The sequence below is a fragment of the Paraliobacillus ryukyuensis genome (assembly GCF_003315295.1).
Lineage (GTDB): Bacteria > Bacillota > Bacilli > Bacillales > Amphibacillaceae > Paraliobacillus > Paraliobacillus ryukyuensis.
The window spans coordinates 57672-115342 of sequence record NZ_QNRI01000006.1 but is presented as its reverse complement, the minus strand read 5'-3'; the positions used below and the strand labels follow the sequence as shown (position 1 = coordinate 115342).

General features: G+C 35.8%; 64 protein-coding genes, 1 other RNA gene and 2 riboswitches (2 of these 67 cut by a window edge). Of the genes, 18 read left to right on the top strand and 47 right to left on the bottom strand.

The window, feature by feature from the left end; genetic code table 11:
* From thrB to DES48_RS10235, 4 genes are all read right to left on the bottom strand, one after another.
* On the bottom strand, positions 1 to 611 hold the 5' portion of the coding sequence (gene thrB, locus DES48_RS10250) for a homoserine kinase (protein WP_113868951.1). The gene continues 277 nt to the left of window position 1, outside the view; the window shows 611 of its 888 coding nt (coding positions 1-611); it begins with the start codon at positions 609 to 611; its stop codon lies off the left edge, out of view.
* The gene (gene thrC / locus DES48_RS10245) at positions 608 to 1669 is read right to left on the bottom strand and encodes a threonine synthase (protein ID WP_079710930.1); all 1062 of its coding nucleotides are present in this window, start codon (positions 1667 to 1669) and stop codon (positions 608 to 610) included. The genes thrB and thrC overlap by 4 nt, the downstream gene beginning before the upstream one ends.
* A 3-nt stretch (positions 1670 to 1672) precedes the next feature.
* Positions 1673 to 2965, bottom strand: a complete 1293-nt coding sequence (locus DES48_RS10240) for a homoserine dehydrogenase (RefSeq protein WP_143804857.1) — start codon at positions 2963 to 2965, stop codon at positions 1673 to 1675.
* 116 nt (positions 2966 to 3081) lie between these two features.
* Complete coding sequence (locus DES48_RS10235) at positions 3082 to 4044, bottom strand: protein kinase family protein (protein WP_113868949.1); 963 nt, start codon at positions 4042 to 4044, stop codon at positions 3082 to 3084.
* Between the two features lie 134 nt (positions 4045 to 4178).
* Here DES48_RS10235 and DES48_RS10230 point away from each other — a divergent pair, with 134 nt between their 5' ends.
* On the top strand, positions 4179 to 4691 hold the full coding sequence (locus DES48_RS10230) for a phosphatidylglycerophosphatase A family protein (protein ID WP_079710927.1): 513 nt from the start codon (positions 4179 to 4181) through the stop codon (positions 4689 to 4691).
* Positions 4692 to 4717: 26 nt separating this feature from the next.
* Here the strand turns inward: DES48_RS10230 and DES48_RS10225 are convergent, their stop codons facing one another.
* Both DES48_RS10225 and DES48_RS10220 read right to left on the bottom strand, forming a co-directional pair.
* Positions 4718 to 5185, bottom strand: a complete 468-nt coding sequence (locus DES48_RS10225) for a flavodoxin domain-containing protein (protein ID WP_079710926.1) — start codon at positions 5183 to 5185, stop codon at positions 4718 to 4720.
* A 26-nt stretch (positions 5186 to 5211) separates the two neighbouring features.
* Positions 5212 to 5964: a class I SAM-dependent methyltransferase gene (locus DES48_RS10220; RefSeq protein ID WP_113868947.1), complete on the bottom strand. Its 753-nt coding sequence runs from the start codon at positions 5962 to 5964 to the stop codon at positions 5212 to 5214.
* Positions 5965 to 6135: 171 nt separating this feature from the next.
* On the opposite strand from DES48_RS10220, the gene DES48_RS10215 reads away from it, so the two are divergent.
* The 3 genes from DES48_RS10215 (at position 6136) to DES48_RS10205 (ending at position 8267) form a co-directional block, all read left to right on the top strand.
* Positions 6136 to 6477, top strand: a complete 342-nt coding sequence (locus DES48_RS10215; RefSeq protein WP_079710924.1) for a cupin domain-containing protein — start codon at positions 6136 to 6138, stop codon at positions 6475 to 6477.
* Between the two features lie 236 nt (positions 6478 to 6713).
* A complete protein-coding gene (locus tag DES48_RS10210) occupies positions 6714 to 7370 on the top strand; it encodes a hypothetical protein (RefSeq protein WP_113868945.1) in 657 nt (218 codons plus the stop codon).
* A 114-nt stretch (positions 7371 to 7484) separates the two neighbouring features.
* Positions 7485 to 8267: a hypothetical protein gene (locus DES48_RS10205; protein ID WP_147232401.1), complete on the top strand. Its 783-nt coding sequence runs from the start codon at positions 7485 to 7487 to the stop codon at positions 8265 to 8267.
* 23 nt (positions 8268 to 8290) lie between these two features.
* Here the strand turns inward: DES48_RS10205 and DES48_RS10200 are convergent, their stop codons facing one another.
* Positions 8291 to 8566 carry a YutD family protein gene (locus DES48_RS10200; protein WP_079711021.1) on the bottom strand — a complete coding sequence of 92 codons (276 nt, stop codon included), beginning with the start codon at positions 8564 to 8566 and terminating at the stop codon, positions 8291 to 8293.
* A 182-nt stretch (positions 8567 to 8748) separates the two neighbouring features.
* On the opposite strand from DES48_RS10200, the gene DES48_RS10195 reads away from it, so the two are divergent.
* Positions 8749 to 9708: a M23 family metallopeptidase gene (locus tag DES48_RS10195; RefSeq protein WP_425451883.1), complete on the top strand. Its 960-nt coding sequence runs from the start codon at positions 8749 to 8751 to the stop codon at positions 9706 to 9708.
* 82 nt (positions 9709 to 9790) lie between these two features.
* Here DES48_RS10195 and DES48_RS10190 read toward each other — a convergent pair whose 3' ends face one another.
* From DES48_RS10190 to DES48_RS10120, 15 genes are all read right to left on the bottom strand, one after another.
* Positions 9791 to 9895, bottom strand: a complete 105-nt coding sequence (locus DES48_RS10190) for a MetS family NSS transporter small subunit (RefSeq protein ID WP_113868941.1) — start codon at positions 9893 to 9895, stop codon at positions 9791 to 9793.
* 17 nt (positions 9896 to 9912) lie between these two features.
* Positions 9913 to 11394: a sodium-dependent transporter gene (locus DES48_RS10185; protein ID WP_079710922.1), complete on the bottom strand. Its 1482-nt coding sequence runs from the start codon at positions 11392 to 11394 to the stop codon at positions 9913 to 9915.
* 229 nt (positions 11395 to 11623) lie between these two features.
* Positions 11624 to 13168: a Na+/H+ antiporter NhaC family protein gene (locus tag DES48_RS10180; RefSeq protein ID WP_079710921.1), complete on the bottom strand. Its 1545-nt coding sequence runs from the start codon at positions 13166 to 13168 to the stop codon at positions 11624 to 11626.
* 189 nt (positions 13169 to 13357) lie between these two features.
* Positions 13358 to 13535: riboswitch (Lysine riboswitch) on the bottom strand.
* A 53-nt stretch (positions 13536 to 13588) separates the two neighbouring features.
* On the bottom strand, positions 13589 to 14380 hold the full coding sequence (gene yunB / locus DES48_RS10175) for a sporulation protein YunB (protein ID WP_079710920.1): 792 nt from the start codon (positions 14378 to 14380) through the stop codon (positions 13589 to 13591).
* Between the two features lie 113 nt (positions 14381 to 14493).
* Positions 14494 to 15573, bottom strand: coding sequence for an HD-GYP domain-containing protein (locus DES48_RS10170; RefSeq protein WP_113868939.1), 1080 nt, complete (start codon positions 15571 to 15573; stop codon positions 14494 to 14496).
* Between the two features lie 94 nt (positions 15574 to 15667).
* Positions 15668 to 17065, bottom strand: coding sequence for a bifunctional metallophosphatase/5'-nucleotidase (locus tag DES48_RS10165; RefSeq protein WP_113868937.1), 1398 nt, complete (start codon positions 17063 to 17065; stop codon positions 15668 to 15670).
* A 259-nt stretch (positions 17066 to 17324) separates the two neighbouring features.
* On the bottom strand, positions 17325 to 18722 hold the full coding sequence (gene sufB, locus DES48_RS10160) for a Fe-S cluster assembly protein SufB (RefSeq protein ID WP_079710917.1): 1398 nt from the start codon (positions 18720 to 18722) through the stop codon (positions 17325 to 17327).
* Between the two features lie 50 nt (positions 18723 to 18772).
* A complete protein-coding gene (gene sufU / locus DES48_RS10155; protein WP_079710916.1) occupies positions 18773 to 19204 on the bottom strand; it encodes a Fe-S cluster assembly sulfur transfer protein SufU in 432 nt (143 codons plus the stop codon).
* Positions 19191 to 20414 carry a cysteine desulfurase gene (locus tag DES48_RS10150; protein WP_113868934.1) on the bottom strand — a complete coding sequence of 408 codons (1224 nt, stop codon included), beginning with the start codon at positions 20412 to 20414 and terminating at the stop codon, positions 19191 to 19193. Before DES48_RS10150 ends, sufU begins: the two co-directional genes overlap by 14 nt.
* Positions 20414 to 21718, bottom strand: coding sequence for a Fe-S cluster assembly protein SufD (gene sufD, locus DES48_RS10145; RefSeq protein WP_113868932.1), 1305 nt, complete (start codon positions 21716 to 21718; stop codon positions 20414 to 20416). Before sufD ends, DES48_RS10150 begins: the two co-directional genes overlap by 1 nt.
* 17 nt (positions 21719 to 21735) lie before the next feature.
* Positions 21736 to 22521: a Fe-S cluster assembly ATPase SufC gene (sufC, locus tag DES48_RS10140; RefSeq protein WP_079710913.1), complete on the bottom strand. Its 786-nt coding sequence runs from the start codon at positions 22519 to 22521 to the stop codon at positions 21736 to 21738.
* A gap of 447 nt (positions 22522 to 22968) precedes the next feature.
* Positions 22969 to 23154, bottom strand: coding sequence for a YuzK family famiily protein (locus DES48_RS10135; protein ID WP_113868930.1), 186 nt, complete (start codon positions 23152 to 23154; stop codon positions 22969 to 22971).
* 186 nt (positions 23155 to 23340) lie between these two features.
* A complete protein-coding gene (locus DES48_RS10130) occupies positions 23341 to 24195 on the bottom strand; it encodes a MetQ/NlpA family ABC transporter substrate-binding protein (RefSeq protein WP_113868928.1) in 855 nt (284 codons plus the stop codon).
* Positions 24196 to 24253: 58 nt separating this feature from the next.
* The gene (locus DES48_RS10125; protein ID WP_079710910.1) at positions 24254 to 24922 is read right to left on the bottom strand and encodes a methionine ABC transporter permease; all 669 of its coding nucleotides are present in this window, start codon (positions 24920 to 24922) and stop codon (positions 24254 to 24256) included.
* Complete coding sequence (locus DES48_RS10120; RefSeq protein WP_079710909.1) at positions 24915 to 25940, bottom strand: methionine ABC transporter ATP-binding protein; 1026 nt, start codon at positions 25938 to 25940, stop codon at positions 24915 to 24917. The genes DES48_RS10125 and DES48_RS10120 overlap by 8 nt, the downstream gene beginning before the upstream one ends.
* A gap of 136 nt (positions 25941 to 26076) precedes the next feature.
* A riboswitch (SAM riboswitch) is annotated at positions 26077 to 26193 on the bottom strand.
* Positions 26194 to 26371: 178 nt separating this feature from the next.
* Here DES48_RS10120 and DES48_RS10115 point away from each other — a divergent pair.
* A complete protein-coding gene (locus DES48_RS10115; RefSeq protein WP_113868926.1) occupies positions 26372 to 26791 on the top strand; it encodes a TlpA family protein disulfide reductase in 420 nt (139 codons plus the stop codon).
* Between the two features lie 554 nt (positions 26792 to 27345).
* Here the strand turns inward: DES48_RS10115 and DES48_RS10110 are convergent.
* From DES48_RS10110 to DES48_RS10095, 4 genes are all read right to left on the bottom strand, one after another.
* On the bottom strand, positions 27346 to 27648 hold the full coding sequence (locus tag DES48_RS10110; RefSeq protein WP_113868924.1) for a thioredoxin family protein: 303 nt from the start codon (positions 27646 to 27648) through the stop codon (positions 27346 to 27348).
* A gap of 10 nt (positions 27649 to 27658) precedes the next feature.
* Complete coding sequence (locus DES48_RS10105; protein ID WP_079710906.1) at positions 27659 to 28021, bottom strand: toprim domain-containing protein; 363 nt, start codon at positions 28019 to 28021, stop codon at positions 27659 to 27661.
* 108 nt (positions 28022 to 28129) lie between these two features.
* A complete protein-coding gene (gene gcvH, locus DES48_RS10100) occupies positions 28130 to 28516 on the bottom strand; it encodes a glycine cleavage system protein GcvH (RefSeq protein WP_079710905.1) in 387 nt (128 codons plus the stop codon).
* A gap of 125 nt (positions 28517 to 28641) precedes the next feature.
* Positions 28642 to 28998, bottom strand: coding sequence for an arsenate reductase family protein (locus DES48_RS10095; protein WP_079710904.1), 357 nt, complete (start codon positions 28996 to 28998; stop codon positions 28642 to 28644).
* Between the two features lie 173 nt (positions 28999 to 29171).
* Here DES48_RS10095 and DES48_RS10090 point away from each other — a divergent pair, with 173 nt between their 5' ends.
* From DES48_RS10090 to crcB, 7 genes are all read left to right on the top strand, one after another.
* The gene (locus DES48_RS10090) at positions 29172 to 29444 is read left to right on the top strand and encodes a hypothetical protein (RefSeq protein WP_113868922.1); all 273 of its coding nucleotides are present in this window, start codon (positions 29172 to 29174) and stop codon (positions 29442 to 29444) included.
* Positions 29445 to 29462: 18 nt separating this feature from the next.
* Positions 29463 to 29783 (top strand): spore coat protein, encoded by a 321-nt coding sequence (locus DES48_RS10085; protein ID WP_113868920.1) that lies wholly within the window; start codon positions 29463 to 29465, stop codon positions 29781 to 29783.
* Between the two features lie 235 nt (positions 29784 to 30018).
* A complete protein-coding gene (locus DES48_RS10080; RefSeq protein WP_079710901.1) occupies positions 30019 to 30774 on the top strand; it encodes a metal ABC transporter ATP-binding protein in 756 nt (251 codons plus the stop codon).
* Between the two features lie 17 nt (positions 30775 to 30791).
* A complete protein-coding gene (locus DES48_RS10075; protein WP_113868918.1) occupies positions 30792 to 31643 on the top strand; it encodes a metal ABC transporter permease in 852 nt (283 codons plus the stop codon).
* Entirely contained in the window at positions 31643 to 32068 is a 426-nt protein-coding gene (locus tag DES48_RS10070; protein ID WP_079710899.1) for a Fur family transcriptional regulator, read from the top strand. The genes DES48_RS10075 and DES48_RS10070 overlap by 1 nt, the downstream gene beginning before the upstream one ends.
* Complete coding sequence (locus DES48_RS10065; protein WP_079710898.1) at positions 32041 to 32445, top strand: fluoride efflux transporter FluC; 405 nt, start codon at positions 32041 to 32043, stop codon at positions 32443 to 32445. The genes DES48_RS10070 and DES48_RS10065 overlap by 28 nt, the downstream gene beginning before the upstream one ends.
* Positions 32442 to 32798: a fluoride efflux transporter CrcB gene (gene crcB / locus DES48_RS10060; protein ID WP_113868916.1), complete on the top strand. Its 357-nt coding sequence runs from the start codon at positions 32442 to 32444 to the stop codon at positions 32796 to 32798. Before DES48_RS10065 ends, crcB begins: the two co-directional genes overlap by 4 nt.
* A 37-nt stretch (positions 32799 to 32835) precedes the next feature.
* Here crcB and DES48_RS10055 read toward each other — a convergent pair whose 3' ends face one another.
* On the bottom strand, positions 32836 to 33639 hold the full coding sequence (locus tag DES48_RS10055; RefSeq protein ID WP_113868914.1) for a VLRF1 family aeRF1-type release factor: 804 nt from the start codon (positions 33637 to 33639) through the stop codon (positions 32836 to 32838).
* 116 nt (positions 33640 to 33755) lie between these two features.
* Here DES48_RS10055 and DES48_RS10050 point away from each other — a divergent pair, with 116 nt between their 5' ends.
* Positions 33756 to 34184, top strand: coding sequence for a GtrA family protein (locus DES48_RS10050; protein ID WP_079710895.1), 429 nt, complete (start codon positions 33756 to 33758; stop codon positions 34182 to 34184).
* A gap of 76 nt (positions 34185 to 34260) precedes the next feature.
* Here DES48_RS10050 and DES48_RS10045 read toward each other — a convergent pair whose 3' ends face one another.
* Both DES48_RS10045 and DES48_RS10040 read right to left on the bottom strand, forming a co-directional pair.
* Positions 34261 to 34680, bottom strand: coding sequence for a universal stress protein (locus tag DES48_RS10045; protein ID WP_113868912.1), 420 nt, complete (start codon positions 34678 to 34680; stop codon positions 34261 to 34263).
* Positions 34681 to 34823: 143 nt separating this feature from the next.
* Positions 34824 to 36296: a SulP family inorganic anion transporter gene (locus DES48_RS10040; protein ID WP_079710893.1), complete on the bottom strand. Its 1473-nt coding sequence runs from the start codon at positions 36294 to 36296 to the stop codon at positions 34824 to 34826.
* Positions 36297 to 36762: 466 nt separating this feature from the next.
* Between DES48_RS10040 and DES48_RS10035 the strand changes: the two genes are divergently transcribed.
* Positions 36763 to 37911, top strand: coding sequence for a glycosyltransferase family 4 protein (locus tag DES48_RS10035; RefSeq protein WP_113868910.1), 1149 nt, complete (start codon positions 36763 to 36765; stop codon positions 37909 to 37911).
* On the opposite strand, the gene DES48_RS10030 is transcribed toward DES48_RS10035, so the two are convergent.
* The 10 genes from DES48_RS10030 to DES48_RS09985 all read right to left on the bottom strand — a co-directional run bounded on the left by DES48_RS10030 (position 37908) and on the right by DES48_RS09985 (position 47261).
* Entirely contained in the window at positions 37908 to 38831 is a 924-nt protein-coding gene (locus DES48_RS10030) for a M14 family metallopeptidase (RefSeq protein ID WP_113868908.1), read from the bottom strand. The two genes, DES48_RS10035 and DES48_RS10030, sit on opposite strands and share 4 nt — an antisense overlap.
* A 67-nt stretch (positions 38832 to 38898) precedes the next feature.
* Positions 38899 to 40056: an acyl-CoA dehydrogenase family protein gene (locus DES48_RS10025; RefSeq protein ID WP_113868906.1), complete on the bottom strand. Its 1158-nt coding sequence runs from the start codon at positions 40054 to 40056 to the stop codon at positions 38899 to 38901.
* A 111-nt stretch (positions 40057 to 40167) separates the two neighbouring features.
* Positions 40168 to 41397 (bottom strand): methyl-accepting chemotaxis protein, encoded by a 1230-nt coding sequence (locus tag DES48_RS10020; protein ID WP_113868904.1) that lies wholly within the window; start codon positions 41395 to 41397, stop codon positions 40168 to 40170.
* A 118-nt stretch (positions 41398 to 41515) separates the two neighbouring features.
* Positions 41516 to 41875 carry a response regulator gene (locus DES48_RS10015; protein WP_113868902.1) on the bottom strand — a complete coding sequence of 120 codons (360 nt, stop codon included), beginning with the start codon at positions 41873 to 41875 and terminating at the stop codon, positions 41516 to 41518.
* A 19-nt stretch (positions 41876 to 41894) separates the two neighbouring features.
* On the bottom strand, positions 41895 to 42356 hold the full coding sequence (locus DES48_RS10010) for a chemotaxis protein CheW (RefSeq protein ID WP_113868900.1): 462 nt from the start codon (positions 42354 to 42356) through the stop codon (positions 41895 to 41897).
* A gap of 123 nt (positions 42357 to 42479) precedes the next feature.
* Complete coding sequence (locus DES48_RS10005; RefSeq protein WP_342769943.1) at positions 42480 to 42929, bottom strand: chemotaxis protein CheX; 450 nt, start codon at positions 42927 to 42929, stop codon at positions 42480 to 42482.
* 564 nt (positions 42930 to 43493) lie between these two features.
* Positions 43494 to 44480 carry a siderophore ABC transporter substrate-binding protein gene (locus DES48_RS10000; protein ID WP_113868896.1) on the bottom strand — a complete coding sequence of 329 codons (987 nt, stop codon included), beginning with the start codon at positions 44478 to 44480 and terminating at the stop codon, positions 43494 to 43496.
* A 138-nt stretch (positions 44481 to 44618) separates the two neighbouring features.
* Positions 44619 to 45377, bottom strand: coding sequence for an iron ABC transporter ATP-binding protein (locus DES48_RS09995; protein WP_113868894.1), 759 nt, complete (start codon positions 45375 to 45377; stop codon positions 44619 to 44621).
* Positions 45371 to 46318, bottom strand: coding sequence for an iron chelate uptake ABC transporter family permease subunit (locus tag DES48_RS09990; protein WP_113868892.1), 948 nt, complete (start codon positions 46316 to 46318; stop codon positions 45371 to 45373). Before DES48_RS09990 ends, DES48_RS09995 begins: the two co-directional genes overlap by 7 nt.
* Entirely contained in the window at positions 46308 to 47261 is a 954-nt protein-coding gene (locus tag DES48_RS09985; protein WP_113868890.1) for an ABC transporter permease, read from the bottom strand. Before DES48_RS09985 ends, DES48_RS09990 begins: the two co-directional genes overlap by 11 nt.
* A gap of 225 nt (positions 47262 to 47486) precedes the next feature.
* Between DES48_RS09985 and DES48_RS09980 the strand changes: the two genes are divergently transcribed.
* The gene (locus DES48_RS09980) at positions 47487 to 47912 is read left to right on the top strand and encodes a BrxA/BrxB family bacilliredoxin (RefSeq protein ID WP_079710881.1); all 426 of its coding nucleotides are present in this window, start codon (positions 47487 to 47489) and stop codon (positions 47910 to 47912) included.
* 366 nt (positions 47913 to 48278) lie between these two features.
* Here DES48_RS09980 and DES48_RS09975 read toward each other — a convergent pair whose 3' ends face one another.
* The 6 genes from DES48_RS09975 to ssrA form a co-directional block, all read right to left on the bottom strand.
* On the bottom strand, positions 48279 to 49496 hold the full coding sequence (locus tag DES48_RS09975; protein ID WP_113869019.1) for a coiled-coil domain-containing protein: 1218 nt from the start codon (positions 49494 to 49496) through the stop codon (positions 48279 to 48281).
* 391 nt (positions 49497 to 49887) lie between these two features.
* Entirely contained in the window at positions 49888 to 50649 is a 762-nt protein-coding gene (gene aroD, locus DES48_RS09970; RefSeq protein WP_113868888.1) for a type I 3-dehydroquinate dehydratase, read from the bottom strand.
* Between the two features lie 97 nt (positions 50650 to 50746).
* Positions 50747 to 52615 carry a ribosomal protection-like ABC-F family protein gene (gene abc-f, locus DES48_RS09965; RefSeq protein WP_211318486.1) on the bottom strand — a complete coding sequence of 623 codons (1869 nt, stop codon included), beginning with the start codon at positions 52613 to 52615 and terminating at the stop codon, positions 50747 to 50749.
* A 107-nt stretch (positions 52616 to 52722) separates the two neighbouring features.
* Positions 52723 to 52896: an RAxF-45 family protein gene (locus DES48_RS16405; protein ID WP_281269237.1), complete on the bottom strand. Its 174-nt coding sequence runs from the start codon at positions 52894 to 52896 to the stop codon at positions 52723 to 52725.
* Positions 52897 to 53014: 118 nt separating this feature from the next.
* Positions 53015 to 53635, bottom strand: a complete 621-nt coding sequence (locus tag DES48_RS09960; protein WP_113868884.1) for a spore coat protein — start codon at positions 53633 to 53635, stop codon at positions 53015 to 53017.
* A gap of 229 nt (positions 53636 to 53864) precedes the next feature.
* Positions 53865 to 54226: a transfer-messenger RNA gene (gene ssrA / locus DES48_RS09955) on the bottom strand.
* Between the two features lie 201 nt (positions 54227 to 54427).
* Here ssrA and DES48_RS09950 point away from each other — a divergent pair.
* Positions 54428 to 54949 (top strand): DUF6944 family repetitive protein, encoded by a 522-nt coding sequence (locus DES48_RS09950; RefSeq protein ID WP_113868882.1) that lies wholly within the window; start codon positions 54428 to 54430, stop codon positions 54947 to 54949.
* A 16-nt stretch (positions 54950 to 54965) separates the two neighbouring features.
* Here the strand turns inward: DES48_RS09950 and smpB are convergent, their stop codons facing one another.
* Positions 54966 to 55430, bottom strand: coding sequence for an SsrA-binding protein SmpB (smpB, locus tag DES48_RS09945; RefSeq protein ID WP_113868880.1), 465 nt, complete (start codon positions 55428 to 55430; stop codon positions 54966 to 54968).
* Between the two features lie 144 nt (positions 55431 to 55574).
* On the opposite strand from smpB, the gene DES48_RS09940 reads away from it, so the two are divergent.
* Entirely contained in the window at positions 55575 to 56429 is an 855-nt protein-coding gene (locus DES48_RS09940) for a GNAT family N-acetyltransferase (RefSeq protein WP_113868877.1), read from the top strand.
* Positions 56430 to 56517: 88 nt separating this feature from the next.
* Here the strand turns inward: DES48_RS09940 and rnr are convergent, their stop codons facing one another.
* A protein-coding gene (gene rnr / locus DES48_RS09935) for a ribonuclease R (protein ID WP_113868875.1) crosses the window boundary here: on the bottom strand, positions 56518 to 57671 show its 3' portion. Its footprint extends 1150 nt past the window's final position; the window shows 1154 of its 2304 coding nt (coding positions 1151-2304); the start codon falls outside the window, past its right edge; the stop codon is at positions 56518 to 56520.

Below are 57671 nucleotides of genomic sequence, written 5' to 3'. Positions count from 1 at the left end.
CAAATAGCTGCTGTCGAGACATTTGCAACCGCACTAGCTTGGACACTTTCTTGATAAGAAAATGATTTTGGCAAAACAGCTCGTGCTTGTGTTGTCTTTAATTCGTAAGGAGGGATAATTGCTAAGAATATCAAATCATTAATGGGAATCTGTATCCAATCTAGCTGTTGATCGTAATGGCCAATCACACAGCCACCTAGTAAAGATGGAGCGACATTATCTGGATGTCCTTCAATTGCTGTAGCAATTTCCAATTTTTCTGACTTAGAGAGGTTTAATTCCAACAATACATCTGCTAATTCAATACCAGCTATGATGGCAGTAGCACTGCTACCCAAACCTCTCGCTAATGGAATATGACTCGTCAGCCGAACGGTTGAAGGAGGTAGGCTTTGATAACCAAATTTTTTTGCTACTTTGCGTCCGATTTTATATATAAGATTTTGCTTGTCAGTTGGTAGTGCTTTTACTTCTTCAGTTAAAGCAATGAATTCCCATTCGTCAGAAGGTGCTACTTCTAATGTTAAGTATAGATTTAATGCGACTCCAATAGAATCAAAGCCAGCACCCAAATTTGCAGTGGTTGCTGGCACATGAATCACCCAACTCATACCGATACACTACCTAAAATTTCTTTCATAACTATATCTTCTTCGTTAGGTAGGACGCGTGGTTTAATCTCACTGTACTCAATTGCTGTATTTGGATCTTTTAATCCATTGCCTGTTAACACGCAGACGACTTTTGTGCCTTTCGCTACTTCCCCTTGTTCTAAGGCTTTGAAAAGTCCCGCAACTGATGCATTGGAGGCTGGTTCAGCAAAGATACCTTCATTCGCTGCCATCCATTGATAGGCTGCAATCATTTGCTCATCTGTTATTTCATCAATGGTACCACCAGACTCATCACGTGCCTCAATCGCTTTTTGCCAGCTAGCCGGGTTGCCAATTCGAATAGCTGTCCCTACTGTTTCAGGATGGTCAAATACTTTATTATGCACAATAGCTGCTGCTCCACTTGCTTCATACCCCATCATTTTAGGGAGTCCTGTCTGCTTTTGTGCATGGTACTCTTTAAATCCTTTCCAATAAGCCGTGATATTACCAGCGTTACCTACAGGAATAAATAGATAATCTGGAGCTTCTCCTAACACATCACATACTTCAAACGCAGCTGTTTTTTGTCCTTCAATTCGATACGGATTAACTGAGTTAACTAGAGTAATTCCATCTTGCTCGCCAAGTTTGCGAACAATGCGCAAAGCATCATCAAAATTTCCTTCGATGGAATATATCTCAGCACCGTACATAACCGCTTGTGCTAACTTTCCTTGAGCAATCTTTCCTTCTGGAATGACAATAATGCACCTAAGTCCAGCTCGCGCAGCGAATGCTGCTGCAGAAGCAGAAGTATTTCCGGTCGAAGCACAAATTACTGCTTCTGTTCCTTCTTCAATTGCTTTCGCCATGGCCATCACCATGCCACGATCTTTAAACGAACCGGTTGGATTAATTCCTTCCACCTTAGCATAAGCCTCTACCCCATACTGCTTCGATAGATTATCCAATTTAATTAACGGCGTGTTTCCTTCATGCAATGTGATCCGTGGTGTTTGTTCTGTTACTGGTAAATAAGATTGATAATGTTTTAATAAACCTTCCCAAGTCATCTATTATTCCTCCCCATCTACACGATAATGACTGATTAATCGTTTTACGATAGCTAATCCTTCTAATTTAGCCATGCTTTTCAATAACTGTTCTCTGCTTATTTTATGGGTCACCATCACAATTTCAGCTGTTTTTTCTTGATCGCTAGGTAATTGAAGAATTTTCGCAAAACTAACTTCATGTTCGGAAAAGATATTGGTAATCTCTTGAAAAGCACCCGCTTGATCATCTACTTCAAAACGAATAAAGTGACGCGAGTATTTTTCGTGATCTTCTTTTAATTGACGGTCAAATTGTGGATCAATATAGGTGTTACCACTAATTCCTAAGCGGATATTCTTCACCACTTCCATTAAATCAGATACCACTGCTGTTGCTGTAGGTAAGCTACCTGCACCAGGTCCATAAAACATCGTTTCTCCTACTGCTTCTCCGTAAACATAGACCGCATTATATTCATTTTTTACTAAGGCTAGTGGATGATCTTTTGGTAGTAAAGTAGGCTCAACAGATACTTCCGCTTTACCGTTATGCATCGAAGCAATACCAATTAATTTAATGGTGTAATCAAGGTTCTCAGCGAATTGAATATCTTCTTGGGTCAAATTTCGAATGCCAGTTACATTTACATCCTCTAAGTGTAATTCCATTTTAAACGCTAAATTCGCAAGTAAAGTCATTTTTCTCGCTGCATCTAAACCGTCAACATCTGATGAAGGATCTGCTTCAGCAAAACCTAAATTTTGCGCCTCTTTTAACACAGAGTCATAGGCTAAACCTTCATCTGTCATTTTCGTCATCATATAATTGGTTGTTCCATTAACAATACCCATGATTTTTTGAATATGATCAGAAGCTAAACCATCTGATAAGGAGCGAAGAATTGGAATACCTCCAGCCACACTCGCATCATATAGAATGTCACAATGGTTTTGCTTTGCTAAACGCAGTAATTTTTGTCCATGAACAGCCATTAAATCCTTGTTAGCCGTTACAATATGCTTCTTATTCTTTAAGGCTGTTTCTAATAGCTTATTGGTATCTTCAATACCACCCATGACTTCGATAATCACATCGATGTTTGCTGCTTCAACAAGTTCACTAGGATCATTGGTTAACCAGTCACGATCAATAATATCGTCTCTCTGTTTATCCATATTATTAACTAACACTTTTCTAATCTCAATTTCACATCCAAGTTTATGTTTAATATGCTCTTGATGATCTTGTAATACTTTCACAACGCCAGTGCCTACCGTGCCTAAACCACATAAACCAACATTTATTTTATCCAAAAGTAGCGCCTCCCCCTGTGTTCTAAAAAAGTACATGTGTTTATCTATAGTGGACATTATACCGCTCTATTTCATGTTATTCAAGAAGCAATTACCTAAAATTTCTGAAAAAACTGTCACCAATCTAATTGATGTATTCGGTTTTTAAACACATCAATTTTATTGTCTTTAAAAAATGTTCTTAATTGTTCTTCATAATATAGTTGATTATCTAACATTTGTCGATAATTAAGATATGTTTCTTCCTTATCAAAATGATTGGAAGAACGGTCAATAAAATCAAATAAATGTATTGGTAAAATTAAACGAGCATATAGTAATTCCCAACCAAAGACTGATAATGGAGAGGTCTTTTCATAAGTTTGCAAGATCTCAACAATTTGCTGTTTCCCATCCTTACGGAAAAGAAGTGGTCGAATATATTCGGCAATATCCCTGGCTGGATGGTCAAAAATAAATTCATTCGAAAAAATAAAAGGTTTATCTAATTGATTTGTGTAGCGTTGAAACGTAATACAGCCTTGATCCATCTCGGTAAATCTAGTCTCATGGTTAATTTCTTGTACGTATTGAATCGCATTTTCAGTAAGACCAATCAAATATGGAAAAGTGTCGACTAATAAACGCTGATATCTAGAGACTGGACGCATATCTAATTGGTTCTGGTAATACGCTTCAAACAATGTCAATTTATCTTCCCATAAAGATTGCCAAGATCCATAAACCGATATAAATCGTGGCATATAAGGATAGCCAATAGCAACTTGATGGAACTCAGCTAGACGCGTTTCACTATTCTTTATTTCATATGGATGTTTCATTGCTTGAAGACATACATATGATTTATCTTGATCTTGCGTAACGAAAGATCCATTTATACTTTTTATTGGCTTTGCAACACGTAAGTAATTTTGTTGTTCCAGGTAAGAAGCTAACCATTCACGCTCTAAATGAGCTTGTTCTGATTCGCCTGTTGGCAGAATAAAATAATAAAAGTTATCTAACACATAAGCTTCCCGCTTATCTATCTTTACTACTTTCCCGTTAACATGTTCGATGTATTGATATATAACGGACATAAAATTCACTCCTTTTGTTGGTATACTGTACGTAACTATCAAACAGAGTAGAACATATATTATCTCGTTTGATTTTCACAAGACTGGGTATAGTAGTAAAGAATATAGATAGGAAAATAGTTAGGGGGATTACCATGAAGGCTAATTCAGAATTAGAAAAACAAGCAAGACAGTGGTTACACGAACGAGGTGTGACAGTAGAAGATATCGCTGACCTTGTTCACTATTTACAAGAAAGATATCATGACCATTTAACAATAGAAGATTGTATTTATAATGTAGAGAAAGTATTAGGCAAGCGTGAGGTTCAAAATGCGATTTTAACTGGGATTCAGCTTGATATATTAGCAGAGAAAAAGCAACTAGCTTCACCATTACAGGAAACCATCGAGGTCGATGAAAGCTTATATGGTGTCGATGAGATTATTGCTTTTTCTATTGTAAATGTGTACGGTTCAATTGGTTTTACCAACTACGGTTATATTGACAAACAAAAGCCAGGTATTCTTGCAAAACTAAACGATAAATCAAGTGGACAGTGTCATACATTTTTAGATGATATCGTTGGTGCAATTGCAGCCGCTGCCTCAAGTCGTTTAGCACATAGTGCTGTTAATGCAGAAGACTTAGATGATGACGATAACTAGCATTATCATTAAAACGAAGGAAAATCCTACATATCCTTCGTTTTTTTGTTTACATAATACATGAAATCACTTGCAAATTGATGACATTTTTTTATATCTTCGGCTTCTGGGGATAATTCTATTTTTAAATTTGAAACAGGTAATTTTGCTCCACATTCCTTTACTATATTAGCGAAAGTATCAATTGCGCCACCATAGCTATCGTACCAGGAATCACAAGAGCCAAATAATCCGACAGGCCTATCAGTTAAATTCCAAGCTGCTAAATCATCATACAAATCTTCTGCTTCAAATGGGATATCTCCATCTCCATCGGTATACGTGCCTATCATCATACCATCAGCATCATCAAGTATGGTAGATTCAAGCTTGTCATACCCAATTTGATAACGTTCAATCTTTACATTTTGTTTTTCTAGATAAGTTCCGATTATTTCAGCTATTTCTTCTGTGTTTCCTGTCATACTTGCGTATAGGATAACAATTTTAATCATATCTCCCACCTCATAGTCGCTTTACTTTATGATTTCTCACTACAAACAGCAATAAAATGTAATACATCTTTTTTCGAACGAAAAAGGTGAAACATTTTCCAAAACATCTGTCGATTTGATCTCTCCATTGCATTTTTTACTATTTTAATTGTTCCAATCACACCTTCATCCTTCATCATTCCAACAGGAGATAGTAATATCATTGGACCAGAAATAATGGTTGTATGTTGAAATTGTTGTGCAAATGTTTCCTGCCAACCTTCTTGCGTAAGGGGTTGTACATTCACATGAATCGCTTCACGTAATTGAGATACAACAGCTTCTTCCGCTTTTACTAACATCACATCATGTGTTAGTAATTTACCTCCTTTTTTTAATACGCGAAAATATTCTTTAACTGCTTTTTCTTTAACCTTCGCAGGTAGCATCGTAAGCATTGCTTCATTAATAACGACATCAAAGGATTCATCAGGAAAAGGTAGCTTAATTGCGTTTGCTTGAACAAGCGTGATTTTGTCATCTAATCTTTCTTCGGTTATATTTACTTTTGCTTTATCTAAAACATGCCGGTCTAAATCTACACCAGTAACATGACAATTATACCGTTTCACTAAATCAATCATGGTCGTACCCATATTACAAGCAACCTCTAATACTTTCGTTTCTGCTGAAAATGATGCTTGGTCAATGAGCCAATCTGTTGCCTTCTTCCCTCCAGGCCGAAGTCTTTTTTTACCAATACGAGCTAGAAAGGTATGTCCTACTTCTTGCTTTTTCATCACACAACTCTCCTATACTTTTATGCTCAATCATTAACATTATAGTTAAAATACTACTTGAAAATGATTATCATTGTCAAGTATCATATAAATACAAATTCCCCATTGTGAAGTAGCTCACTTTAAGTGAACAACATCTTGGTATAATTTTTAAAAAAGGAGAATAATAAAATGAAAAAAAATAACCTTGCTACATTCATTGCGTATGGTGACACACAATTTTCCAAAAAGATTATTTCTAAAGAGGAGAATAGTACTGCTTTTATGTTGAATTTTCTACCTGGTCAAGCTTTACCAGCTCATCGCCACCCAGGTAGTACTGTTTACTTACAAGTTATTACTGGAAAAGGTACATTTACGATTGATAATCAAGCAACAGTAGTGACAGAACAAGATATCCTATCGGTAACTGGGGATGAAGAGTTAGCATTTGTAAACGATGGTGCACAACCAACAAGCATCTATGTTGTTCTTACCCGTATTCCTAGCGAAGCATATGCAAAAGATATTTAAAATCAACCCTTTTGATATATCCATAACGAATTTTTTGCTGTTATAGTGTGAAGTAAATCGCGCTATGACAGCTTTTTTTATCACAATTAATACTAGTTAAACATTTTCACTAAATTTCACTACTAAAACAAAAAAATAATACATAAAAATACAAAAAATGTTACAATAAATCATCGATTAAATTTTAGAATTTTTTGATTTTAAAAACATTTTAGTAAATAAGGAGTGAGCGGTGCTTGTTAGTTAAAAGACTATATTGGATTATCCCTATTTGTTTTTTACTCATTGGAGTGGGGATTATATTCTGGGATTCAATAAATGAAGTAACAGAACCACCAGCTGGAGGTTGGAGTCGAGGGATCAAAGTTGGGGAAAGCTATGGAAATAAATACCCTTTAATAGAGAAAGATAGCACCAATTCTTTTTCAATTTATCAATACGGTGATAATACAGAATTTATAAAAAAATCTTATGATATCAATTCTTTAGCCCCGAAAGATAATAAAAGTTTTTCTAATATTCCTTTTAATAAATGGAACAATTTTATAAACATCAATAATAAACTCTATTACATAAACAAGGATAAAATGTTTGATGCATCAGGTTCGGTTGTAGTAAAAGATATAGATAGTTTTTACACATTAAATGAGCAATTGTTTTATCAACAAGACAGGCAAATTAAACAATTTGAGGGAGAAAGTACGGAAGAGAAAACCATATTTGAATTAGAAAATGATCGAATAAAATGGAAAATTATTTCAGATGAAGATAAACCCAGGCTCCTCACAATTAATAATGAAGCTAACCCTATTATGGTAAAAATCAACTCTGATCAAGGGGAAACTTTATTTTCTCAAGAAATAGAAATTTCCAGTATGAAAAAGATAAAATAAGCAGCTGTAACAAGTAACAAACAAAAAGTAAATTTACTTTATTTAGTGGCAGGGAAAAGTCACAAAAGTAAGAATCAACAAGAGCTATTCTTATTACAAATAGATTTAGAAACAATGAATAGCTCAATTCAACAAGTTACCTTTCCTGATCCATATGCACAAACAATGCTTACAGATATAAGTGACTTCACACTCAATTATCAAAATGGAAACATAACTACTTTGTTCAGTGCTTTGGGTTACAGTGAGACAAAGTATCGAGATACGACTTCCTTTAATATTTATGAGGCAACTTATACGAACAATACTTGGGACGTGACTCGACGAAGTAACACATCTAAGCTGTCAAGCAAACCACAATGGATTAGTGACCAAATTATTGCTTGGATTGATCAGAGTGCAGATAAAAACACAGTCCTGGTCTCTTCCAGCAAAAACAATTGGATTGAGCAAGGAAATAAAATCTCTAGGGACGACTTTCTTTTTGCAAGTGGAAAAGCATTCGGGATGATTTCGTTCTCATTTCTTACATTTATTTTAGGAATTAAGTGGTACCTAATTACCTTTTGTTTAATAGGACTAATCTATGTGATTCGAAGACGCTTCATTGATACGGATCCAAAATGGATTTATTACTTGGGTATAGCCATTTATGCGGTTAGCTGTTATTTAACAATAGATACTTTCTTTACTGAGACTGTCATGAATAGTGCACCGTCCTTTTTAACATTTCCATTTAGTAATTACGTATTTACAACAATATTTGGGATGATAGCCTATTTTTCAACTTATTTAGGAGAAAAACGATTTGAATGGCATACTTGGATGAAATTGTTTTACTTTATGACAATACACATTGTATTATTAACGATTTACTTTGGTAGTTATATTTTATAAATGATTGTAAAAAACGCATCGATTTATTTATCGATGCGTTTTGCAATAAAATAAGCACAGCCAAAGTTACAATATTCATACAAATAATCTTCCACAGTACTGAATTTCGTATCAAATGAAGATTTTGGATTTTGATCATCATAAAACCCTTTTAACCGCAGCTGTTCATAACCCCAATCACCTACAATAAAGTCGTATTTCGACAAAATCTCACTATATCGCTCTTCAAATGCTTTTATATCAAACCCAGATTTTTTATCTTCAATAACTTCATATGCCTGTCCTTGAATTTCAACCATCATTTTTCTACTCCTTTGCCATACCAAATCGTTAATATTATTCTAACATACCACATGTAAAATAGCCTATTATATCAGTAAAAAAACTGGAAAAACTAAGATAGTGGTTGATTTTAACATCTATCATTTCCCATTCATTGTACACACTAATTCGTAGGAATTTGGTACGAGGAGGTGATTGCGTGGTTAAAAAAACATTAATTATCATTTGTTTTTTATGTCCTTTTTTTATTTCCCAGGTAATAGCAGAAGAAAAAGAGGCAAATGATGAGATAGAAAAAATGGCAATGTTTAAAAAAACAGAAGCACTAACTTTTATTCCTTGGTATTACTTAGCTGCAATCAATCAATATGAAAAAAACATAAAAAAAGAGGCATCGAATGACAACTTGATAGCTATCGAATTTCCAAATGAACAATGGTATGGGTTAGGTAATCTTGATCAAATAAAAGATGCGACATTTATTCAACTATACAATGGGATTGGACAAGATGGAAATGGCGATGGCAAAGCTGATCCGGCAAATGATGAAGACACATTAGCTACCATGGCACACTGGATATTGCAATGGGGTACATCTGAACAAGATATAAAAATTGCATTATGGAACTTTTATCAACGAGCTATAAACGTGCAAACCATTGAGGAAATAGCAAAAATATATAAAACATTTGGCACCATTGAACTAGATGATAATGATTTCCCGATTCCTTTACAACATAACTATAGTTACCGAAGTACATGGGGGGATGCTAGGGGATTTGGCGGTAGACGTATCCATGAAGGAACCGATATTTTTGCTAATTATGGAACCCCCGTTAAAGCCACCCGTTATGGTGTTGTAGAGATTGTCGGTTGGAATCGTTTTGGTGGCTGGCGCATTGGTATTCGGGACATTTACAATACCTACCATTATTTTGCTCACTTAAACGGATTTAAAGATGGATTAAAGGTTGGAGACATTGTAAAACCAGGGGATGTAATTGGTTCTGTTGGTGCTTCGGGATACGGCCCACCAGGTACATCCGGTAAATTCCCACCACATTTACATTATGGTATGTATAAAGATAACGGATACAGTGAATGGGCATTCGATCCATATTCGCATTTAAAAAGATGGGAAAAGCAAGCACGGAATTAGACAATTCATAAAAAATGAAAACCGGATGATAATATGATTCCACATCATCATCCGGTTTAGTTAAGTTATTAAACAGTTTCGCTTATTTTTTTGAAGCTTTAACAATTGCATAAGTAATACTTGTTGCTAATCCACCCCATATGATGACTGCTCCGACAACAAACATTGCAATCGCAGATCCTGTCATAGTAAGCACACCTTTCTTTACTGACTTTTTGTTTCATTTGGCCATTTTTTAATGGTTAATATTGCTCCTAAGAACATCGCACTAATAGCTACTATCCAGCCAAAGCTAAATAAGAAATCAATTGGGTAACCACCATAGTTATCTTTCAGATCGCCAAGCAAGTTTTGTAGCATCATAAATCCTAATACAACTGGAGTAATAATACCTAAGCATAATCTCCACCAGCTACCTAATCGGATATCTGATACATCATTCGCATAGTTTTGTAAATCTTTCAGCGAACGAGCAAACCATGCAATAGCTACTACTTCAAATAATCCAGCTAGTGCAACACCATAATTATTAATAAAGTAATCCACAGTGTCGAGTAAGTTTAAACCGCCTTGATTAGCATAGAATAAAGACACAATAGCAGCGAGTCCTCCACCAATCGTAACGGAAACACGACGTGAAACATTGAATTTCTCTTGAATTCCTGCAATATAAGTCTCAGATATAGATATCATTGAAGATAATCCAGCTAATACTAAGGAAGCAAAGAATAAAAATCCGAATAATCCTGATGCAGGCATCTCACTAATAATCTCAGGGAAAACCATAAAGGCTAATCCTACACCGCCTTGAACAACATCTGCTACGGCCTGATCAGTTTGTGAAGCCATGAATCCTAATGCAGCAAAAACACCAATTCCTGCAAGCAACTCAAATGAAGAGTTTGCTAACCCAGTAATAAATGCGTTATTGGTAATATCCGATTTTTTCGGCAAATACGATGAATAAGTGATCATAATCGCAAAAGCAATCGATAAACTAAAGAAAATTTGTCCATAAGCTGCTACCCAGACAGAACCATCTTTGATTTGTGACCAATCTGGTGCAAAGAAGGCATTTAATCCTTCTACCGCACCTGGTAACGTTACTGCTCGAATAACAATAATAATAAATATAATAGCCAGTAATGGAATAAAGATCTTATTCGCTACCTCAATTCCTTTTTTAACGCCTAGTCCTAAAATAATAAAAACAACAGCCCATAACCCTAATAATGGAAACAGTACACTAGGTACAATTGCGCCAAACGTTCCTGCATCTGCAACCTGTAAGAAATCACCTACAAAGAAGCTTGTTGCATCATCTCCCCAACTTTGACCAAAAGAGAAATACGCATACATAACTGCCCAAGCGATAATGATTGGATAGTAAGTGGAAATTACGAATGAGATGATAACTTGCCACCAACCAATCCATTCCATCCCTTTACTAATTCGTTTAAAAGATCGTGGTGCTGAACTACGATATTTATGGCCTATGGTATACTCCATAATTAATAGTGGAATTCCTGCTGTTAACAAAGCAAATAAATAGGGTAGGAAAAATGCACCTCCACCATTTTCATAAGCTGTTGCTGGAAATCGCCAAATATTGCCCAATCCAATAGCTGATCCCATTGCCGCTAGTAAGAACCCTAAACGTGATCCCCATTGCGAACGATTATCCATAATAACTACTCCCTTCAATTACATCCACATCTATTTTTAAAATATTCAAACTATTCTAAACGCAGGATAGTTTGTTAACTTTAAAACTAAATGGTTACAATTTTTATTTTTTTCTGATATTTATTGATTATAAGGCGTATCCCCCTGCATGTCAAAGGAATATTTATGTCTATTTTTTCCTAAATAATTTAAGAAGAGCTGCCCATCAATCGAGCAGCTCTTTCAGGATTTATTTTATAATCTTATACGTAATAGTAGCAATCAAGACAACACACACAATTGTAACACATAGAGACAACATAACGCTTCCTAAAAAGCCATAAACAAAATAACCTAAACCTGTAGCAAGCGCACTTAAAAGCGCATAAGGCAATTGGGTTAATACGTGGTCAATATGGTTCGCACCTGCTCCTGTTGACGATAAAATCGAAGTATCTGAGATTGGTGAGCAGTGATCGCCAAATACAGAACCAGCTAGTACCGCAGCCATGGCAGGTAATACCAAAGTAACATCATAGACCAATGCAATTTGAGCGGCAATTGGTAGCATCATGCCAAATGTGCCCCAAGATGTACCTGTTGCTAAAGCCATTATCCCTGAAATCATAAATAACAGAAACGCCAAATAATTAGTATTAAATGCTACTTGTTCAATCAATTCAGCTAAATAATCGCCCGTTCCAATTGCATTTATAATAGCACCAATCATCCATGCTAGTATTAAAATGTAAATAGCAGGAAGCATGGCCTGAATTCCCTCTTTGATAATCTTGCTCACAGAAACTTTTGGGAAAGATAACGGCACAAAGAAAATGAATGCAACCATTACCGCTGCTAAACCACCCACAAACAAGGACAAGTTGACATTGGTATTTTCAAACATGGTTAAAATCGTCGCTTGTCCATTCGTAGCCCGATAACCAGTTACTAACATCGCAGAGACTGTAACGAGGATCAAACTACCGATTGGTACAAGTAAATGATGTATTCTACCATTTGTATGAGCAGTTAGACTAGTTTCTGCGTCACCTGCTATATTTCCTTTTTCTTGATCAAATAATTCTCCTGTAGCAATTGCCCTTTCTTCATGTTTCCGCATTAGTCCAATATTTAGGTTGAAATAAGCAACAAGAAATACCATCAAAATAGCAGCAAATGCATAAAAATTTAGTGGGATCATTCTAACAAATGCCTCTAATGGTTGATAAGCTGTCACTTCTGCGGTGGCAAAAATAGAACCTAACGTTCCAATAATATACGCTCCCCAACTGGAAATAGGGGTAATTACCGTAATTGGAGCTGACGTTGAATCAATAATGTATGCTAACTTGGCACGGGATACCTTAAAACGATCGGTTACTGGACGTGCTACCTGACCAACTGCTAAGCTATTAAAATAGTCATCAATAAAAATAATAATTCCTAAAAAGGATGGGATAAGTTGTGCCCCTCTTCTCGTTTTTACTTGGCGAATCGCCCAATCACCAAATGCTTTACTTCCTCCTGAAGCTGACAGGAATGCCGTTGTGATTCCAAGTAACAATAAAAAACCTAACAAATACAAATTACCCAAATTCCAGCCTTCTTCACTTAGGTAAAAAATATTCCAAAAAACCATTACAATCTCTTTTAGACTGTCTATAAGGTGAAAATTGTGCAATAGCAATGCACCGACAAAGATCCCAGCTCCTAGAGATAGAAATATCTTTCTCGTTAACAACACGAGGACTAGCATGATAAGAGCTGGTAGTAATGAATAAACCGTTCCTTCCACTTTCTTTCCTCCTATATTAGCTATAGCTATCTCTGATGGCAATCCACTTCTTTAATAGCTATTACCTTATTACAAAAGAATACTTCCAATATGGATAGTTTTAGGCACACTAAAAAAACAGCAATAGTACGAACCTATTACTGTTTCTATCATCTCTAAGAAATGAACATTTGTTGGTTTACCTTTGATTCGATCAACAGCTCATCACGTAAAAGACATGACAGTATACCTTTTATTCAAAGATATCCCAGTAAAGTAACACTGACCAATGCTTTCCCTTTACTTCGGCATGATAATCCTTTCTACTATTATCTTCGCAGTCAACTCCAATAGTATACTCTTTTTATCCTGCGCCTCTATCTCATCGATCCGATAAGGTTAGTTATTCTTTTTCTTCAACAGTTTATCAAGTTACTATGGCTATTGCAAGGGGTCTAACGGAATGGACAAATTTGGTTCTAATGCATCACCTGTGCCATTATTATTATAATATTGTGGTACATCACCACTGTAACCACCACTTCCAATTGGTATCTCTTGTTTCACATACGCGGTTTTGGTTCCAAATGGAATAATTGTTCGAAGTTCTACTTCTATGTGTACAACCGGTTCAATATGCACACTATTTATTTTCACTCCAGTTACTTTTGTTTCAACTTCTGTACTCACATAGCCGATTAATTGTAAATTAACAGGGACTTTTGGTCCTAAATTTGCTAATAACGGGAGGTTCAAAACTTGACCAAATGGAATTTCAATTAAGTTTGATTTTTCTTTCACTGTTTCTACATTTGTTTTCTCTTCTGCTTCAATATCAACGTCTAGAGGAGCACTAGTATCAGGTACAACCCCCTTTTCCAATTGATGCAGAAAATTTTCTACTCTGTACTGAATATTCCGCTGCACCCGATTTTCCATTGCTGCATTTATCTTATAACTAACTACACGCCCAGTATTATCATATTGAAAATCAATTAAATTCTCCAGTTCTAAATCTTCATTTAATTTTTTATTTACGGCGATGCCCATCGCCATATTGGCATATTGTTTATTTTTGGTTTCCGCAATATCCATTAGAACAGGTTTTATTCCTCGATTAACTATAACAAGGCTAATGATCGTGAGGATAACAAATAAAATACCCGATATAAAAAATAAATCACGAATGGAAGGTGTTTTTCGATAACGTTTCATACGCTTTTGTTTCCACACAAAAATCCCCCCTGCTTAAGCTTATGCTTATAAACAAGGGGGTAGTCTTATTATTCTAAAATTAATTTAATCATACGTGAGAACCACATTTTCAATTGCAATACTGAAGTATGTTAGATCTGATAGCTAGTAACAGTAAGATCGAATTGTTTAGACAAGTCAATGTCGTATGGCTGTACATCTTGCTCATTTTCTTTAATGACACGTACAATCGGTCGTTCATGTAGTTGATTATTTTGTTTAACAACGATAGCAATACGATTATCACTTAAACGGATTGTTGCACCATTAGGATAAATGGCAATGGCATTTTTAAACGTTCGAACTAATTCTCGATCAAATAATTTACCACTTCCTGCATATAACACTTCCAGTCCTTCTTGAGGAAGCATCGCATCTCGATAGACACGATTACTTGTTACCGCATCAAAGACGTCTGCTATTGCCAGTATTTTACCGAATGGATGAATCTCTTCTAGACTAATTCCTCTTGGATAGCCTGAACCATCTAATCGTTCGTGATGTTGATAAGCACAATGTGCGATTAATAAAGGAAATGAGGTTGACTGCCTAAGAAAGTTGAATCCTTTTTCGGTATGAGATTTCATGATGTCGAATTCTGCATCAGTCAATTTTCCAGTCTTATTTAAAATTTCATCAGGTATAAACATTTTGCCAACATCATGTAACATCGCGCCTAAACCTAACTGACGAATTTGCTTAGCTGGTAATTTCAATTCCGTCGCCAAAGCGATAGCATAGAGTGTTACATTAATGGAATGTGCAAATACATAATCATCTGCTATTAAGATGTCCGACATTACCGTTAGAATTTCATCGTTCCCTGTCACTTGACCAATCATTGAATCTACCATATTGGTCATATTTTTGCTTGTTTTATCTAATAAAAATGCACTTTTCTCAAAACCATTATTTTGAAAAGTAGTGAAAGATTGTTTGACTAACTGGATTGCTTCTAAACGCATTTCTTCAGGAAGCGGTGAGTTAATATGTATATCATCGGTTAGTTCATCTTTAATATATACATAAGTGACACCTCGTTCTTGGAGTCGTTTAATCAACGGACTAGTTAGCGTGACATCTTTTTGGATTAAGACTTTTCCTTTTTCATTAAAAATCGGTCTTGCTAATTCAGCGCCTTCTTGTAAGGTTTGCGATGCAACTAATCTCATACTTTTCTCCTAACTCAATATATCTAATATTAACTAACTCAAATATTATCAAATAGTTCTACAATTATCCACAAAATTTTTAAAATGAGTCAACCTACTTTTTATAATGACTAACTAATGTTCGAATTAATAAATCTCGCATAAACTCGGGCATAAAAAATTCTTTCGTATTTGATCGTGCGATTGGTGGAGAAAGTTGCCCAAAGGTAAACATATCAGCAGTTGCTAGGCGATACGTCTGATCAACATCCAGCGCTTCCCCTTGAAACGTCACTTCCTTCATATGTTCACTACCGTCTTGATTAATGGTGGTTTCAAGTTCTACCCCAGCAAAAACCATACGACCGATAACTTTTCCGCGAAAACCAAATCCCTTCATTTCTAATTCTGTAAAATTATTTGTTAATGAACCTCGGATAACTTCTACTAATTCTTGACCTGTAAGTGTTACAACACAGGGATTAATTGGATGTGGACAAATACGGTGCACATCTGCGTAAGTGACGGTACCTTGAGGTAACGACTCAAGTAGAATACCGGCATTTAACATAGCAATATCTGCATTAGTCCATTCCCGTAAGGTCTCGGTCAATTGTTTCATAATTATTGTCCGTTTGAACCAGTCTACTTCCAAAGGTTTTTCCAGTGTTGCGATGGTTTGTTTTAACAAAGTAGCAGATCGTTCGGTTTGTTCTTTAATTATTCTTGTCGTCTCTTCATGTGGCAAAACATGATCAATTGGTGTTGCATATGCCTCTTTTTTGACTAATTGATGTAAGGAATGATCCCAAGTAAGTACTACTTCCCCTACATAATAGCCGAATTTTCCAGCCGCTGTTAAGATCGACTGATTAACCACTTCTCCATCACGAAATAAATGGTGCGTGTGTCCACCAATAATGACATCAATCATAGGATATCTTTCTGCAATTTGTTGATCTTCAGTAATACCTAAATGAGATAATAGTACAATAATATCTGCTTGTTTGTTCAACCGTTCAACTTCACGATCTAATATGGCAAAGGGATCCTCTACATTCCATTCAAGCGGGTTATAGAACGCTTGAAATGGTGCAGTTAACCCAATGACACCAATCGTTATACCCGAATTTGTAGATGTGTAAGTAGTTGCTTGCAGCCAGTCTGGATCATCTCCATCCTTACTATGTAAATTAGCGCAGATTACGGAAAAATCGGCATCATCGTATAAATGATAAAGCTCATTATGATTTAATGTTATACCTTCATTATTACCTAATGTCACCATATCATATCCAGCTTCATTTAATAATGTTACATTACCTTTACCAAGTAATGCTTCTGAGTTTGGATGTACGCGATCAATATGGTCACCATTATCAAATAAAAAAAAGTCTTGATTTTCTCTGTTATGTTGTATTTTTTTATCGTTAAAAAAGGAGGCAATCTTTGGCCAATTTTCAAAATGGCTATGTATATCACTTGTATAATATAAGAATATTTTTTCTTGCATGCTAAAAACCCCTTTATTCAAGGAAACAATTTTCAATTTTGCAGTCTTACCAATATATATTTTAACACGTTTCGGTTTCAAAAAGAATGAATGGTGTTTGTATATTGATTTCTTTACTGTTCGCTGTACTATCTTTACCTTACTAAACGCTGTAAACTTCAAATGGTGCCTCTGCGGGATAAAAAAAGTACGAGCCATACGCGCGAATGTACCCATTTGCGTATGTCCCGTACTCATATTTATCTCATATGGAATATGATTACCCGATACTACCTTCCATTTCAAAGCTGATTAGGCGGTTCATTTCTACTGCGTATTCCATTGGAAGCTCTTTCGTAAATGGTTCAATGAAGCCCATTACGATCATTTCAGTTGCTTCTTGTTCGGAAATACCACGACTCATCAAGTAGAATAACTGCTCTTCAGACACTTTAGAAACTTTTGCTTCGTGCTCTAATGAAATATTTTCATTGTTAATTTCATTATAAGGAATGGTATCTGAAGTCGATTTATTATCCATAATTAACGTATCGCACTCGATGTTTGAACGAGCATTATCCGCTTTTCTTCCAAAGTGAACAATACCACGATAGGTTACTTTACCACCTTGTTTCGAAATTGATTTTGATACAATCGTAGAAGAAGTATTTGGTGCAAGGTGATACATTTTTGCCCCAGCATCTTGGTGTTGACCTTTTCCTGCTAATGCAATAGATAAGGTCATGCCACGTGCGCCTTCTCCTTTTAAGATAACAGAAGGATATTTCATTGTTAATTTCGATCCTAAGTTACCGTCGACCCATTCCATTGTTGCGTTTGCATCGCAAGTGGCACGCTTGGTTACTAAGTTATATACGTTATTTGCCCAGTTTTGAATAGTTGTATAACGGCAATACGCATCTTTTTTAACAAAAATTTCAACTACTGCACTGTGCAACGAATTGGTTGTATAAGTTGGTGCTGTACAACCTTCTACATAGTGTACAGAAGCGCCTTCGTCTACAATAATTAACGTACGCTCAAATTGTCCCATGTTTTCCGAGTTAATTCGGAAGTATGCCTGCAATGGCGTGTCAGCTTTTACGCCTTTTGGAACATAAATAAATGATCCACCAGACCATACTGCTGAGTTTAATGCAGAAAATTTATTATCAGATGAAGGAATAACTTTCCCAAAATACTGTTTAAATAAATCTTCATTTTCTTTTAGTGCTGTATCGGTATCTTTAAACACAATACCCATTTCTTCTAAATCTTCTTTTAAATTATGATAGACAACCTCTGATTCATATTGTGCTGATACACCAGCTAAATATTTTTGTTCTGCTTCTGGAATCCCTAATTTATCAAATGTTTGTTTAATTTCATCAGGGACCTCATCCCATGAACGTTCCGAACGCTCAGATGGTTTAACATAATACGTGATCTCATCAAAATTTAATTCTGAAAGATCCCCACCCCACTGTGGCATCGGTTGTTTATAAAATTGTTCTAGTGCTTTTAAACGATAATCGAGCATCCATTGTGGTTCTTCTTTCATTCGTGAAATTTCTTCAACCACGTTTTTGGTTAGGCCTTTTTCTGTACGAAAGACGGAAACGTCACGATCATGAAAACCATATTTATAATCTCCAACTTCTGGCGCCTTCTTAGCCATTATTTAACCCCTCCTATTCAAATTCTATCATCATTTTTAAATAAACAATACTACGCTTCCATCCCTTTTTCCATTGCTTTCCAAGGCAATGTAGCGCACTTAATTCTTGCCGGAAATTTCGCTACACCTTGCAACGCTTCGGAATCGCCTAGGTCTAGCTCACTTGTATCCGGATCATTACCTAACATCATATCAGAGAACATTTCTGACATGGAAAGTGCCTCTTTGGTTGTTTTGCCTTTAATCGCTTGCGTCATCATCGATGCAGACGCCAAGCTAATCGAGCAACCTTCGCCTTCAAATTTCGCATCCTTCACCATATCGTCTTCCACTAATAAATGGATTTGAATACGATCTCCACATGTTGGATTATTCATATCAATTGACAGTGATTCTTCGTCAAAAGCACCTCGGTTACGAGGATTTTTATAATGATCCATGATCACTTGTCGGTATAATGTTTCTAAATTAGTAAAAGACATCGCCGAAAAACTCCTTCGCTCGTTGTAAACCAGCAACTAATCGATCCACATCTTCTTTTGTATTATAAAGATAGAAACTTGCTCTTGCTGTTGCAGTTTCATCTAACCATTTCATTAACGGTTGCGCACAGTGGTGTCCTGCTCGAACTGCAACACCTTCCGCGTCCAATATGGTTGCTGTATCGTGCGGATGCACATCATCCAAATTAAATGTGATTAGGCCAGCTCTTTTCTCAGGACCATAAATTGTAATACCATCAATGGTTTGAAGCTGGTCCATTGCATATTTAACTAACATTTCTTCATGTTTTGCTATCTTGTCTAAACCAATGGATTCTAGAAAATCAATCGCTGCACCTAAACCAATTGCTCCTGCTATGATTGGTGTGCCCCCTTCAAACTTCCAAGGCAGATCTTTCCATGTTGATTCATATAATCCTACAAAATCAATCATTTCACCACCAAATTCTACAGGTTCCATTTGTTCAAGCAGCTCTTTTTTGCCATATAGGACACCAATACCAGTAGGACCACACATTTTATGACCAGAAAAGGCATAAAAATCACAATCCAATTCTTGCACATCGACACGCATATGCGGTACCGCTTGTGCCCCATCAACTACCATAACTGCTCCATGTTCATGTGCAATCTTGGTAACTTCTTTAATCGGATTAATGGTTCCTAATACATTTGATACGTGTGTCATTGCTACAATTTTAGTATTAGCTGTAATGGTTGCTTGCACATCTTCTAGCGCGACTGTTCCATCTGCTTGCAGTGGAATATATTTTAACGTGGCACCCGTCTCCTTAGCAACTTGCTGCCAAGGGATAATATTACTATGATGCTCCATTAACGTTAAGACAACTTCATCGCCCACTTTTAAGTTAGCTCTACCATAACTAGCTGCAACGGTATTGATTGAGGTTGTCGTTCCGCGAGTAAAGATAATTTCTTCAACGGAAGAAGCATGTAGAAAGGCTCTGACTTTTTCACGAGCTCCTTCATATTCCTCTGTTGCACGATTACCCAATGTGTGTACACCGCGATGCACATTCGAATTATCTGACCGATAGTATGCATTGATCGCTTCAATAACAGCTAACGGCTTTTGTGATGTGGCAGAAGAATCCAAATAAACTAACGGCTTTTCATTTACTTCTTGATCCAAGATAGGAAATTGAGAACGAATTGCATTAACATCCATTAGTATACTTTCCTCTCAATTACTTCTGTTAACTGTTCTCGTACTGCCTGAATTGGAATTTCATTAACTACTGGTGCTAAGAAGCCGTGAATAACTAAACGTTCAGCTTCTTGCTTAGAAATACCTCTACTCATAAGATAATACAATTGCACTGGGTCTACACGACCTACAGAAGCAGCGTGACCTGCTGTTACATCATCTTCATCAATTAATAAGATCGGATTTGCATCCCCACGTGCATGTTTACTTAACATGAGAACTCGAGATTCTTGCTCAGCATTTGCTTTCGTTCCACCGTGCTCAATCTTACCAATACCATTAAAGATAGAGGAAGCGTGATCTTTCATTACACCGTGTTGCAAGATTAAACCTTCTGATTGTTTTCCATAGTTTACAATTTTAGCAGTAAAGTTCTGGATTTGATCACCACGACCTACAGATACTGTTTTTGCATACGAATAAGAATTATCGCCAATTAAATGGGTGGTATTATCTGATACTGTATTACCCTCGTTCATTTGACCTAATGCCCATTCAATTTTTGCATCACGATAAACTACCCCACGACGATTCATATAAACGGTTGTTCCATGTGCGAAATTATCGACAGAACCAAATGAGATTGAAGCATTATCATGTGCGATTACTTCTGTCACTACATTTGCTACTGTTTCTTCTTCTTTGTTATGAGAAATATAGTTCTCTACATAGGTTAAGGAGCTATTTTCTTCAGCTACGACAATGACATGATTGAACAAACCTAATGATACATCTTCTTGCCAAAAAATAGCTTGTAACGGTTGTTCAACGACAACATTTTTAGGAACATATACAAATACGCCACCGTTCATTAATGCAGCATGTAAAGCTGTTAGGCGATGCTCATCAAATGAAACGGCATCTTTCATATAATAACGTTGTACTAACTCAGGGTAGTTTTCTAATGCAGTAAACATATCAGTAAAAATAACACCTTTATCAGCTAGCTCTTTCGATAAGTTTTTGTATGCAGTTGTTTGATTTCGTAAAAGAACAATATTATTGTCTTTTTCGACATCGACAAATACTTGAATATCATTTGGTAATTCTTTTAGTGAAGAAATGGACTCCCCTTCTGCGTCATGTTTAAATGTAGAGAAATTCCATTTTGATATATTTGTTTTATCCGGTGTTGGCATTTCTAACGTATCAGCAACTTCTAGGGCCTGTTGGCGAAACTTAGACATCCACTCCGGTTCATTATGCTTTGCTGAAAAAGCTTTTACGTAATCTTCTTCATATGGTAATTTTGTTTCCGCAGCCATCTAATCCCTCCTTACGTTTATGCGTTATGACCTACTGTTTCCTCTTCAATACCTAATTCTTTTTTAATCCAGTCATAACCCTCTGCTTCTAGACGTTCAGCTAACTCTGGACCACCTGATTTCACCACACGGCCTTGCATCATGATGTGTACATAATCTGGCGTAATGTAGTCTAGTAAACGTTGGTAGTGCGTAATAATTAAGCAACCAAATGTTTCGTTACGTAGTTTATTGATTCCTTTGGATACAATTTTAAGTGCATCAATATCCAAACCAGAGTCAATCTCATCTAAAATTCCGATGGCTGGTTTTAACAGCATTAATTGTAGGATTTCATTACGTTTTTTCTCTCCGCCAGAGAATCCTTCATTTAAATAACGTTGCGCCATGTTTTTATCTATTTCTAAATAATCCATTGCTGCATCCATCTCTTTAATGAATTTCATTAATGGAATTTCATCGCCTTCTTCACGACGAGCATTAATGGAAGAACGTAAGAAGTCAGAAGTTGTTACCCCACTAATTTCACTTGGATATTGCATCGCTAAAAATAGACCTGCTTTTGCTCGTTCGTCTACTTCCATTTCTAGCACATCTTCCCCATCTAAAAGAATGCTTCCACTTGTTACTTCGTATTTCGGATGACCCATAATGGCAGATGCTAAAGTGGACTTACCCGTACCATTTGGTCCCATGACAGCATGGAACTCGCCACCTTTAATGGTTAAGTTTACACCTTTTAATATCTCTTGACCTTCAATTTCAACATGAAGATCTTTAATTTCTAACGTCGATACAGCCATATTGTTACCTCCAACATAATAAAATTTATAAAAATAGAGAGAACCTTGTTGTCTGAGGTTCATTCTCACTTTATTCTCATTACAATCTTATACTATTTCGAATCTATAATCAACATTTCAAAGATACACACGTAGCATTTTTCAAACTATTTTGCACAAAAAGTATCGATCGTCTGCCGCAACCATATGGCAGTGTTAGTTGATGAATAGATACATCGTTACCATGTATACTTTCTAATGATAAAATTCTTATATTATTACTATATCACGATCCCAAGATTCCATAAACAAAAGTGACCTACTAAATGCCTTTAAAACCCCTCCATTATCTGGTTTCTTTAATGGGTTTCCTTTTTATTTGTATCATATATTCTAACTAATTTTTCGCATAAAAAATCCCCTCACTGCAATTAAATTGAAGTGAGGGGATTTTAGTTTTTATGATTTTTAACGATGTACTTTTTGTTCCATGTCAGTAACGATCTTCAAACCGTTCCGATAGCTTTTTTCACGTTTCTTTTCAATTTCTAGGCGTTTGGCCAAACTTTTTTCATATTCGGCAAATCCAACTCCATGATTTTCTTGCATTGCTTTTTCCATGTCTGTTGTATAGTTTAATGCTAATCGAGCCATTTTGGTTTAAAACATCCCTTTCTTTGTTTGACAATAATAATGTACCATTTGTTAGATTACATAACAAAGTGCTTGACAAGTTATTTGAAAGGATTTGCCCTCACTTACGCTCACATGACTTACATACAACAAACAGAGCTAGAATACATTCGATTTGCTTAGAGTTTATCGAATTTTGCTTATTCACTACTCAGAAGCTACTGGAACAACTTCGCCGGCATACGTTTCTTCAATAAAATTCGTAATATCTTCAGACTGTAATACATCCACTAATGTTAGTAAAGCTTCATTATTCTCATCTTCTGCACGGGCAGCAATAATATTGACATATGGAGAATCAGCATCTTCTACGAATAACGAATCTTCAAGTGGGGAAAGTCCTGCTTCAATCGCATAATTTGTATTAATCGCCACTAATTTATCCTCTTCGCGCTCATACATTTGTGGTAAAACTGCAGCATCTACATCTGGTGAAAATTTCAAGTTTAGCGGATTTTCCACAATGTCATCAATCGTTGCATCTGCTTTCGTCACATTCTCATCTAAGGAAATTAATCCTTGTTGCTCAAATAAGGTTAAGATACGTCCGTGATCTGGTACTGAACGACTAATAATCACTTCCGTCCCTTCTGGGATATCTTCAATATTTGTAATATTTTTTGAATAAACACCCATTGGCTCAATATGAATGCCACCTAAATTAACAAAATCATACTCAAATTCTTCTTTTTGTGAATTAAAGTACGGAATGTGTTGGAAATAATTTGCATCAATTGATCCATTAGCTAGATCTTTATTTGGTAGAATATAATCTTGAAACTCTTCAATAACTAAATCGATACCTTTTTCAGCTAATATCGGTTTTGCTTCTTCTAAAATTTCTGCATGTGGCACGCTTGTCGCACCTACTTTTATTTCAACATTTTCTTCACTTGTCTCACCATTGTCTCCACTTGTTTCCTCATCTGAATTACCTGTCCCACATCCTACTAATACGCCTACGAACAAAGTAGCAATTAAAAATAATAGCAATTTTTTCATGTTAAAACTCTCCTTCTTATTTTTTTATAGTTAACTTGCGCTTTCCACAAGTTTTCCATCATCGTTTATCTAATTTATTTGTGATTGTGTCACCAATGATCTGGAACACAAAAACAATAATGACAATTAATACGGTACACATGAATAAGACATCACTAGCTTGGCGTTGGAACCCATAATAATAAGCATAATCACCTAACCCGCCTGCACCAATAATACCAGCAACAGCTGTGTATCCGATTAAAGCAATCGCTGTTACGGTTAATCCAGAAACTAATGCTGGTGTTGATTCTTTTAATAGTACCTTAAAAATAATGGTTGAGGTTTTTGCCCCCATTGCTTTAGCCGCCTCAATCACACCTTTATCAACTTCTCGCAATGCAATCTCAACTAATCTACCATAGAATGGCGCAGAACCAATGATTAATGCAGGTAGTGCTGCATTCGGTCCTCGCAATGTTCCAATTAGAAAATCAGTAAATGGGAATAATAGCAAAATTAAAATAACAAACGGAATCGCCCGAAATACGTTTACAACGGTAGCAACGATAAAATTGAGCCCTTTATTCTGCCACACATTGCCTTTCGAAGTTAAATATAGTAACAGTCCTAATGCGATTCCTAGAATAAGCGTTCCGACTAAAGCAATTAATGTCATGTAAAATGTCTCACCTGTTGCAATAACCAAGTCAAACCATTTCACATTTGGAAAAAGTGTATTAAGCATGGCCTTTCACCTCCACTTCTACTGCTATGGACTTGATATGGTCAATTGCTTTTGTTATTTCTACCTCTTCACCAGTAATTTGAACATATAATGTTCCGTAAGCACCAGCTTGTGTTTGTTTGACATTTCCGTGCAAGATGTTTAAATCAACTTTAAATTGTTTAGCGACTTGGCTAATAACAGCTTGATTGGCTGTTTCTCCAACAAAGTGTAAACGCAAGACCTTTCCTTGCTCGACATGATGCATAAAGGTTTCGTCCGTTGCTTGTTCTTCAGGTTTGCCCATTACTTGTTCCACAAACTTCTTCGTAACTGATTGTTTTGGGTGAGAGAATACGTCAACGACATTTCCTTCTTCCACAACCGCTCCTTGTTCCATTACCGCTACACGATGACAGATCTTCTGTATGACATGCATTTCATGAGTAATTAAGATAATCGTTAGACCAAGCTGTTTATTAATATCTACCAATAAGGATAAAATAGCATCCGTTGTTTCTGGATCTAATGCCGATGTCGCTTCATCACACAACAACACTTTCGGTCGATTAGCTAATGCTCGCGCAATACCAACACGTTGTTTCTGGCCACCACTTAACTGGGAAGGATAAGCATCCTCTCGGCCAGACAAACCAACCAATCGAATTAATTCATCTACTCGTTCTTCACGCTCGGCTTTTGCTACTCCTGCAATTTCTAGCGGAAATGAAATATTCTGTCTTACCGTACGTGACCATAATAGATTAAAATGTTGAAAAATCATGCCAATCTCTTGACGTGAGAGACGCAATTGTTTTTTTGATAACGCTGTAATCGTTTGGTCATCGATAGTTACTTCGCCTGAGCTTGGCTCCTCTAATCGATTAATAAGTCGAATAAAAGTACTCTTACCTGCGCCACTATAGCCAATAACACCGAAGATCTCGCCATTATTAATCGATAGGTCAAGCTTATCCACCGCAGTAATTGATGCGTTATTCGTTTGAAAAACTTTTGACAGCTGGTTAATGGTAATCATCGTATCCCTTCTTTCTACTTGTTATGTTTTTATCGCTTGTGCTAATAAGGAATATAATTTCACTATCTAAATAAAAAAAGGTGTCTTTCTGTTCGTGGAGAACAGAAAGACACCCTATGTCTATAATAATTCTGTTCTCTCATCTGCCAAAGCATTAACTGCTCTGCAGGAATTGGCACCTTTTTAAACATAGAATATGTTTAACGGTTGCCGGGCTTCGTCGGGCCAGTCCCTCCACCTCTCTTGATAAGAGATTAAGTATTAAGTTTTCATTAAGATAATTGGATCTTAGCACACCGCTTAATCAAATGTCAATTGTTTTTATTTTTTTAATCTCATAAAAATTTTACCAGTTTTACATCTTTCTAAATTCTTGAGCCCATCAGAAGTTTCATATACAATATGGAGAAGATTAGAAAGGAAGATTTTTAATGAACGAATCAGTTAATTTTACATTATCATATATCAATAAGACGGGTGAATGGCGCCTATCGGATTATAAAGGTAAAGTTATTGTCCTCACATTTTGGGCTTCTTGGTGTCCTGACTGTAGTGTAGACCTACCCAAAAAAGAACAACTCTTTCAATCAATGGATCCGAGCAAAGTAGAACTAGTCTCTATTAATGTACTGGGTAGAGAGCGTAGCCGTGAGGAAGCAGAAAAATATGCAAACAAATTTTTAAGCCAACCTTCTTTAATTGATAATGGGAGAGACGTGTACGACTTGTTTCATTGTGAAGGAGTTCCTACCACCATTATTATTGATCAACAGGGAAAAGTTCACCAAACATTCGGGGATAAAAGTAACTTTTTAGATATCGTACAGTCGATTGGAGAGGTAGTAGAATAGCAATTTCTAAACTTAATTGGAGATGCAGGGCGCTTATCAAAGTGATTTCTGCTTTATCTTCGTTTAACTATGAAATCTTTGACGCTCACCAACGCGATTTCCGCTTTTTCTCCGTTTAACTATGAAATCTTTGACGCTCACCAACGCGATTTCCGCTTTTTCTCCGTTTAACTATGAAATCTTTGACGCTCACCAACGTGATTTCCGCTTTTTCTCCGTTTAACTATGAAATCTAGGGCGCTCACCAACGTGATTTCCGCTTTTTCTCCGTTTAACTATGAAATCTTTGACGCTCACCAACGCGATTTCCGCTTTTTCTCCGTTTAACTATGAAATCTTTGACGCTCACCAACGTGATTTCCGCTTTTTCTCCGTTTAACTATGAAATCTAGGGCGCTCACCAACGTGATTTCCGCTTTTTCTCCGTTTAACTATGAAATCTAGGGCGCTCACCAACGTGATTTATACTTTACCTTTATTTAACCACGTTATTCAAGTACAAAAAAAGACACGGTTCGGATAACTACTATCCTCCATGCCAACAAAACAATATACTAGCCATTATGTGTTAATGCGCTAGATAACTGTGCCATTTTTTCAAAAGAATAAATTCGCTGTTCTTCGCCATTCATCGATATGGTGAACAAACAAGGAACACTTTCAATTTTTTTGTTCTGCATAAATGCCGGAAATAGGGCAGCGTTCATTTCATTAAAAAGATTTTTTCCTGCTTCTTCTTCAATTTTAACTAGAATTTGTCGTGCTAGGTGACAAGTTCCACAAAAAGGACTATGAATAAAAGTCATAGCACCAAGTTCATCTGCAACAGGCAGGTTATCTTTCACTATTGGTACCATCGTGCACTCCTTACATAAGATAGATTGGATTAACAGTAATACGTCGACTGACTAAGGCTGTAGCTAATTCTGTTTCAGGTGTAGCAGCAACTTCACGAAATGTTTTATCGATATATATATGCTTTGCATGCGGCAATTCGATCGATAATTGTTTTCTAAGCTTATGACCCGCTTCATCTTCATCTACTAAGATAAATACCTCCCGATTATCTAAATCATAATCGATAATCATTTGTTCCATTTTTTCAATACCTAATGTCCCATTAGTACAAATAATGGTTAATGTATCGGTAATAATCTTTTCAATTTGGCGCTTGTCTGTACGTCCCTCCACAATCAAAACGGGCTCTAACTCTTCAGAATCAGTAAACATTCTCCGCAACCACCTTTACAAAATTCTTATAGTCTAGCTAGTCAATGCTGATATATAAGCACATCCCTTGTTTATACAAAAGTAACAAGGGATGTGTTTTTACTGATTTTACTCGTCTTCTTCAATCATTTTTTGATATTGTTCTGCTGTCATAAGTTTATCAATGTCAGCCGTATCTTTAGGTTCTAATACAATCATCCAACCTTTGTCATATGGTGTTTCATTAATAAACTCAGGACTATCATCCAATGCTTCATTAACTTCTATTACTTTACCACTAAGTGGTGCATATAATTCAGAGACTGTTTTTACTGATTCAACACTACCAAATGGCTGATCTGCTTCCACTTCATCACCCGCTTCAGGTAATTCAACAAAAACAATATCCCCCAATTCATCTTGGGCATGATCGGTAATACCGATGCGAACGTTATCTCCTTCTACTTTTACCCATTCATGCTCTTCAGAATATCGATAATCTTTAGGTAAACTCATAAAAAAACCTCCAAAAATTCTAATTCTTTTGCAAATGCAACTAAAAAATGCAAAGATACATACTTCTATATTGCTATTCACTAGTAACAGCTAGATTAAACTAGACTATCGCTACCAAGTATTCGTTACTTCCACGTCTCTTCAAATTGTTGCTCATTAAATCCTACTGTTACCTTCGTGCCATCAGTCGTAAGTGGCCGTTTCATTAGCATACCATCAGATGCTAAAACAGCCAATTTTTCATCATCTGACATCGTAGGAAGTTTATCTTTCAAGTTAAGCTCGCGATACTTTTTACCACTTGTATTAAAAAATTTTTTCATTGGTAATCCACTTACTTTAATGAAATCTTGTAATTGTTCTTTTGTTGGTGGATGTTCCACGATATGTATGTCATCGTAATGTACATTATTTTCATCTAACCACTTTTTGGCTTTTTGACAGGTCCCACACTTTGGGTACCAATAAAACGTTATACTCATCAACATTTCCTCCAATTTCTTTGTAACATACTACCTTTTAATTATTTACTTTCTGCTTACAGTATATAAGAGAACAAACGTACTTGACTAGTTATTTGCATAAATGAGGCATGTATAGTATGTCAAAAGCTACATAGATTACACATGAAGTTCGAAATAAGGAGGAAAACATAATGCAACAACAACCAGTAAATATGGGACAGATGCAACAATCCAACCATATTATGTATCAACCACCAACTATTGTAAGCAATAAAGATCTACTATATTTACAAGATATGATGGCTTGGAATTTAAATGCTGCCAAAAAAACCCATTTTTTTGCGCAACAATGTACCATTCCAGAGATTAAGTCAACTTTAGAACAAGTATGCCAAATGCATCAAAAACATTATCAAAAAATATTGCAACATACCAATTTACCTTCTAATGGTATGGTTCAGTAACGGAAAAGGAGTTTTTTCATGAATCAACAAAAAGTACAAAACCCAGAAACACAAGTCCCAAAAACACCTGAGATGAATGATCGTGACTTTTTAAATGATATGCTAGCAACTGAAAAATATATGACTCAATCCTATAGTATCGCTTTAAATGAAGCAAGTAATCAAACGTTTTACCAAGACTTATCAGCGATCTTTAATGAAACACAAAATATGCAACGCACACTTTATAATTTAATGTTCAAAAATGGTTGGTATAGTATAGACAAAGCAGATCAAAATCAAATTCAGCAAACCCGTCAGCAATTCAGTGCTTATACAAACCAATTGCCGGTTCATTAAACAAATTACCCCATTAGTTTCATTACTGTAAAAAGAATAAGTAGGTATATTAGTAGTCGTAATAGATGATTCCTCACAATGCAACATGGAATCATCTTTTTTTCGTTTCCTATAAGTTACTCTCTCAATTGTAGCCGCTTATGAATAATTAAAACGGAACTATTCTTATTTACATTCCACTACTAATAAGCTATAATAAGCAATGGAAAAATAAAGTTAGAAAGCTAGGTGTTATATGACATCTCCAATTGTTCGTATACAACATGTGAGCTATGCTTATGAATCAAATTATGCGCTCCAAGACATTAACTTAGAGATACCTCAAGGTGCATTTTTAGGGTTACTTGGTCCAAATGGTGGCGGTAAAACCACACTTATAAAGATTTTACTTGGCCTATTAAAACCTCAAAAAGGCACCATTGATTTGTTTGAAGAGAATATCAATAATTTCTCTAATTGGAACAAGATAGGTTATGTTTCTCAAAAAGCAAATACATTTAATCGTGGATTTCCAGCTACAGTAAAGGAAGTAGTATCAACTGGCTTAACTGCTAATATTGGCTATTTTCGCTTCTTTAAGAAACAACACAGACAAAAAATTGAACAAGCCGTCGATTTGGTAGGAATGAGTGCGTACTTGAATACCAATATTGGTGATCTTTCTGGTGGGCAACAGCAACGTATCTTTATTGCACGCTCTTTAGTTAGTGATCCATCGCTGCTTATTCTAGATGAACCAACTGTTGGAATTGATTCCAAACATGTTAGTAAATTTTATGACCTATTACATCGGTTAAATGAAGAAAATGGTATTACGTTATTGCTTGTATCACATGATCTCGGTACGATAACAAGCCATGCGAATGGCATTGCTTGTTTAAACAAACAAATACATTTTCATGGAAGTCCCGAAACGTTTGCACAACTACCTGAATATGAATTATCAAAAATCTATGGGCATTCGCTACAAGTGGTTACGCATGACCATTAAACGAAGGAAGTGGAAGTTTGTTAGCACAATTTTTTGAATATGAGTTTTTACGAAATACATTTTACACTGGTTTGTTAATTGGATTTATTGCTCCCCTATTAGGAACATTCGTGGTTGTGAGAAGACTTTCCTTATTAGCCGATGCTCTGTCTCATGTTACGCTGGGAGGAATAGCTTTTGGGCTATTTATGGAAAAAAAATATGGAATTCTGTTTCTTACCCCTTTTTATAGCGGGATGGGCTTTTCCGTACTCGGATCAATTTTTATTGAACGGTTGCGTACAGTATATAAAGGATTTCAAGAAATCGCTATTCCAATTATTTTATCAGGTGGTGTTGGTCTAAGTGTTATCTTCATCTCACTCGCAAATGGTTTTAATACCGATCTTTATAATTACTTATTCGGATCTGTTTCAGCTGTTAGTGAACGTGATTTGTGGACGATCATCATTATTACTATCATTGTCTTAACTGCCATAACCTTATTTTACAAAGAACTGTTTATGCTATCATTTGATGAAGAACATGCTGTTGTATCTGGGATTCACGCAAAGATTATCCATTTCATTTTCATTGTCTTGACTGCATTGGTTATTGCTGCTTCGCTTCGAATTGTTGGGGTCTTACTTGTGTCCTCCTTAATGACTTTACCGGTCGCGGCAAGTATTAGATTAGCAAAAGGTTTTAAACAAACCATTCTCTTTGCTGTCATTTTTGGTGAATTATCTGTTATTATAGGGTTAATATCTGGTTATTACTTTGAAATTCCTCCTGGTGGAACAATCGTGATGATTTCCATCTTAATATTAATTATTACGATATCTGTAAACAAGGTACGGGGTTACTTTACTAGAAAGAGGGCGATTTAATGAGAGTTAAAGAAGCTTTATCCACATTGAAAGAAAAAGGATATAAATATACAGACAAACGTGAAGTGATTTTAGAATTCTTTTTTAATGAAGACCGTTATCGTACCGCAAAAGATCTATTAAAACACATGGAACCCCAGTTTAAAGGAATTAGCTTTGATACAATCTATCGAAATCTTCACCTTTTTGATCAATTAGAGATTCTTGAATCTACTGAACTAAACGGTGAGAAACACTTTCGTATGAAGTGCGATAAACATCATCATCATCATTTCATTTGTAAAGAATGTGGAATTACCAAAGAAATTCATCATTGTCCAATGGAAGATATAAGTGAACAGTTACAGAACTTCATGATAGAAGGACATAAATTTGAAATTTACGGGATGTGCCCAGAATGTCTAGAGCATCCACCTACTCACTAATTGTATTTATTGGTCTAGGTGGAGCTATTGGTGCGACGATGAGATATGGCGTCGCACTTTTGTTTGCAGAACAATCTTTTCCCTATGAAACGATGATTGTAAATATTTTAGGTTGCTTTGTGCTTGGGTTCCTCTCCAATCATGGGAGCATTAAGAAAAAGCTACCACAGCCGGTATTGCTAGCAATTAATACCGGTATTATTGGGTCGTTTACTACATTCTCTACGTTTACGGTAGAAACTATTCATTTGATAACCGATCAAATTGTTGCTGGTTTTATTTACTTATTCGGAAGCATTGTTTTCGGTATCCTTGGATCTTTTGCTGGATATTTTCTTGCCAAAATATTATGTAAAGAGGAGGAGGTTATTCAATGAGCATCTTGTTAGTGGCAATTGGTGGTTTTGCAGGTGCCAATGCAAGATATTTCGTTGGTGTAACCTTTAATCGTGTTGATCCATTACGTCCGTTTGGAACTTGGATTGCCAACATTACTGGATCATTCCTGCTCGGCTTTTTATTTGTAGCAACTGACAATAACTTGTTACCTTCTATGATGTGGACATTGCTAGGAACAGGATTTTGTGGGGCGTACACTACTTTTTCTACTTTTGGCACAGAACTTGTTTCCATGCTAGTGAAAAAAGCCTATCGACGTGCTATTTTGTATGCTTTTTCTTCGGTAGCAATAAGTTTATTGGGCGTTTTCATTATTCTTGTTATCTATTAAAAAGGGATGGATCTTAACTAATCCATCCCTTTTTCTATTAACCTATTATTTTTTCTAATACATGGTGCTCTTCTTGATCTAAAATATTTTGGTGAATTACCTGATCGATATTTTTTTGCATATAAGAAGCAAGATCATTTGCTTCATGTTCTTCCCCAGCAACATAGATTTTTTCCCATTGCTGATCTTTTGCTTTTTTATCTAATGTTGGTGCAAGACGCTTATACCATCTTTTTTGATTTTCTCTAAAACGTTTATCAAATTGATCAGTTTGTGTGTTTTTTCCGCCTTTACCCATGCTTGCATCCGCATGGTGTGGTCCTTCATGCTGTCTCCAATCTTCCGTATCTAAGTCTAATTCAAATAATTTAGTCTCTTCTACAAAACCAAGTTCTGCTTCAATTGTTTTCACTTGATTTTGTTGAACAAGCACGATACCTAATCGTGGAAAGTCTCGATAAATTTGTTCTAACTGGTCAATCACTGGTGTTTCTTGCCAATAGAAGTTTGTCTCTACTGGTACTTGAACAATATCAGCTATCCAGACAGATTCATCTGAAGATGCAAATAAGATAACGCCTTTTTTTAGATCCTTTTGATTTTCTTGAAAAAATGTCTCCACTTGTTTACGTATTTTTTGAAAGTTGTGTAGTTCATCTTTATCTTCATCTTTAGTTAAATAATTTTCAAAACGATTTAAACCGTTTTTAAGGTGGATTTTCCATTCTCCACCCTGTTGATCGGGATCGGCAGGATCTGTATTTAAATACATGGTTAACACACTATTTGGTTTTTCTAATTTTAAATTTTTTAATTTATTCCACTGTTGTTTTAATTGCATTTTTGCTATTGCCTCCCTTAGAATGGATTTGTAATCCTGTTTAGTTAAGTGTATCCTTTATAAAGGTTATTCAAACATTTTATAACTAATTTTTCATAATTGAAGGGCGACCAACCATGGCAAAGCGATTTAAATGGCAAGTAGTACAATTTAGTGCAATAGGAATTAGTAATGCCGCAGTCGATATTTTATCATTAAATCTTCTATTAATTATATGGCCTACTACTGATGCAACCATACTACTTCTATTCAACACTATATCTTATACATTAGCGATCATAAATAGTTACATATGGAATACAAAATACACATTTAAACATCATGCTTTCTTTAGTAAGCGGGAATTACTTTTGTTTATTGGTCAAGCAATCATTGCACTTGGCATTAGTAATTTAGTTTTTCTAGGAATATTTGAGTTGTTGGAATTTCAATCTTTGATTGATATACCCATTTTCGTCATCCAAAATATTTCTAAAGGGGCAGCCATGTTTCTATCATCGACAGCTAGCTTTATCTTAATGAAATTTATTGTCTTTACCAAATAATTGAATGATAGGTACCTTACTTCAAAACAAAAAGCAGATGCGTTAGCTAAGTAGCCTTTCGCATCTGCTTTTTAAATTATTTAACAATTAAAACTGGGCATTCAACGCGTTTGGCAACTTTATGACTCACACTACCTAACACCATTTCTTGTAGGCTGTTTAACCCTCGACTACCAATTACACACACATCAAAACGGTTTTCATTAGCATATTTAACGATCGTTGGGCCTGGTTCACCATGTAGCATTTCAATATCATATGCAATATCTTTTTCTTTTATTCTCCGTTCTGAAATCGTTAATTTTTCTCTTCTACTTTGTTCGAGATCAATTGTATTGCTGTGATGTAAAACATCTGTTTTCGAAGTGGCACCATCAACCACATATAAAACAGTAATTGACGCGTTTGGATTATTTGCTGCTAATTGAACGGCTTGTTCACATGCTCGAATCGCATGTTCTGAACCATCCGTTGCTAATAAAATACGATTATACATCTGCTTCCTCACCTGCACTTTATCTATTTTTACCATTATATCAATCTTAAATCTTCTATGCATCCGTTATCAGAAATTAATTAAAAATAAAAAAACGCAGTTCACGCTTCGAATCGATCGTAAACTGAGTTTTATGGATAGGCTTAATGATTAGCAATTTTAGCTGCTGGTTTATGATAAGTCGCACGTTTCTCAACAAGTGCATGACTTTCGTCGTTTAATCCAATGACGCTAACTTTTTTGCCTTCTTCTTGGTACTTTAAGATAACTTTATCAATCGCACCTACGGCTGAATCATCCCAAAGATGCGTTTGCCCAAAATCTAATTCAATATGATCAACATTTTCTTTATAATCGAATTGCTTAGTAAATTCTGTTACAGAAGCAAAAAATAATTGACCAGTGATTTTATACACTTTTTTATTTCCACCTTCAACCATTATACCTTGCACATAGATTTTTGATATTTTAGCAGCGAAGAAAATAGCGCTAAGCACAACACCTATGACAACTCCAATTGCTAAATTGTGTGTGTAAACAACTGCTGCAACTGTAACAATCATAACGACTGCATCAGCTCTCGGCATCTTGTGCAAATTGGTTAATGAACTCCAATCAAAAGTTCCGATCGAAACCATAAACATTACACCAACAAGCGCTGCCATCGGAATTTGTACAAGTAAATCATTAAATACAATAATTAAAAGCATTAAAAATACACCAGCTACCAAGGTTGATAAACGACCTTTTCCACCTGATTTCACGTTAATAACAGATTGTCCAATCATAGCACAGCCTGCCATACCACCAAAGAAACCAGAAACAACATTGGCAATTCCTTGTCCTTTTGCTTCCGTGTTTTTATTACTGTCGGTATCTGTCATATCATCAACAATTTGTGCGGTTAAAAAAGACTCAATTAATCCTACAACAGCAATCCCTAAAGCATATGGAAAAATAATTGTTAGTGTTTCAAACGCAAAAGGAATATTAGGAATTAGAAATAATGGTAAACTTTGACTTAATTCACCCATGTCCCCTACCGCAAGAACGTCACTACCGGTGAAGATAGCAATTGCACTAATAACAACAATAGCAACTAATGGAGCTGGTACAACTGTGGTTAAACGAGGTAACAAATAAATAATTGCAAGCGCACCTGCTACCATCGCATACATCACCCATGTTGCTCCTTCAAAGTGCGGTAACTGGGATGTGAAAATTAAGATAGCCAACGCATTAACAAAGCCAATCATCACAGATCGCGGAATAAATTTCATCAAACGAGCCACTCGACCGAATCCAAAAGCAAGTTGAATCAATCCTGTTAAAATAGTAGTAGCTAATAAATACTGCAAACCATGCTCAGCTACTAATGAGCCCATTAATAAAGCAGTTGCACCTGTAGCAGCTGAAATCATTCCTGGCCTACCACCAGTAAAAGCAATAACGACAGCAATACAAAAAGATGCATACAAACCAACCATCGGGTCAACCCCAGCAATAATAGAGAATGCAATTGCTTCTGGAATCAAAGCAAGTGCCACTACTATCCCAGCTAATACGTCTCCTTTTATATTACTAAACCATTCCTGTTTAATTGTAGAAATAGTCAATCTAACACCTCTTTCTATCCATTTGTGACTTGAATTCTCATAAAATAAAACTCTAGCAGTGGGGTTTTTATTACGTCCCCAACGCTGAGGAAATACATCGATTTCAAAAAGTGACAGGAAGTTTTATTCACTTATACATTTTCAATTTCTCTAAAATGTATAAGTGACGGTACTACCGCCTGTTAAAATGAGATAAAAGTCATAACCGTTGAGAACAGAAAGTATCATACCATATCTCGTATAAATCACAAAACGTTATGTAAGCGTTTATCATACGGTTTTTTCTTTGACATTCTTTCAAATTCTACGAGATACTTTAAAATGCAAAAAGTGATTTTCATCACTATATACAGATAACCAATTTACTTTATCTGTTTACGTTTTTTTTACACAAATCCGGTCGTAATTTACAATATTATTTTATACATTAGAAGTATAGTGTTCAGTTATAAAAGGAGGAAGTTAAATGCGCATAGCTATTTTCACGGATACTTTTTCTCCTGATGTCAATGGTGTAGCAAATACACTAGAAAACTATCTAACCTATTTAGAGCAAAGTGAACATGAATACCTCTTTATTACTCCAGAAAAGCAGTTTAGCGAAAAAACAACGAACCAATCAATCTCTCATTCCTTTATTAGCATTCCTTTTTTTCTTTATCCAGAGTATCGTATCCATGTACCCAAAACGTCACAAATAAAAACAGCCATAAAAGCCTTTCAACCTGATATTATTCATGTTGTCACCCCCTTTACCATTGGGTTATACGGTATCAAATGTGCAAAGAAATACAATATTCCTCTCGTAGGCTCCTACCACACCAATTTTGATCAATATCTAAACTATTATCATTTTCAATTCTTATCAAAGACCATTTGGAATTACTTACTAAAAACCTATCAGCCAATGGACCGTGTGTTTGTGCCATCTGTCCACACCATGAATTTACTGAGAACAAAAGGATTTGAACAATTACAGTTATGGTCTAGAGGCGTAGACACCAACCTTTTTCAACCGATAATACCCAACAATAATGTGCGTGCCACTTATCAAATCCATGCACCTTACATTTTGACGTACACTGGTCGTTTATCTTCGGAGAAAAATATCGATCGATTGTTAGCCCTAATGCAATCAGAAACATTAAAAGCATATGATATTCACTGGTTGATCGTCGGAGATGGCCCACAAAAAACAGAGATGGAAAGTTACGGTTTCAGCAATGTATCTTATACAGGATTCGTCACAAAAAAAGAACTTGCCCAAATCTATGCAGCATCTGATTTGTTTGTTTTTCCTTCAGCAACAGAAACATTCGGGAATGTAGTACTTGAAGCATTTGCTTCAGGATTACCAGTAATAGGCGCTACCCAAGGAGCGGTCAACGAGTTAATAAACGATGGAACGAGAGGAATTGCTTGTGATCCAGACGACACTGAAGATTTTGTTAAAGGGATCAGTAGTTTATTGTGTCATCCTATGAAGCGCAAACAAATGGGAAAGAATGCAAGAAATTTTGCATTAAAAAAAAGCTGGAATCAAATATTTGATCAGCTTTTAGAAGATTATTATATGGTAATGTATCAACATTATAACCATACGAAACGCGCTTAATCCTGCGCATCTCTGTTCACGGCTAAAAGAAAAGGCACATATTTATTCGCTTGGTAAATTTGATCATAATGGTGTAATGGCACAGGATTTGGCCCAATGTAGGGCGCAATTTCAATCGTAAAACTTGGTTGCCGATAATGAGATATAAACCAATCAGTAAGCCCGCCACCACTGGGATCATCTCCCGGATAAATCAGCTTGTATCCAGTCAATTCTGCCAATTGCATTGCAATTTGTTCGGACTTAATCGCAAAAGCCGCACTGCTTTTATATTTCCAAAATATTTCTTCTCCTGAGGAGTGATAAGCCGCGGCTATTTTTATTTTCTTCGATTGAATAAATTGATAGATCGCTTTGCTTTCAGGTTCCGATAATGGTGTTACACCTTTAAAATTTGCCAAAGATGGCTCCCCAGGATCACTTTTAATTGCTTCCCAATCCACTGGGTACTGTCGATTAAGATCGACGCCGCGAATATTTGCTTTCCATGCTGTAAAGTCCTCTGAATAATTGTTCCAACGTAACAAATCTTCTTGGTGTTCAAACTGGCTTGCTCCTAATTGAACAAGGGTTACTCCGTCCGGGTTAACCATAGGGATAAACCAAAAACAACACTGTTCAAGCATTGTCTTTACCTCAAAACCTCTAAATGATTGCCTTGTTTCGGCCGCGTGCGCATAAGTTTCCATCATATCCATTAATAATGGCGTGGTTAACCATTCTCTTGCATGATGTGCTCCACTAAGCAAAATATTATCTATTCCTGTTCCTAGTTGGATAGCAAGGATCTTTCGCTGATCAACTGAATATCCTATTGTCTTCACTCGGATTAGTGTCGGATATCTATCCATCAAAGCCAAACTATCCTGACATAACTGTTCATACGTATATTGTTTTTTTGGACAAATTATCTTATCCATCAACAACCCCCTCCCTTCATCTTCAGTATATGTAAAATTAAAGGGGGTGATAGCTCTCGAAGTGAAGTTAATTAATTGCTCGTTTAGCCAGAATTTGTATGACCATATCATCCATCGGTGGGTTGTGTAAGCCAGCACGTACATCACGATAGTATTGCTCAAATTGGTATGTCTTAGACAATCCTCTTCCCCCGACAATACGCATAGCCAAATCTACAACTTCATTTGCAAGGTTAGTAATGACAGTTTTTACTGCAGCTAAATCCGGACCTAAATTTGCTCGTTTTTCTGGATAATGATCCCATTGATTAGCAACGCTATACATAAAATGATGGGCTTGGAGCAATTTTAAATCCATATCCCCAATTTTCTGTTGAATATGCGCTACTTCAGAAATAGGGGTAGACAGACTATTCGGTTGAAAGTTTTTTGCAAAGGCAATGGCATCGTTTCTTGCAGCAAGTGCAATGCCTAGATAACAAGCGGGAATATGTAATAACCAACCTTTGGCAGCAGGTTTCTTTCGTTGAGTTGATAGTTCAACCAATTGAGCTTCTGGTACATCTACATTAGAAAAAATAACGTCATTACTTCCTGTTCCTCGCATGCTTAACGTATCCCATGTTTGTTCGACAGTAATGCCACTTGATTCTTTTGCAATTAAAAATGTCCCTACGGTTTCTTTATCTTCCGCATATGCTGTCACTAAATAGTAATCAAGTACATCTGCCATCGTAGCGAATGTCTTTCTGCCGTTAATAATATAGTGTTCCCCTTGTTTAACCGCCTTGGTTTCAGGGATTCCTCCACGAGTCGGACTTCCTGTAGCAGGTTCTGTTGCAATGCGATTGACTAATAGTTGCTTAGAAGCAACCTCTTTAGCAAACCATTCAAATGTTGTATCATCCCATATGTTTTCTTCACTTAATTCTTTTATAATGCCTAAATGCCAACCGATTGATAAAGCAGTGGCACCATCTCCAACAGCTAACTGCTCTTGGACTAATAAAAATTCATAAAGAGATAATGCTTTCCCACCATAAACAGTTGGTAATGTGAGTGACAGATACTCGGCTTCTTTAAAATCGACTACAGTTTCCATTGGAAGTTTAGCCGTTTTTTCGGCTACATTAACACGTTGTTTTGCTTTTTCACCTAATTTATAAGCTAGCTCAACTAAGGCTTGCTGACGCGCATTACTAATAAATTGTTCTAATAAATTCATTTGTACAAATCTCCTTCCACTCATATTATCTCCATTTTATGCCATTTAACCTGTATTGAGAAGTCAAAAAGAGCAGAAACTTTTTAGCTTCTGCTCTTGGTCATTGGTACGTTATATTTTTAATTGTTCCATTTCTTGTTCTAATACTTGCTGTTCGTGACGAATTTGATTGACGGATTGAGTCAATCGCTCAAAAGATGTTGCGGTTTCTTCAATACCTGCAGCTGATTCTTGTGAAACAGATGCAATACTAGTAATTGAGTCATTAATAACCTTGGTACTATCTAATACATCATATAGATTACTAGCAACATCTTCAATTTCATTTCCGACATTAGTAATAATCGTATTTAACCGATCAAATGTCGATCCTGTAGTCTTAATTTGTTCTGAACCCTCATTAACGGCTTGATACCCTTTTTCCAATGTTTCAACAGCAGCTTTTGATTCAGTTTGGATACCATCCGTGGTATGCGTAATATCTTTAATGGAGTGGCTTACTTGTTCAGCTAATTTTCTTACCTCATCTGCTACTACAGCAAAACTTTTACCATGCTCACCCGCTCTTGAGGCTTCGATCGCTGCATTTAATGCTAATATATTCGTTTGTTCTGCAATGCCTTGAATGACGGTCACAAGTTTTGTAATTTTATCCGTCATTGCATCTACACCTTTTACTTTGTCTAAAGATTGCTTAATGGTTTCATCAATAACAGACATTTTATCTACCGATTGGTGCATCAAGTCTGTTCCTTCATCGGTAATCGATAGCATTGATTTTGATTCGGTTTTGATGTTTTCTCCATTTAGTACGACATTCATGATCGTGCTAGTAAAAAGTTGCATTTTTTCCGTTAGAGCTGTAGCAGAATTTGCTTGCTCTTCTGCACCACTAGCAATTTCACGCATGGTTGTCGTAATGCTCTCACTATCTTTTTCTAATACGTCCGTATGCTCGTCCATCGCACTACTGCGGTTACTAATTTTATCTGTAAGCGCAGTCATATGTGCATACATTTTGTTTGCCTTTTCATATGTTTGATCAATTGTTTCATTTATTTCAGCAAACTCGATATTTTTAGCATCGTAGATTAACGGGTCATTCGTTTGATCCATCGTTGCTTGTAATTTTTCTTTCACATTAGCTACTTGTTTCGTAATTCTTTGTGTCATGAAATGTCCGATTATTAAGCTTGCCACAATCGCAACAACTAATCCGATAATAAGCACCATTGATATATTGTCATTTTGCATTCCAGCGAAGATTGCATACCCTACAACAATCGTATGTAAGATAATAACGGCCAGAAAACTTATAAATAAATTAGTTCTGAGTTTCATATGTTAGACAACTCCTTAGACGGCTTCATTTTTTATTAAACCAAAGTAAAAATGATATTTTATTCCTATCACATTATAAAGGAAACGCAAAGATTTTACTCCTTGCGTTCTATTCCATTTATGAAAAGATTTTATCCAATGCTTGTTGGATACGTTCTTGATCAAAAGGTTTTACAATAAAGTCTTTTGCCCCCGCTTGAATAGCCTCCAACACCATTTGTTGTTGTCCCATTGCAGAGCACATAACAATTGTTGCATCTGGATCATTTGATTTAATTGCTTTTACAGCTTCTACACCATTCATTTCTGGCATAGTAATATCCATCGATACTAAATCCGGTTTTAAATCATTGTAAAGATCGATAGCTACTTTACCATTTTCTGCTTCCCCTACTACTTCATGTCCTAATGCTGTAAAAATATTTTTTAATTGCATACGCATAAACGCTGCATCATCTGTAACTAAAATTCTTGCCATATCCTACTACATCCTTTCCTTATTTCTCTTGAACTACTTGTTTAACTTCGTTTACTTCTTCGTAATTAAGTACATGCTCTAAATCTAATAAAAGTAGTAAACGATCTTCTAATTTTGCAACACCATGCAAGAAATTACCGTTTACACCTTTAATGGTAGTTGGTGCTGCCTCAATAATGCCATCATCAATATCAATAACATCAGAAGCTTCATCTACGACAAATCCCACTTGGACATCATTAATTGGAGAAACAAGCATTCTAGAATGCTCCGTACTCTCTGAACGCGGCAAGTCCATTCTTGATTTTAAATCAATTACAGGGATCACTTCTCCTCGAAGCTCTGTAATGCCGTCAATAAAACTTGACGCCTGTGGCAGTGCAACCACTTGCTGCAAGCGTTCAATTGTAACAATTTGTTGAATACTTGCAGCATAGTTTTGTCCTTTTAATTTAAACACAATATACTTTTCGGTACTCATGATTTTTCTCCTTTATTTGCAAATTATGCGCCATGTCTCCTAAGAGAATCATACCATGAATGATCACAATTAAATAGGAGATTTTGTGTCAAAATTCAACAAAGCTATGGTAAATCTCTTAAACTAATTGCTTAGTAATAAATTTAATTCTAGCTTACCAAATCCTTCATATTGAATCTCAACAAAAAAGGCACGCTTAAATCCTGATAACTTTGCATCCCCTTTTAACACTGTTGGATGTGTGATATCTGTTTTTATATCAACACTTGCCAAGTAAGTAGATAGACTTCCAGCCATCATATTTCCTAACTCACCTGCAAACGAATCAAGCATTTCTCCTGAAAGAGGCATACCAAACATCTTTTCCCCAATATGGCTAAACATTGCATCATCTGACTGTAATACCAATTCACCTTTTAAATCTCCAACAAACCCAATTAAAACACCAAACTTCACAGTTAATGGTGGTGTGATTAATTGTGGACCCCCGATCTTTGGTTTCATTGGAATTATTTTTTCAACCGTTTGAATTGTACCGTTATATACTTCCTTTATCATTTCATTCGTTTCCATATTGGTCATCCTTCCTGTTGCTACATCTTAATCTAGTTAGTTTTTAAATGCCCCTCTTTAGATTCGTAATTTATATTTTTTCTTAAAAATTAAAAAGGTTACTTTTATAATCGACAGAAACATGCAAATAGTAAAGCATTTTTTATATTAATTTTTTCATTTATGTACCGAAAACAAGAAAAAAGGCTGGTACAAAACTAATTTTTAACTACAGTATACGAATGATTGAGGAGAGCTTAACCATCGCAACCGGAAATACACTTGCGTTCTGCGGGCACACAGCACGTGGGTCAGTTAAACGTTGTCACAGGACGTGACGGTTTTCGTCTAACTTCTAGCCGCTTTACAAAGTGGATCTTCGGCTCGTGGAACTACGATTACTCGTCCCATCGAAAACATACGCTGTTCCCGCTAAAGTCCCGTATATTTCCAGTTACTTAGTTATGTTTTCTAACTAAAACGAACGATGGATAAAATAGGTTATCCATCGTTCGTTTATCAGGGATCTTCATTCACTTTTGTCCCAGCCTCAGTGTCTACTTATGTTTAATTCTAAAAGATAGTTTATTGAATTGCTTGTTTAATTTGATTTGCCATTTCTTGAACAGAAGTTAAACCTCCGCCAGAAACATACCAATAATATGGATCTAAATAAACTATGTTATCATTTTTAGCTGCATTAGTGCCGTTGACAAGGTCATTATCCAATGTTTTGGCAGCAGAAGCTTCCCCACCTACGATTGTATTTCTGTCCACTACAAATAGATAGTCTGGGTTTTTCTCTGCAATGTACTCAAAACCAATTGATTGTCCATGATTAGATGCTTCAATGGTGTCGTCTACTGGCGTTATGCCTAATTCATCATGAATAAATCCAAAACGTGAACCAGGACCATATGCACTAACACTACCATCATTTGTTAGAATAATTAGACCTTTACCTTCTGTAGACGCAGCTGCTGACTTCACTTCATCAATTGAAGCCATTACTTCGTCTAGTTTTTCTTGTGCTTTATCTTCCATAGAGAAGATTTTTCCTAATGTTTTTACATTAGCTTGGAAAGATTCTAAATAGTTTGTAGCATCTACCCCCATATAAATCGTAGGGGCTAGCTCTGATAATTCTTCATATGCTTTTGACGAACGTCCAGAAACAATAATAAGATCTGGTTCGATTGTAGCTAGTTTTTCAAAATCGGGTTCAAATAGTGTGCCTGCATTTTCATAAGAACTACTTTCATACTTTTCTAAGTGAGGTGGTAAATTCCCTTGTGGAACACCAGTAACCTCTACACCTAATTCATTTAATGTTTCTAAAGTACCATAATCAAATACAATAACTTTTTCAGGATTTACTGGTACTGTTGTTGTACCTAATTCATGTTCTACTTCAATTTCAGTTGGTGCATCTCCACTTACTTCTTCCGTTTCTGTAGTAGTGTCATCTGTGGAAGAATTGCTTGATGCTTTCGTTTCTTCACTTGATGACCCACAAGCTGCAGTAAATATTAATAATCCTAATATAGATAGAAAGAATACTATTCTTTTCATTTATCTTCACTCCTAATCTGCTATTTTTTTATAGTTATATGTCATTCCTTATCACATCACCTTTCTCCCATCTTTGGGCCCAATCGTAGAAGGGATACTAGGAAAACATGCAGAGTGAAACATATAATGTATAAACAATTATTGAAAATACAAACATATTTTACATTGATCTATATCCTGGATTTTAATATCCATATCATATACATCACGTAGAACTTCCTTATCAATCATGGCGTCTTTTGCTCCTTGATGAACAATCTTACCCTCCCGCAAAGCGACGATGTAATCAGAATAGACTGAAGCAAAATTTACATCATGGATAACAATCACTACTGTTTTACCTAAATCATCTACCAAATTACGTAAGACTTTCATAATCTGAACGGAATGTTTCATATCTAAGTTGTTTAGTGGTTCATCTAGTAAAATATACTCTGTATCTTGCGCAATTATCATTGCAATAAAAGCACGTTGCCTTTGCCCACCACTAAGTTGATCTAAAAACTTATTTTTCATTGAATCTAATTCCATATAATCGATTGCTTCCGCAACTTTTTGCTTGTCTTCTTTTGTCAGCCTTCCTTTTGAATAAGGAAAACGTCCAAAATTAACAAGTTCCTTAACAGTAAGTCGAATGTTTAGATCATTCGATTGTTTGAGAATCGCAATTTTTTTTGCTAACTCGTTACTTTTCACCTGCGATATTTCTTCATCGTCAATTCGAATTTCTCCAGTATCCCTCGTAATTAAGCGACTAATAATAGAGACTAACGTACTTTTACCTGCCCCATTTGGTCCGATGAATGAAGTGATCTTGCCCTTGGGGATGGTAACTGAAACGTCATCTACCACAGCAGTATTGCCATATTTTTTTGTGATTTCGCGTACTTCTACCATGCTTTATTCTCCTTTAGTATTAAGTATAAGAAATAAACACCACCAATAAAGTTAAGAATTACACTTATTGTTGTATTAAAGGTGAATACCCGCTCCACAATCAGTTGTCCCCCAACAAGCGCAATAATACTAATTAATGCAGCACTAGGTAATAAATAAGCGTGCTTATGTGTTTGTAAGAATTCATAGGTTACGTTTGCAACCAGCAATCCTAGAAAAAGGATTGGACCAACTAAAGCTGTAGCAACAGAAATCCAAACCGCAATAATAATAAGCAATCGTTTAACCATATAGTCATAATTGATTCCGAGATTAATCGCATGTGATTTCCCTAATGCCATGACATCTAGGTATTTAATAAAACGCCAAAAGTAAGCTAGAGATAGCAAGATTATGCCAAAAGCATATGGAATAATAGCAGTATGTATACTATTAAAACTAGCAAACAATTTGTTCTGAACACTTAAAAAGTCATTCGGATCAATTAACACTTGCATAAATGATGATAAACTACTAAAAAAAGTTCCAAATACTAATCCAACTAATAAAAGAAAATAGACATTCTGCTGTTTTTTAAATAATAATTGATAGAGCACGAATGCGAATACCATCATCGCAATAACGGATAGGATAAAGTTAATGGTTTGATTGACACTTGCAATGCTAGCGACACCAAATACAAATACAATAAAAGTTTGTAATAACGTATACAGGGAGCCTAAACCAATCACGCTAGGTGTTAGAATGCGATTATTCGTTATTGTCTGAAAAACGACTGTTGCAATTGCAATAACAGTCCCAGTCATTACAATAGCTAACACTTTTTCGAATCTTCTCGGTAATATGTAGTTCCAGTGACTTGGTATACCAGCAAAAAGAAAAATGGAAACTATCGTCAAAGCTAAAATGATAATAATTGATATTTTTAAATTAAGACGCATGTGCCGATCTCCTCATAATTAAGTAAAGGAAGATCCCACTACCAATTACTCCCACAGTAACTCCAATTGCAATTTCATAAGGGAAAATAATAACTCTTCCTATGATGTCACAAGCCAAAACAAATATGCTCCCTAAAAGCGCAGTGTGTGGCAAACTATTTCTTAAATGATCTCCTCGATAAATCGAAACGATATTTGGAATGATTAAGCCTAAAAATGGAATCATACCAACTGTTAAAGTAACCACAGATGTTATAATAGCGACAATAACTAGACCGATATTTACCACTTGTTTATGATTCATTCCTAAGTTTTTCGAAAAATCCTCGCCCATCCCAGCGATGGTGAACTTATTGGCATATAAATAGGCGAATATTACCAAAGGAACACTGATAAAAAGCATTTCATATCTTCCTTGAAGAATTAACGCAAAATTCCCCTGTAACCAGGAGGACATATTTTGAATCAAGTCATTTTGATAAGCAAAAAAGGTGGTAATCGAACTTACAATATTACCGAACATTAGCCCGACGAGTGGAATAAAGATAGGATCTTTAAACTTTACTTTTTCCAAAATTTTCATAAATAAAAATGTTCCAATTAAAGCAAAAATAAATGCAACGATCATTTTTTGGACAGGGCCCGCAGTCGGAAAGACTAGTAATGCAATTAAAATTCCGAATTTGGCAGAATCGATCGTTCCAGCTGTTGTTGGAGAAACAAATTTGTTGCGACTGAGTTGTTGCATGATCAGCCCACAGATACTCATACTCATCCCGGCAATGATAATACTGATTAATCTTGGAAAACGACTAATCCATAAAATATGTATTTGCTCTTCTGTTAAGTGAAACACATCTATTATTGATAAAGAGGTGACACCGATAAATAGTGACACAACACTTAACAGAAGTAGAGCAATAAGTAAATAACGTTTTTTCATAACAAAATCCTCTATATAATCACGTATTAATAATGATATTCATTATCAATTATTTTTTTATATTACCACGATTTTGGTATATGTCAATATTTTTTGTGGATTTTCTTAACTAATTTGTTTAGTAAGTTTTCTATTGAAGAAGTGATTGACTTGACAAACTGCCTAATTTCATGATGTGATTGCCTTACATGTATTAGTAATTTCAGAAAAAAGGAGTATGTAACGATGAATCCATATGAAGCATATATGAAAGAAGTAAGTCAGCCAATGCGCGACGAGTTAACCAATGCTGGATTTGCTGAATTAACGACTGCTGAAGCAGTGGAATCATTTATGGAAAATGCTGAAGGAACTACGCTTGTAGTAGTCAATTCTGTTTGTGGATGTGCAGCTGGTTTAGCTAGACCTGCTGTGTTAGCCGCCGTAGGAAATGAAGTAAAACCAGACCATCTAGTAACGGTATTTGCCGGACAGGATCGTGAGGCTACTGAAAAAATGCGGGAGTACTTTGTTGGAATTGAACCTTCTTCTCCGTCCATCGCTATCTTAAAAGGAAATAAAGTGACGCATTTTATACCTAGAGAACAAATTGAAGGGTATGAAGTAGAAGCTATTACAACAAATGTTGTTAAGGGATATCAAGCTGTTTAAAATGATTATACAAAGACGTTGGTGAGTGAAAATCTCATCAACGTCATTTTTTAATTCTATGTTACAAATGATCGTTTGGTTTTCATTTCAACATCGTCAACATATGACAGAAGGATGCTTGAACCGCAGAGAAAATCTACTCGCTTTCCGCAGACATAGCTTCAGCTAACTTGGCAAATTCCTTTTCCTTTTGCATCTACATCTTTAGGTCATTAAAGAGAGGGAAAGCGTGTATTTTTTTGCTTCTATTTAAGATTTGATAGAGCAAATGACATCCCCACATTTAATATAAAATCAACGTTATGTACCATAGAAGCAAAAAAGATGCGAGTAGAGTACTCGCATCTTTTTTGCTAAGATAACTATTTAGTTGATTACACGACGAACATGACCACTAAAGTGGTTAGCCCAATAGCCACTACCCATATTAGCAATTGCTACGCCAGTAGAACTTTGAGATCCGATAAACTGGTTTCCACCAACATAAATACCAACGTGGCCATTTATTTTATACGTGTCAAAGAATACTAGATCGCCAGGTTTCATCTCACTTGGAGAAACTTTTTGACCTACTCCACTTAAAGAACTTGTGCTTGCTGGTAGATTAACTCCACCTTGTGCAAAAGCCCACGAAACGTAACCAGAACAATCGAACAGCCCTCTAGCTATATCAGAAGAAGAGCGACCACCACCAAATTGATAACTTGAATTGCCAATATACTTGTAACCCGCAGAAATAATCGAGCTTGCATTTCCACTTACTGGTGCAGAACCACTAGATTTTTTGACAGATTTCTCAACTTCTTTGCTGTATGTTTCAATTTGTTGTTCATGACTTTTTGCTACTTGTTCCTTCGCATTAGCTTCCATTTGTGCTAATTCACTATCTTTTAACTCTAGGTCATTAATCATATCTTTACTATTAGCTTCTTTTTCTTCCAGTTCAGCTTTTTTAGATTCATTTTGTTCTTTTTGCATTTCTACTTGCTCTTGAATTGCTTCAAGTTCTGCCTGCATATCTTTTAGATCTTGTAACTTCGTCTCAATCTCAGCTTTTTGCTCTTCTACTTTTTGTTTATCTGCTTTAAATTGATCAATTAAACTATTATCTGCTTGTGTAATCTTAGTAACAATAGATACACGGTCAATTAAATCTCCAAAACTCTTAGATCCGAATAGTACATCCAAATATTGAACGGATCCACCATTTTTTTGTAAAGAGGATGCGCGTTCTTTTAAGATTTCAAAACGTTTTTCAATATCTTCTTCTAATGCAGCTACTTCTTTTTCTAATTTATCTACTTCTTTTTGTTTCTCTTCTATTTTATCTTTTGTTTCTTTTATTTTCTTTTCATTTGCTTGAATCGCTTCATCCACTCGACTAATTTCATCATTCATCTCGATTAATTCTGCTTGAATCGATTCTAGTTCTTGTTTTTTATCTGCTAATTTAGATTGAACGTCTGAACGTTGATCTTGAATTTCACTATGTGTTTCAGCGTGTACCACTGGTTTATCAAACGGAAAAGTTACCATCAAACCGACTGTAATTGTTACCCCTGCTAATACTTTTTTACTATTCACTCGCGTCCACACTCTCTTTCCTATGTATAATTTGACTTATTTTTTACGGATTATGTTTATCATCTTGTAATGTTGGTTAAACTAGTAATAACAAGCTATCTAATACCCTATTAATTTTTCAGCAACGTCAGTATAACATCCAGAGATAACAAACATGTAATATGAATATTACAATTATATTTCAATTTGCATTTTTTAAATCTTTTTTTAGAAAAAATGTAAGAAAATGCATAATAGTTACAATATTTAAGCATATGCACCAATAGGTACCATTTTCCTATACAAAATGAAGCAGACACTAAGGTGAAATACCCACTTTACTGTCTGCTTTTATTTTTAATTTACTAATATCTGAATTTTAAATATAGCTTCATACATAGAATTACTCTATTTATGATGTATAAAAATAATCTAGCATTTGTTGCAATTCTTTGATATTTACTTGACCAGGCGCTGAACTTTTTGTAATAGAAGCAAAGGTGACAGAGGATCCGAATAATCCTCCTACCGTTCTTGATAGCGTTCCTAATTGATCCATAGCCATTGTAATAATTGGTATAGTAGCATATGTTTCTGCCATCGTGTAAGTGGCTTCAAGTAAAGTTAAAACATCACCCGGATTAGTTGGCATTACCGCAATTTTAGCCACATCTCCCCCTATATCCTGCGCTAACTTCAACCGATTAATAATAGCTTCTTTAGAAGGTGTTTTAGCAAAATCATGATTCGAGATAATCGTTAAGACCTCGTTTTGCTTTGCACTTGCCACTAATTCATTGCGCGTAGAGGCTTCTATAAATAATTCAATATCAATAAAGTCGATTAACCCCGTATGGATAACACCTTGATACAATTGAGAATAAGCATCTAACGAAAATTTTTTATTTCCACCTTCTTCAGCTGTTCGGAACGTAAAAATAATCGGTGATGTCTGTAGCTGTTGACGTATTTCTTTTAACACTGTAGTTACTTGATTCATATCATCCACCGCTTGAAAAAAGTCAGCACGCCATTCGATCAAGTCTATTTGTTGGTTTGCAATAACTTGCAGCGCTTCATTTATTTCTGCTAGTGTCTTCCCTACAATAGGTACGCATACCTTAGGTTTCCCTTCACCAATCGTTATATTTCTCACTTGTATGCTAGACTTCAACTTCGACAGTCCTTTTTTCAGAAATTTGTATTTATCATTATATCACTAATACATTTAAGGAAACATTACTTGTTTCTCTTATATTAAAAAGCTTCCTTTATGGTAACTGTTCTATTAGTGCTTCCCAGTAAGTTTCTAACTCTTGTTTTTGTTTTAACAGCCTTTCTAGTTCGACGGGTTCATTTGTATTTGCTATTTGTTCTTCGATCGTTTCCAATTGTTTTTCTAGTACTTCCATTTCCAAGGTATTGTCCTCACTTTTATATTTTTGAGTGATCGAAGTATTATTATTATTTCTAACTTGTTTAGGAAGAGCGTTTTTTTCTGCATGTTCCACTTGTAATTGTTTTCGTTTTTGCTTCGCCCAAGTATAATCACCAGGAAAATACGTTACGGTATGGTTCTCAACCCAATAGATTTTTGAAAAAATCTGATTAAGAAAATAGCGATCATGTGAAACACCAATAATCGTACCAGAAAAATGGGTTAGTGCGTCTTCGATTACTTCTCGAGATTCGATATCTAAATGATTGGTTGGTTCGTCTAAAATAAGCACATTAATGTCTTTGTACATCAGTTGTGCTAAGCGAAGGCGCATTTTTTCTCCTCCACTTAAATTTGCTACCGATTGAAACACAGCTGGCCCATAAAACATAAATTGAGCAAGGATATGTCTAGCTTTTCCTTCTGTCACCGCTATTTCTTCACGAAAAAGTTCTAAAACCGTTTTTGTTTGATTATCAGTAAACATGTTTTGCCATAGATAACCAATTTTAGCATTGCTACCAATTTTCACTGTACCTTCGTCAGGTGTCAACTCACCTAGTATTAATTTCAGCAATGTCGATTTTCCTGTTCCATTGTCACCAACAATTGCTACGCGATCTTGGTAATCGATATCGAGCGTAACATCAGTAAAGATTAATTTATGTTCAAAATATTTGCTGACATCCGTTAATTGCACGACATCTTTTCCAGAACGATCACTTGCTTGAACTACAAAATTCATTTTCTTGTGTTCAAGTACTGGCTTGTTGATTTTCTCCATTCGTTGCAATGCTCTCTCCATATTTCGAGCCCGCTTATGTAAGCCTTCATTTGGCGGATTTGCTTGATTTGCCCATTGTCTTAACCGCTTAATCGCTTCTTTCATCTTCTTGATCTTCTTTTGCTGCTCTTGATACGCTTGAAACTCAATTAGCATCCGTTTTTCTTTTTCTGCAACAAAGTTACTATAATTCATCGGATAAGAAGTAATTTCTCCATCTTCTAGGTCTAGAATAATCGTTGCTACATCATCTAAAAAATAGCGATCATGGGAAACCATTAAAATGGTACCATGATAATGCTGAACAAACTGGGTAAGCCATTCGACTGCTGTTACATCCAAATGATTGGTCGGTTCATCTAATAGTAAAAGATCTGGTTCTTGCAATAATATATAGGCAAGCCCCACCTTTGTTTTCTCTCCTCCGCTCAGATCATTAAAATAGTGAGAAAGTAAGTTAGAAAGCTTGAGCCCATTCGCTACTTGTTCAATTTTGTATTCCATATCATAGCCGCCTGCTAAAGCAAACTGATCTTGTAATAAACCATACTGCTTCATTTGGTTTGCTAATTTTATTTCATCCGTAACGCTAGCCAGTTCTTGTTCTAGCTTAATTAGCTCTTTTCGCATGTCATTTAGTTTGGAAAATGCTTGTGTTAGTACTTGGTATACACTTTCTACATCTGTAACACGCGGTATTTGTTCTAAATAGCCAACACGCATGTCTTTCTTCAGATGAATTTTGCCATTATCCGGTTGCTCCAACCCTGCTATCAATCGAAGTAATGTTGTTTTCCCCGAACCATTTCTTCCTACTAAGGCCATGCGTTGATTTTCTTTTATATCTAAATTTATCTGATCGAGTACTAGGTTTCCTCCATACATTTTACTAATTTCATGCACACTACATAATATCATGTGTTTTTCCTCCTGTTTCCAACACACACGATAAAAAACAAAAAAGCCATGAGAAGACATTCTTCCCATGACTCTATCACTTAAAATAGACCGACTATTTATAAGCTTTATGCACCTATCATGTGGGTAAAAGATGTTTTCTTTCTTGCGTTTCGGTTATAAAGTTGATTAAAAAAGGACAGATGTATCCCGTTGGAAACTTTAACCGCAAATTTTGCACGAGTGAAAAGCAGGCATTTTAACCGACCATTATTGTGCAACGCAACAAATTGATTTAACATCCTTCCCCACCTCCATTCCTTAACTAATCTACATTTATTGTAGCCCTAAACAATTATTCTTGCAACAATTATCTGAATTATTCATCAGATTTTTAATTATACATTATTAATTAACAGATTAATGAATATTTGTTTGTGGAGCTTTGCCGTACGTTTGTACCATTGTATTCATATCTTGTGGAGTTAATTGCGCTACTTGATAATAACCATGTTTGTTTTGATAAAGGAAAATCTCATAACCCATTTCAATTAAGTTAGGTAAACTATCTGCAATGATCCGACGCACAATAGGATTATTCATCTCAAGTGCTGCCATGGAAAACGTGGCTGTCGATCCTTTGACTAACTCTAACATGAAAGAAGAATAACATTCATCAGTGAGTTCACTTGCTGTTTGTTTCGGTTTTTTTGGTTGGCCGGGTTTTAATCCATAGATGACTTCGTTACTTTGAGTCATTTTATATTGTTGTGTCGGTGTTTGTGGATCTTGTCCTGTTTGAAAACTTTCGACAATGGTATTGTACATTTGTGTCATAAATGTGGCTTGACGCTGCAAGATATCTTTTAATTCTTGGTCTTGAATTTGTTGCTCGTATAGTTTATATTGATCCATCATACTTAGCATACCACCAATCAATTCATGTGCATCAAATAATTCATGCGCGCCATGATTGTGGCTTGTTCCTTGACCTGTGATATTTTGTTGCCCTTGCATATTCGGCATATTTTGACTTTGCATAACGTTTACCTCCTAGTTGTTTAATTCATTGTTTAGGGTACCCATTTCACAGATATTTATGTGATTTGCATTTTTTATTTTAAAAATAGAATTGATTGTTTAATTCACTTTATCAAACCATCCAAATAAAAAAGCCACCTTCTAAGAAGATGACTTTAACGTTATGATTATTTAATTAAAAATTACCACCAACATGAAACACATTTCCATATCCATGGTAGATATGTATTGGTGGAGACGGAGGGAGTCGAACCCTCGTCCAGAGATATCGGCACTCAAGCTTCTACATGCGTAGTTGATATATTATCATTCGCAAACTATTCAGCCTATCAACAGGCTTCCTAGTCGCTAGTCTGATTGATCTCTTCTGAACATCCTCAGACGGTGGATGCCAGCGTATCCCGCTTCAGTTGAGACCCTTCAATCTACCACACGGGCGATGGTAGGAAGGATCCTTTAGTGCTACTTACGCAGCAGCTAAAGAGTAATTGTTTTCTTTGCCAGTTATTATTAACTGAGAACGTTTTACGAGCCGTAACCTCGACATGCAACCTGAGCTCGACCTATCCCTGTCGAATCCGTAACGTCCCCATAAAAAGGAACAAACGGATATGGCTACATTCAGCCTATATCATATAAAATTGTTTGTTTTTCGTAAGACAACTATTATTATAACAAAAACAGAGAAAAATTCAAGCGATTTACTAATTGTAAGATTATCCAGTATACCTGCCAAAACAATAAAAATCGATTCTCATACAATAGTAACAAATTAGGTGTGGGGGGATTGTGATGAGTAAACACGAAAAAGTTGTGTTAGGTAATTGGATACAAGCGACTGGTACCATCATCTCTGCTGTCGCAAATACCCCTGACATTCCTATTTCCGCTAATTTGAAACAAGATTTTAAAGTAATCGGCAATACCCTCCAGGCTACTGGAAATGCAATCCAAGTAGAAAAGCTAACGATTCGCAACCTAAATAATATCGCAAATGAAATCCAAGCAGTTGGAAATACATTAGAGATTGCTTCCCTTATGTTGCCGATTCGTTCAAGCGATACACTAAGTTCTCAAGGAGACCTGTTACAAGCATTAGGTAGTGTGATTAGTTTTTCTGAGGAATTGAAAAAAGCACGGACAATCGAAGTACTGTATCTGGGGATAGGAAATTTACTGCAAGCCATTGGAAATAGCTTGCAGGCATTGGCCACAAGAAGTAAATCCAATGCTACCATACTAAATACAATCGGAAATTGGATTCAAGCAACTGGAGCAGTAATGACTGCAATTGGAGCGAGCATTGATTCATAACTTACGCTATATTTATTTAGAAGTTATTTTTTAATGCTCGATCCACGTCTCGTTTCGCTTGCTTACGTTTTAAGTCTTCGCGTTTATCGTATTTTTTCTTCCCTTTTCCTAGTCCTATTAATACTTTTGCTACACCATTTTTTATATAAACTTTTAACGGAACTAATGAATAACCTGCTTGTTGTGTTTCCCCGATTAGTTTATCAATTTCTTTTCGGTGCAGTAATAACTTTCTTGCTCTTGTCGGCTCGTGATTGTAACGATTTCCTTGTTCGTAAGGAGAAATGTGCATGTTGTGTAAATATGCTTCACCTTTATAATCAATCCGAGCAAAACTATCTTTCATATTGACTCGACGTCCACGAATCGATTTGATTTCGGTACCTTGTAAAACAAGTCCCGCTTCAAATGTTTCTTCGATAAAAAAATCATGACTCGCTTTTTTATTTTGGGCAATGAGTAGTCCTTGACCTTTTGGCATAACCTACATCCTCCTATTAGTACATAACTATAATTTTAACAGTTTGAAACTGAAGTGACAACGCTTATTCATGGACAATTCACTTTTTACTATGCGATGATAGAAACTAGAATTATTCCTTATTTGCAAAGGAGGTAGAAACGTTTGTTGCAAGACACAGAAACAGTTCGACAATTAACATTAGATGATCATGAATTAGTAACAAAAATGCACACCAACATAGCTGATGATTACGTCAAAAACATATTTCCCGATTTAGTTAAATCACAAACACATGGGTTATTTGGGTGGTTCCAAGGGGAATATCTTGTCTCCATAGCTGGTTATTCCTTATTTCCAGGTGGATACGCTATGTTAGGGCGCTTACGAAGTGATGTGCGCTTCCGTACAAATGGCTATGCAACCAAATTATTAGCTCATATTATTAAGACACTCACCATGAATCCCGAAATAAAATGGGTCGGTGCTAATACGAACATACATAACCATGCTGCACGTAAAGTGGTAGATAAGCTTGGGATGAAAGAAATAACGAAACTACATTCATACCCTGTCAAAGAAGGGAGAGAAGTAAAAGGTCTAGACGGTCCAGTGTGGAACAGAGTCGATGATATCAAACAAAAAAGACAACTATTGCATTGGTTAAAAGAAGAAAATGCCCTAGGTGTCTATCCTTATGAATGTTTTTATCCGTTTCCTTACACAGATGAATTAGTAACTGATGAAGACCTGAATCAATCTACTTTTTATCTAAATCCAACAGAGGATCGATTTATGGTGATAAAAAATGACCAAAAACAAGAGTGGTTCGCCCAAGTCAAATACTTTTGGAATGATCATTTTCAACAAGAAGGGTTTTGGAATACTGTCAATCAACATGTGAAAGTTGATCCACTTCAGCCAAAAACGCGAATTGAATTTTCTGAGCAAGGTAAACAAAATATCCCCAATATTGATGTTTTTGATGTATCTGATGGATGGGTGCTATATGGGAGATAGCTAGTTGAACTTAGAGATTCATAATCTTCCATATAAGTAAGAAAAGGCTGGTTTTTACCAGCCTTTTCTTATTCATTACACGTTTATTTTATTTTTTCTTTTTCGTTTTCTTCTTTTTCGAATTTTTTGGTGGCTTCATCTTTGTATTTTTCGAGCCATTTGATCTAGACTTTCCATTTGAGGATTTTTCTTTTTTTCTTCGTTCTTTTCGATTGGAATCATTGGTATTGATCGTCGTACTACGTTCACGTCTTGGTTTCATTCCAACAACTTCGAAATCTACCACACGTTCTTCTATGTTGACGTTAGCAACTTTGACAGTAATTTCATCTCCGATTCGGAAAACATTTCCTGTCCTTTCTCCGATCATCGCATATGATCGCTCATCAAAATGATAATAATCATCCGTTAAATAGCTAACATGGACAAGACCTTCAATCGTATTAGGTAATTCGACAAATAAGCCGAAGTTCGTCACTGAGCTTATAACACCATCAAATTCCTCACCGATTTTGTCTTGCATGTATTCTGCTTTTTTCAAATCATCGGTTTCACGTTCGGCATCGACAGCTGCACGTTCTTTTTCAGATGTATGTCTTGCGATTTCTGGCATTCGGTCTTTCCAATGTTGTTGTGTTTTTTGATCCAATTGATTGTTGATTACATACGTACGAATTAACCTGTGTACAATCAAATCAGGATAACGACGGATTGGTGACGTAAAATGCGTATAGAAATTTGTTGCCAAGCCAAAGTGACCGATACTTTGTGGATCATATTTCGCTTGTTTCATCGAGCGAAGCATTAACTTGGAAATAATCATTTCTTCCTGTTCACCTTTAACCATATCAAGCACTTGTTGTAATGCTTGCGGATGGATTTCATTCGCTGTACCTTTTACTGAATAACCCAATTGTCCGAGAAATTCAAAGAAATTTTGTAGTTTATCTGGATCTGGGTCTTCGTGAATCCGATGAATAAACGGTACATCCATCCAATGGAAGTGTTCAGCTACTGTTTCATTGGCAGCGAGCATAAATTCTTCAATTAAACGTTCTGCCACAGAGCGCTCTCTTATCATGACATCTTCCGCTTTACCATTACTATCTACTAATACTTGTGCTTCTTTGAAATCGAAATCTATTGCACCACGTCCGAATCTTTTTTCTCTTAATACTTCTGCTAATGCTTCCATTTCTTCAAACATTGGTACAAGATCGCAATAACGTTCCCGCAGTTCCT

What these genes read in the sequence shown, in the direction of transcription:
- DES48_RS10215 (WP_079710924.1), top strand. Translation starts at nt 6,136, where the DNA reads ATGAAAAAAAATAACCTTGCTACATTCATTGCGTATGGTGACACACAA.
- sufC (WP_079710913.1), bottom strand. Translation starts at nt 22,521, where the DNA reads ATGGCTGTATCGACGTTAGAAATTAAAGATCTTCATGTTGAAATTGAA.
- DES48_RS10150 (WP_113868934.1), bottom strand. Translation starts at nt 20,414, where the DNA reads ATGGATGTTAATGCAATTCGTTCTCAATTTCCTATCTTGGATCAAGAA.
- sufB (WP_079710917.1), bottom strand. Translation starts at nt 18,722, where the DNA reads ATGGCTAAGAAGGCGCCAGAAGTTGGAGATTATAAATATGGTTTTCAT.
- sufD (WP_113868932.1), bottom strand. Translation starts at nt 21,718, where the DNA reads ATGGCTGCGGAAACAAAATTACCATATGAAGAAGATTACGTAAAAGCT.
- DES48_RS09980 (WP_079710881.1), top strand. Translation starts at nt 47,487, where the DNA reads ATGAATCCATATGAAGCATATATGAAAGAAGTAAGTCAGCCAATGCGC.
- DES48_RS10185 (WP_079710922.1), bottom strand. Translation starts at nt 11,394, where the DNA reads ATGGATAATCGTTCGCAATGGGGATCACGTTTAGGGTTCTTACTAGCG.
- DES48_RS10050 (WP_079710895.1), top strand. Translation starts at nt 33,756, where the DNA reads ATGGCAAAGCGATTTAAATGGCAAGTAGTACAATTTAGTGCAATAGGA.
- DES48_RS10220 (WP_113868947.1), bottom strand. Translation starts at nt 5,964, where the DNA reads ATGAAAAAGCAAGAAGTAGGACATACCTTTCTAGCTCGTATTGGTAAA.
- smpB (WP_113868880.1), bottom strand. Translation starts at nt 55,430, where the DNA reads ATGCCAAAAGGTCAAGGACTACTCATTGCCCAAAATAAAAAAGCGAGT.
- DES48_RS10230 (WP_079710927.1), top strand. Translation starts at nt 4,179, where the DNA reads ATGAAGGCTAATTCAGAATTAGAAAAACAAGCAAGACAGTGGTTACAC.
- thrC (WP_079710930.1), bottom strand. Translation starts at nt 1,669, where the DNA reads ATGACTTGGGAAGGTTTATTAAAACATTATCAATCTTATTTACCAGTA.
- DES48_RS10015 (WP_113868902.1), bottom strand. Translation starts at nt 41,875, where the DNA reads ATGGCAAGAATTTTAGTTACAGATGATGCAGCGTTTATGCGTATGCAA.
- DES48_RS09995 (WP_113868894.1), bottom strand. Translation starts at nt 45,377, where the DNA reads ATGGTAGAAGTACGCGAAATCACAAAAAAATATGGCAATACTGCTGTG.
- DES48_RS10130 (WP_113868928.1), bottom strand. Translation starts at nt 24,195, where the DNA reads ATGAAAAAATTGCTATTATTTTTAATTGCTACTTTGTTCGTAGGCGTA.
- sufU (WP_079710916.1), bottom strand. Translation starts at nt 19,204, where the DNA reads ATGTCTTTTACTAATTTAGAAACATTATACCGACAAGTGATCATGGAT.
- DES48_RS10085 (WP_113868920.1), top strand. Translation starts at nt 29,463, where the DNA reads ATGAATCAACAAAAAGTACAAAACCCAGAAACACAAGTCCCAAAAACA.
- DES48_RS10125 (WP_079710910.1), bottom strand. Translation starts at nt 24,922, where the DNA reads ATGCTTAATACACTTTTTCCAAATGTGAAATGGTTTGACTTGGTTATT.
- DES48_RS10095 (WP_079710904.1), bottom strand. Translation starts at nt 28,998, where the DNA reads ATGAGTATAACGTTTTATTGGTACCCAAAGTGTGGGACCTGTCAAAAA.
- DES48_RS10235 (WP_113868949.1), bottom strand. Translation starts at nt 4,044, where the DNA reads ATGTCCGTTATATATCAATACATCGAACATGTTAACGGGAAAGTAGTA.
- DES48_RS10110 (WP_113868924.1), bottom strand. Translation starts at nt 27,648, where the DNA reads ATGGTACCAATAGTGAAAGATAACCTGCCTGTTGCAGATGAACTTGGT.
- DES48_RS10045 (WP_113868912.1), bottom strand. Translation starts at nt 34,680, where the DNA reads ATGTATAATCGTATTTTATTAGCAACGGATGGTTCAGAACATGCGATT.
- DES48_RS10025 (WP_113868906.1), bottom strand. Translation starts at nt 40,056, where the DNA reads ATGAATTTATTAGAACAATTTATTAGTAATGCGCGTCAGCAAGCCTTA.
- DES48_RS10080 (WP_079710901.1), top strand. Translation starts at nt 30,019, where the DNA reads ATGACATCTCCAATTGTTCGTATACAACATGTGAGCTATGCTTATGAA.
- DES48_RS10165 (WP_113868937.1), bottom strand. Translation starts at nt 17,065, where the DNA reads ATGCAAGAAAAAATATTCTTATATTATACAAGTGATATACATAGCCAT.
- DES48_RS10225 (WP_079710926.1), bottom strand. Translation starts at nt 5,185, where the DNA reads ATGATTAAAATTGTTATCCTATACGCAAGTATGACAGGAAACACAGAA.
- abc-f (WP_211318486.1), bottom strand. Translation starts at nt 52,615, where the DNA reads ATGATATTATGTAGTGTGCATGAAATTAGTAAAATGTATGGAGGAAAC.
- DES48_RS10105 (WP_079710906.1), bottom strand. Translation starts at nt 28,021, where the DNA reads ATGTTTACTGATTCTGAAGAGTTAGAGCCCGTTTTGATTGTGGAGGGA.
- DES48_RS10055 (WP_113868914.1), bottom strand. Translation starts at nt 33,639, where the DNA reads ATGCAATTAAAACAACAGTGGAATAAATTAAAAAATTTAAAATTAGAA.
- DES48_RS10190 (WP_113868941.1), bottom strand. Translation starts at nt 9,895, where the DNA reads ATGACAGGATCTGCGATTGCAATGTTTGTTGTCGGAGCAGTCATCATA.
- DES48_RS10170 (WP_113868939.1), bottom strand. Translation starts at nt 15,573, where the DNA reads ATGAGATTAGTTGCATCGCAAACCTTACAAGAAGGCGCTGAATTAGCA.
- DES48_RS10135 (WP_113868930.1), bottom strand. Translation starts at nt 23,154, where the DNA reads ATGGCTCGATTAGCATTAAACTATACAACAGACATGGAAAAAGCAATG.
- gcvH (WP_079710905.1), bottom strand. Translation starts at nt 28,516, where the DNA reads ATGAGTTTACCTAAAGATTATCGATATTCTGAAGAGCATGAATGGGTA.
- DES48_RS09990 (WP_113868892.1), bottom strand. Translation starts at nt 46,318, where the DNA reads ATGCGTCTTAATTTAAAAATATCAATTATTATCATTTTAGCTTTGACG.
- DES48_RS10065 (WP_079710898.1), top strand. Translation starts at nt 32,041, where the DNA reads ATGTCTAGAGCATCCACCTACTCACTAATTGTATTTATTGGTCTAGGT.
- DES48_RS10205 (WP_147232401.1), top strand. Translation starts at nt 7,485, where the DNA reads ATGAATAGCTCAATTCAACAAGTTACCTTTCCTGATCCATATGCACAA.
- DES48_RS10020 (WP_113868904.1), bottom strand. Translation starts at nt 41,397, where the DNA reads ATGAAACTCAGAACTAATTTATTTATAAGTTTTCTGGCCGTTATTATC.
- DES48_RS10120 (WP_079710909.1), bottom strand. Translation starts at nt 25,940, where the DNA reads ATGATTACCATTAACCAGCTGTCAAAAGTTTTTCAAACGAATAACGCA.
- crcB (WP_113868916.1), top strand. Translation starts at nt 32,442, where the DNA reads ATGAGCATCTTGTTAGTGGCAATTGGTGGTTTTGCAGGTGCCAATGCA.
- DES48_RS10010 (WP_113868900.1), bottom strand. Translation starts at nt 42,356, where the DNA reads ATGAGTACCGAAAAGTATATTGTGTTTAAATTAAAAGGACAAAACTAT.
- DES48_RS10200 (WP_079711021.1), bottom strand. Translation starts at nt 8,566, where the DNA reads ATGGTTGAAATTCAAGGACAGGCATATGAAGTTATTGAAGATAAAAAA.
- DES48_RS10090 (WP_113868922.1), top strand. Translation starts at nt 29,172, where the DNA reads ATGCAACAACAACCAGTAAATATGGGACAGATGCAACAATCCAACCAT.
- DES48_RS10070 (WP_079710899.1), top strand. Translation starts at nt 31,643, where the DNA reads ATGAGAGTTAAAGAAGCTTTATCCACATTGAAAGAAAAAGGATATAAA.
- DES48_RS09985 (WP_113868890.1), bottom strand. Translation starts at nt 47,261, where the DNA reads ATGAAAAAACGTTATTTACTTATTGCTCTACTTCTGTTAAGTGTTGTG.
- DES48_RS10115 (WP_113868926.1), top strand. Translation starts at nt 26,372, where the DNA reads ATGAACGAATCAGTTAATTTTACATTATCATATATCAATAAGACGGGT.
- DES48_RS10005 (WP_342769943.1), bottom strand. Translation starts at nt 42,929, where the DNA reads ATGGAAACGAATGAAATGATAAAGGAAGTATATAACGGTACAATTCAA.
- DES48_RS09950 (WP_113868882.1), top strand. Translation starts at nt 54,428, where the DNA reads ATGAGTAAACACGAAAAAGTTGTGTTAGGTAATTGGATACAAGCGACT.
- DES48_RS10000 (WP_113868896.1), bottom strand. Translation starts at nt 44,480, where the DNA reads ATGAAAAGAATAGTATTCTTTCTATCTATATTAGGATTATTAATATTT.
- DES48_RS10030 (WP_113868908.1), bottom strand. Translation starts at nt 38,831, where the DNA reads ATGGATAAGATAATTTGTCCAAAAAAACAATATACGTATGAACAGTTA.
- DES48_RS10035 (WP_113868910.1), top strand. Translation starts at nt 36,763, where the DNA reads ATGCGCATAGCTATTTTCACGGATACTTTTTCTCCTGATGTCAATGGT.
- DES48_RS16405 (WP_281269237.1), bottom strand. Translation starts at nt 52,896, where the DNA reads ATGTTAAATCAATTTGTTGCGTTGCACAATAATGGTCGGTTAAAATGC.
- DES48_RS09960 (WP_113868884.1), bottom strand. Translation starts at nt 53,635, where the DNA reads ATGCAAAGTCAAAATATGCCGAATATGCAAGGGCAACAAAATATCACA.